The sequence below is a fragment of the Myroides sp. DW712 genome (assembly GCF_046557355.1).
In the GTDB taxonomy this organism is placed as follows: Bacteria; Bacteroidota; Bacteroidia; order Flavobacteriales; family Flavobacteriaceae; genus Flavobacterium.
Genome location: NZ_JBKFDO010000003.1, coordinates 173,014 through 230,684, shown reverse-complemented (window position 1 = coordinate 230,684; position 57,671 = coordinate 173,014). Strand labels below are relative to the sequence as shown.

Sequence of the window (57,671 nt, the reverse complement as noted above, 5' to 3'; positions counted from 1 at the left end):
GAAGTAGAAGATCTTTTACAGCGAATCCAACAATTCCAAACAACTGCTTCTCAAGAATTACAAAAGAAAGAAGTTGATTTAACGCAACCTATCTTTGAAAAAGCAAGAACAGCTATTCAAAAAGTAGCACGTGCTCAAGGTGTACAATACGTTTTAGACTCTTCTATGGGTTCTGGTGTTTTACTAGCTGACGGTACAGACTTAGCAGCAGAAGTAAAAAAAGAATTAGGTATTAAATAATATTTATATTTTGATAAAAAAGTCCGTTTTTATGACGGACTTTTTTATTTTTGTTCTACTTATGAAAAATACAAATCCCATTGGTTTATTTGATTCGGGTATAGGTGGAACTACAATATGGCAGGAAATTCACAACTTAATGCCAAATGAAGACACCCTTTTTTTAGCGGATCAAAAGAATGCACCTTATGGTACACAAACCAAAGAAGCTATTCTGGCGTTATCGCATAAAAATGTGCAATATTTGGTTGACCAAGGTTGTAAATTAGTTGTTGTTGCCTGTAATACAGCTACAACCAATGCCATTGACGAACTTCGTGCTACCTTTGCGATTCCCATTATCGGCATTGAACCTGCCATTAAGCCGGCTTCTTTACTGACTAAGACATCAACTATAGGTGTTTTAGCTACAAAAGGGACTATTACAAGTGATTTATTTACATCCAAGCTCAAACTATATCCCAACGTTAAAATAATCGAACAAATCGGCTATAATCTCGTTACTCTAATTGAAGCAGGGCAACTCCATTCACAAGAGATGAAAGAGCTCTTACAGCTATATCTTTTACCTATGGTAGAGCAAGGCATGGATACACTCGTACTAGGTTGTACACATTATCCTTATTTGACGCCAATCATACGCACTATTCTTCCAGCTGACATTCACATTATCGACTCTGGAGAAGCAGTAGCAAAACGCACACAGAGTGTACTAAAAGAGCACCATTTGCTTACGACGAGTACGCAACTGGGCCATGCCATTTTTTACACCAATATTGATCCAGCATCTTTACAGGCATTTGCTCCACACGAGGTTCAAGTGCAACAAATTGAATTTTAACCTTGTCTTGTTTCCTAACAATGCTTTTTTATTATTGAACTTACTTATCCCCTTTTGATATACAAAAACAGTCCTGCTGAATGACAGGACTGTTTTTGTATAGTGTTTTACGACCAAGGTATCTCACTCGTTTACCAACTTATTCTTGTTGATTCTCTTCTTTAAACCAGCTGGAATACATGACGTAATTCGAGGCGATTCGCTCTATTTCACCAGCAAAATCAGAGGCGCTGATTTCCTTTACTTTTTTGGCTGGTACACCCGCATAAATACTGCCAGATTCTACAACTGTATTTTGAGTAACTACAGCTCCTGCAGCAATAATGGTATTGCTATGCACAACGCAATTATCCATCACAATAGCACCCATACCAATTAATACATTATCGTGTATTACGCAACCGTGCACCATCGCATTATGCCCAATGGAGACATTATTTCCAATTACCGTTGGATGTTTTTCATAGGTACAGTGAACAATGGCTCCATCCTGAATATTTACTTTATCACCTATCGTGATGGAATTGACATCCCCGCGAATCACGGCATTAAACCAAACACTACACCACTTTCCGATAGTCACATCCCCAACGATTGTAGCATTCTCTGCGATATAGCAATCGGCTTCTATTTGAGGAGCCTTTCCCCTTATGTCTTTTATAATCATACTTCGTTATATTAAAAAAAGTCCCGATAAATATCGGGACTTTTTTTATTCATCATGTAAGTTTGGACAATTACAATCTAATGTACTTCGTTTTGCAAATAGGTTTACTCCAAGTGTAAACAAGTGGAATCCTCCTTTGTTAAACGTTCGATCACCTAATTCGTGTGTATACGTATAAGTAAAGCTAAACATCTTGTAAGAACCTCCAATTAACGGGCTAACACTTTGATTCGCCTGTTTTTTTGTATCACCACCTTTGGTATACTCAACTCGGTTAAAATCGCGTCTGTATGAAACACCGGCCCAAAGTTTAGCATTGTCAAAAGTTTTATACACTTTCATATTCACATCGGCTAACTTCATTTCCGTTTCTTCTACGTACTGAAGCAATACCGAAGGTTCATACATCCATCCACCATTGTAACGTGTATTTCCGAATGTGTATCCTCCACCTAATAAATAACGACGAAAGTTGTTACTTTCTGCGTCTGTATAAAGATCTCTTTTACTTGTTACAGCATTCTTCACTGTAAACATAGAGAAGAACTCCCCACGGTGATACGCTGCTCCAAAATCTACAGAGAAGTAGCTGTCTTTTACTTCAAGACCTCCACTTAAGGTAGGATCGTAAACCGAACCGAATTCCGTTTCATCTAACGTTGTACGAGCAAATCCCGCACTCATACCAAATGACAACAAATTCAATTCATAACGAGATTCACTGAAGGTAATATGATGGGCATACGTCAACTTTGCTCCTGTTTCTGAATGGTATCCATTCTTATCCGAGAAAGCAATGATACCAATACCCGATCGGTCTCCGACACGGGTATTGATAGTTAATGTTTGAGTTTGCGGTGCATCATCTGTATCTCCCCATTGTTGTCTGATCGCTCCTCGAACCTGTGTACTATTCTTCAATCCAGCCATTGCAGGGTGGATTAAATAGTAGTTATCAGCCAAATAATCCGAATACATAGGTAATCCACCGTCTTGCGCATTACTCATTTGAGTAACTAATAACGCAATTGCTAAATATCTTTTCTTAAATATTGTCATATCCTAAATTATCGTTTTAATGAGAAGTGTCCTTTATATTGAACTTTTCTAGGCACAAGATTCGCTTGTTTCGCTTCTTCTAAATATTCTACAGTAAACCAGTAGTCTGTTGATGGCATAGGTTTTCCGTTAAACGTACCGTCCCAACCTTCACTAGTAGCTGGTGTAAATTGCGTCAACAATTTGCCGTAGCGATCATAGATGTAGATCACAGCCTCTGGATGGCCTTTTAATGTTGGAATATTCCATGTATCATTAAATCCATCTCCATTCGGTGTAAAGAATCTAGGATAACCTAAAACAAATATATCAACATATTGAGGACAAATAGATCGTTGATCTTTATATCGTACCCAAACTCTATGTGTACCATTTAATACGTCATAGAAAATTTTAGAATCTTGATAAGCACCTTCATCTAAAGCATATTCAAATAATCTAGCGTCTGTTGGATTTTCAACAACAATTGAAATTCGCTCTTCTCCATCGATTGTACTCAAAATACCTTTTGAATCCGCATTCATGATCTTAATCTTAATGTCTTCTACAAAGTTAACCGTAAAGTTATTACTTGTGCTTGAACATTCTTGTCCTTTAAATTTCACCACTACTCTAAATACGTTTCCTTCAGCAATACTCTCTACCACATAGTACGATTTTGTCGCTCCTTCAATTGGTGTAAATGGACCTGTACCATTTCTTCTCTCCCACTGGAACTCGTAATCTCCAGCTTTAAATCCTGAGTCAATCGTGTACGGATCAAGTAGCTTATTCGTATTGTAATCGATACATACTAAAGTAGTAGCATCTAGCACTGGTGCGATTGGTGTTTCAAAAACAGTCAGGGTAAATCTCGTTTCATCTTGACATAAGAACATTGTTCCATCCGCTCTTACTCGTCTAACAACCGCAACAATCTCATGTGTTCCGATAGGCAAGCTGAAACGATCTAATTCAGCTACATCAATAGGTGCGTTATTGTAAAAATAGATAACCCCTAAATCCGCTACTGGAATATTTTGTCCAGCCACAATCTCCTCTACAAACAAGGTAAGATCAAACTGAGCTGTTCCACCTGGTCCTGCAGGAGTTGCACATTTCTCAATTCTAGATTTATCAGCTGTACTAATATCAAAGGCAAATACTTTTTCTTCTACAATTAGATTCACTACACCAACAAAATGACAACCTGTTTCTTTTCGCTCCACACGAACAAAGATTTGTTCGAATCCAGGCGTTTGGTTTGTACGGTTTGGTTGGATTGCTACACCGATATTATTTCTTTCTGCATCATTTCTATCTAGGTAGAAATAGATATCAAAGTCATTAGGATCTTCTCCATTTAAGATTTCATCTAATTTATCTAGTAGATTAAAATCGTGGAATCCAGTTGTGTTTTCCTCACAAATTAAGAAGTTCACTGGTTCAAATACTGGCTCTGGTTTTACTGCAATAAATAAAGGCACGAGTACAGCACATCCTGTATTACCATTTAATTCTGAATTTACTCTGACCCAAACTGTTGTTGTTCCTGACACATGCGCATCTGGAAAGATGATCATATCAAAACGGTCTCTAGTTTCTGCCCCACGTTTTGTATTGTAATATTCAAAGCTATAGTTCGCTGATTGATTTGCAATTTCTAACTCTCTAATCGTTAAGTCAAACTGAGCAATACCAATATGTGTTGGACTCGTATCACACAGATTAATTGGCTTCGGATTAAAGTTCACATTTGGTAATGGCAATACTTTAATAGTCACCGAAGTATAACTTCTACATCCTGTATAACTATTTACAGCAATCCAAATCGTTTGCGGATTCCCTGTATTTTGATACTGTCTAGGATTAGCAATCGCATTTCTGTTTGCTAATGCATCTTCTCTTGACACGTAGTAATCAAAAGTAACACGGTCAATTACACGTCCAAGAATATCCAATTCTCTAATAGTTAAGTCAAAAGTAGCTCTACCTGTATTTGGTAATTCAGGTTGACAAATTTCAATTGGCAATGGATTATTAATCGCCAATGGTACATTTGCAATCAATCTAAAGTTACCTGTAACAAAACAGTTACTTTGTTTATTGGTTACTCTATACCAAATTGTTTGAGGATTTCTAAGATTCTCATAACGCTCTGGATTAGAGATTGCATTGCGATTAGCCAACGCATCCGCTTCATTTAGATAGTACTGAATAGCAACGTTAGTACTATTTTGAGCCGCTAAAATTGCAGGATCTTGAAGACGCAAGTTGAAAATCACATTTGTATCTGCAAATGGATCCTCACTACAAGCAACTAGATTAGGTAAATCAATTGGGTTTAACGGTGTAGCCACTACGGTTAAGTACAATGGTTTCACAGTGAAACATCCTCCTGCTAATTCTCCTCTTACATATACAACCGCATTATTTGCCGTGATGTTGTTGTATTGATTTGGATTTGGAATTGCATCCACTGCTGCTAGTGCATTTTCTTCTGTTTCATAGAAGGTAATGACAATATTTGGATCTCCATTTTGAAGTGAAGCTACTAAGCTCATCAAATCAAAAACACCAAATCCATCATTATTCACACTACAAATCGCTACTGGATCTGCAGGAATATTCAATACTGGCGTTACTAGCGCTTTCAACTTCATCGGTCTGATTTCACTACATCCCGTATCCGCATTAAATCGCACGTAAATCGTTTGCTCATATTGCTGAATATTCACATAGTTATTTGGCAAGGCATTTACTTGTCGTTCCGCCTCACTTCTTGATGCATAGAAACGCACATCAAGTCCTAATTGTACCCCAATTAATCGCGACACATGCTCTATTAAATCAAATTCCGCATATCCTTGTCCTAAGGCAGGATCTTCACAGATTTGGTAATCTACTACCATAGGGATTACAGGCATGATAATCGGAGTAAGTACAATGTTCGTTAAGCTATAACAACCTGTATCTAAATTTTCTACTCTCGCCCAAACGCTTCTACCTAAAGCACTTGAGTAATTTTGTGGATTCACAATTGCATTTTGCATATTATCAGCATCCACACGAGAGGTATAATAATCAATTCTATATGGAATACCATTCAATTGTGCTGTAATTTCCGCTTCTTTTGTTGTTAAATCAACAATCATTTCGCGGTTCGCGTTATCCACACACATGGAGAACAAAATACGCTCTGGTACCACCACTTTAGGACTAATTGTCAACAACACCGGTACCACTTGGAAACACGTTGTTCTTGCATAACCAACTCTAGCGTAAATCGTTTGGCTAAAAGGAACGGTATTAACAAAATTTCTTGTTCCAATTGCATTGATATTTTGGTTTGCATCGGTGATTGAACGGAAGTATTTTACTTCAATATAAGGGCTCACTTGATCACCCAATAAGTCGATCGTTGCTTGTCTTAAATCAAACTCACCAATTCCATTTGGAGCCGTACTTAAACTACAAGTAAAAAGTTCTAAGCTATCATTGATTTCAGCTAATTCAGCTACTTCGATTTCAATTGGATACACTCCATAACAACCCGTACGTAAATCCACTAAGCGAACCCCAATCGTACCAGTTGCAGCAATATAATTCGTTGTATTGTGAATAATTTCACTTGCGGTATTATTAATCGCACCTGCAACTGTTTGGAAGTAAACCACTTCTAAATTCTGACGACCTGCAATAATTACTGGTGTAGTCAAATTAAAATTAAATGTTCCCGTTACTTTACCTTCAACTGGACATCCAAAAATTTTACCAACATTAGGCATCGTTGGCACTTGATTGATAAACAATTGGAACGAAGTTAGTGTAAACTCTGTATTTACGGTTCTATTTTGAACACGAACCCAAATCGTTTGTCCATGACTTCCTTCAAACGCAGCTAATTGCGCAGCAGGAATAGCATTTTGATTTAAACTAGCATCCTCTTGTGTTAAGAAGTACAATACTTGATAAGCTGGATTATTGTTGTACACACGAGGCGTTTGCACCGTTAAATCAAACGGAGCTGTAGTAACTGTACGATCGCTACATACCGAAAGATTTGGCAATTCATTTAAATCTAAATCACAACGCAACGCTAATAACTCAAATGAATCAATAGCAAAACACTGCATTCCTTCTCTATCCACACGAACCCAAACTGTTCTGGTAAATCCATCCACAGCCGTATCTAGCGTTTGGGCTAAATCGATTGGTGCATTACTGTTTTCCGCATCTCTTTCGGAATTATAAAACTCAATATTATAAGTATCGTTGATGTTTAACTGGGCAATTACGTCATTTAAATCAAACTCCGCTATCCCATTCTCATCGATACATGCTTGTAAATTATGTGTCTCTGCTAATACAGGCGCATCTTGTACGGTAACCGTAATGTCTTTTGTGTGGGTACACCCATAGTCATCTACTACCACATAGGTATACGTATGATCTCCAGGAAACAAAGGTTTAGCCACCATTTGTCCATTTTCCATCACTAAGTCTGGATGTGGCATCCAGTACGCATTCGCAATTACGGGCTGGAAGGTTAACGCCAATTTTTGAAAGCGATCCGAAAATTCGATATCCCAGCACTCTAACTTTCCACTATTTCCATTCCATCTATCTTCTACTTGTAGACGCCAAGTTCCATTTAAAGGCGCTCCTATTAAACTAGAAAAATTATTATTTGGCGTTAAATACGTCCAAGGTTTATACGTTCCTGCAGGGAATGCACCTCCAACGGTAGGAGCCATTAGTACTCCGCCATCTCCTCGATTTTGAAAAGGAAAGGGAGCATCATCACTAAAATGATAGGTAGCAAATTGCGTAGATCCATTTCCAAAATCTATCCCCATATCAAAAGGTACACCTGCAGCGGGTCCAAAATATCTGGTTAGATACATGGAAGCTCCATTGGGGGCAAAGACAATAATATCTAAATCTCCATACCAAGAATGCAAAATACTCATCCATAGATCAACGATATCTTCAGGTCGTTCAATTTTTTCGCTATCACAGTAGTAATCGATCTCGATATAACTGGTAAAAAACTCATTGGGTCTATCTGGTAAATCTATAGGAATACATTCCATTTTTACTGGATTAAACTTTTCTTCACGCAGCATCACATCAGCGCTCAACTTAATGGGTTCGCCTAAACAATAGACCGGTTTATCAGATGCCAAGGTAATATCAGCCTCCGAAGAAGCCACTTGAATAATGAATGTCTTCTCTTCTTCACAGCCGTTGCGATCTCTTACTTTAAATTTCATTCGATACGCACCAGGCACCGTAAATCGATAGGTTACATTTTTTCCTCTGCGTTCAAATACCTGTCTATCGAACTTATACGACCAAATATATTCTGCATCTTCTCCAGATTCTGAGAAAATAGCATCTCCGTACAATTTAATTTCACTACCTGCACATACTTTAATTACCCCTAAATCCTCTTCACAAGTTGGAGGTGTATTGGGATCAAATGCAGGAACTGTTCGAGGAACTTGTACCTCTATATTTTGACAGTCCTTCATTTGACACATAATATTGGCCGAAAATCCAGCTGCCGTTGGTCCGTCATCTGCATTAAAAATCAAGGTCAGACATCCATCTCCTGCAAAGGATCCTACAAATCCAGGTGAATTTCGTCCAGTAAAAGGACTTCCTACTATAGGTGTTCCTCCTACGCCACCATTTAAAATTTCCAAAGAAGCTCCAGGCGCTAACAAAAACGTCGTAAAATCCAAACGCACCGTTCCTCCTGGTGTATCCGGACATAACACCATTTCATAGCGTTTCAGCGGCTGATAGTTCCCAGCAAGTCCTCCATCATCATAAAGGATCCCCGAACAAATCTCCTTACGACCATTGAAAATCAAAAGATCTTCTGCATGCCCTTGAAAGAAACTCATCTGAGCGAGCAAAAAAACCATGAAAAATAAAAATCTCTTCATAAATGATTTTTTTATTGTATAAATATTATTGTTACTCATCTATATCGCTTTTAATTAAGATCAAAGTGCATTGCTCTTTGATAAAATAATCAAACATTGTTTCAAAATTCAACGCATAACCATCGCTCCGCGCATAGTTACTACAACTACTTTTGTCATAATTAATTGCTCTACACATTATTGCAAAATTTAAAAATTGTACTTACTTCTCTTATTTAGAACCACTTCGCTTGCGTAAGCGCTGTTAATTCATACTTAATTATATGTTAATTATATGTTTAAAAAACCAAATATACAGATTCGTAGAATATAAGTTTGTTAATTTTGAAAAAAAATAAAACAAAATGTCACAGATTAAAATTCAAAATACGCAAAACCCAGCAATTGTCAAGTTTATCCTTTCTGATTTTATTACTAAAGGAGACAATTTTGAGTTCAAAAACATTGATGAAACTGCACAATCTCCTTTAGCGAGAGAACTTTTCTACTTACCTTTTGTAAAAACGGTGTTTATCGCAAATAATTTTATTGCCATTGAAAAATTTTCAATTGTTGAATGGGAAGACGTGCAAGATACTGTTGCAGATCAAATCCAAACTTTCATCGCTAAAGGTAAGAAAATCTTAATAGAATCTAAAGATGAAGCCAAAAAACATCCGATAACGATTTATGCGGAATCAACACCGAATCCAGCGGTAATCAAATTTGTTGCAAACAAGCTACTAACCAAGCAAGGAGTGGAGTTTAAAAACATTGATGAGGCCAAAGCCTCTCCCCTAGCGAAAGAGCTATTCAAACTGCCTTTTGTACGCGAAGTATTCATAGACGAAAATTATGTCTCTATTTCGAAATATGAGGCCTTTGACTGGAATGAATTCATCCAATCGACGCGTTCATTTATTAAGGAATTTTTAGAAAAAGGAAATTTAGCCGTAGATGAGGCTTTAGTAACAAATGTAGCAGAATTAGAGAAGCAAGCGGATATCCACTTTGATTCTCTAGATGAGAAATCACAACGCATCATCAACATTCTAGAAGAAAATGTAAAGCCAGCGGTACAGGCTGATGGTGGAAATATTGCATTTCAAAATTACAACCAAGCAACGAATGTAGTACAGGTTATTCTACAAGGAGCTTGTAGTGGTTGTCCTTCTTCTACCTTTACGTTAAAGAATGGTATTGAAAGTATGCTACGACATATGCTTGCAGATGAAGCTATTGTGGTAGAAGCCATTAATGGATAATCCTTTTTAAAATAAGTCAATAAAAAAACGCTTAGCTTTCGCTAGGCGTTTTTTATATCTAGGAAGCTAAACTTTTTTAGCCTTTTGACGTAAACTTCGTTCGCTTTTGATCTAAATCAAACTTTTCAAACAATTCTAACAGGCCAATAGTCGCTTTCACCATATCATCAGTCTCAAACAAAATAGAGAAATACAACTTACTATTCTTTGGACTCGTCTCTGTGGTGCGAATGCGGACAATTTGCTTTTGAATCAATTTATCGATCGTTTGGGTAATGTCTTCCTTATGAGCTAAAACATCACTAATGCGATCAAATTTCTCTTCCAAGAAAATCGTACCGATTTCGTCCAAGAATACTTGTAGTTTATTGTCAATTAGCTTTAAATCGCGGATTTGGTTAAACTTCAACTTCTTGTGGTTGTTGTCTACGTGTGTATAGCTATTTTGTGTAATAAATAAGGTAGACTTGATAATATCCTGCAAAAACCCAAGGGTAAGAACATAGAACTTACTAGCCCCTACGGTAGTTTCATCTAGATTCTTAATGAAGAAATATACATTGCCACGCAGGCTATCCACCTCTTTTTCTAACTGTTTTAATTTCTTTCTACACGCTTTTAGATCGGCGTGATTCTGCAAGGCTACACCATCAATAACACGGGTATATAATTCGTTGGTACGCACCATAACTTTGGCAATTTGTGCCGAACTCTCTGACGCAACCTCTTGAATGGTAACAATATCAAATTTATTGAGCTTTTCTGTTTTTAGTTTTTTCTCTTGCTCCAGGCGTTGATGTTTTTTATTACTTCTATACAAGAGAATTCCCACTAGAATTAACATCGCCACTAAAGCATACACTTCTCCTATATATAGAATATAGGCTGTAATAAAAGAAGCAACAAAAGCGACAATTGCAGTTACAAACCAACCACCAATGACATTAAATACACCAGCCACACGGTAAACTGCAGAATCCCTGTCCCAAGCTCGGTCAGCAAAAGACGTACCCATCGCCACCATAAAGGTTACATAGGTCGTAGACAAAGGCAATTTCATCGATGTACCAATGGAAATCAAGATACTCGCCACCATCAGGTTCACTGAGGCACGCACCATATCGAAGGCAGGTTCATCTTGTTTATTTTTGCTTTTCGAGGTTTTTACGGGTTGCTCGAAACGCTTATCCATATGAATTTGCCAAGACTTTGGAAGGAAATAATTGACAATTCCCCCTAAGATAACCATACTGCGCACCAAGGCTTTTGACAACAAGTTAGGCGAAAACTTCTCATCCGAAGAATCTGAACTCTGACGCGCCAAGCTCATCTCTGTTTCAATAACATTACGCGCCTTTTTTGATGTCCACAAGGTGTACACCATAATCGCTCCGGCTAGTAAGAGGAAATAGAAAGGTGCCACCACATTTTCTTCTGCCAATTTTCCCATCAAATAAACATCGGCTGCTTGTCCAGAGCTTTGGAAGATTTCAAACGACTGAACCGCTGCAATAGGCACACCTATAAAGTTTACTAAATCATTCCCTGCGAAAGCCAAAGCCAAGGCAAAGGTTCCGATGATAATGATAACACGTAGAATATTCAGTTTAAAAACGGACATTAACACTTGAGAGAATAGCGTCCAAAAAACAAAGCTCCCTCCCAAAATCAGTAGTTGATTGTGGTCTATCCATACAGAAGCTTCCTTGGTTAAAAAACTTGATCCTTTCAATCCTTTAATTAAGATGAAAAAAGAAATGGCTGTGATCGCTGTTCCACCAAATAAAGCGCCAAAATATTTTAATTTACGTTCTACTTGAAAGGTAAAGATTAAACGCGACACATATTGCACCAAGGTTCCCAGCGTAAACGACAAGATGACGGACAACAAAATACTCACGACAATCTCTGAAGCCTTCTTGGTATTGATATAGGAAGGTAAGGTAGCCCAACTATCGTCACTGGTTACAATCTTCACTACAGCCAAACACACCGCAGCTCCTAACAATTCAAATACAATAGAAACGGTCGTTGATGTGGGTAATCCCAGTGAATTAAAGACATCCAACAGGAGGACATCGGTAATCATCACTGCGAGGAAAATAATCATTACATCGTTGAAGGTAAACATACTGGGGACGAAAATTCCACTTCGGGCAATCTCCATCATTCCTCCAGAAAAGACAGCCCCAACCAAAATTCCCAGTGAAGCAACTAACATAATGCCTTTGAAAGACATCGCCTTGGATCCCAATCCGGAATTTAGAAAGTTTACAGCGTCATTACTTACTCCAACAGTTAAATCTATTACGGCTAATATCCCTAAGGCTATCAGCATAACAATAAAAATCTGTTCCATTTATTCTTTTATTTTTTGCGTACTGCAAAAGTCCTTCTATTTCTGCAATCCAACGTTAACTTAATGTTATCCTTTGTTTTTTGTTGTTCGTTGACTTATCTCATCAAATCCTCAACAAATCCTCAATAAATCCCAACAACAGGGATGATTGCCATCCGCCCCTACAAACCCTCAACAAACCCTCACCTAATCCCAACAACAAGGCGGATTACCATCCGCTCCTACAAATCCTCACCATTTTTTCCTTAATTTTGTTATTCAATTCCAACCCTATGAATGAACTACAGCACACTTCGAATCCTTATTTAAGACAACACGCTACCAATCCGATTCATTGGAAGGCTTGGCATCCCTCTGTTTTTGAAAAGGCTCAAGAGCAAAACTGCCTGGTTATTGTCAGTATTGGCTACTCCACGTGTCATTGGTGCCATGTGATGGAAGAAGAGAGTTTCACCCATACAGCAGTTGCTGAAGTGATGAATCGCCATTTTATTCCCATTAAAGTGGATCGAGAGGAACATCCTGATGTGGATGCCTATTATATGAAGGCCGTTCAGCTGATGACCAAACAAGGAGGATGGCCACTCAATGTGGTATGCTTACCCGATGGAAGACCTATTTGGGGAGGTACGTATTTTCCGCAAAGAACCTGGCTAGATGCGTTGGAACAACTGGCGCAATTACACCAGGACAAACCCGAAGCCACACTTGAATTTGCCACGAAACTACAAGAGGGGGTTTATATCATGGGCTTGGCTCCTACCCCTCAAGAGGAACACCGATTTAATTTGGATATCCTCTTGGAAAAATGGAAACAGAGTTTTGATTTAGAGTACGGGGGCTATCAACGTGCACCAAAATTCATGATGCCTACCAACCTGCTTTACCTTCAAAAAGTAGGAGATCTTAAACGAGATAAAACACTACTACACTATATTGATTTAACCCTTACCCGCATGGCTTGGGGTGGAATTTTTGATGTTATCGAAGGAGGATTTTCCCGCTATTCTGTTGATTTCAAATGGCATATTCCTCATTTCGAAAAAATGCTATACGACAATGCGCAACTGTTAAGCGTTTACAGCGATGCGTACAAACGCACTTCGAATCCGTTGTATCTTGAAATCATAGAAAAAACGGTTCAATTTATTCAAACCAATTGGCAATCTCCTTGGGGTGGGGTATATTCTGCCTTAGATGCAGATAGCTTAGACCCTGCGGGTGTTTCAAAAGAAGGAGCGTATTACGTATGGACCAAAGCGGAATTACGCCGTCTCTTAGGGGATAATTTTAATCTATTCGCTCAAGTATACAATGTAAATGATTTAGGGTATTGGGAAGAGGGAAAATTTGTACTCTTCCAGAATCAGGCACTAGAGGTGACTGCCGAAGCAAATCAATGGAATGTTTTCGACTTGCAAAAACGCAAAAAACAGTGGGAACAGTTGCTCTTACACGCGCGTAATCAACGACCAAAACCCCTGTTAGACGACAAGATTATCTGCAGTTGGAATGCCATGCTCATCACGGGATTACTCGATGCTTATAGCGCGACACAGCAAACGCATTATTTACAACAAGCAACACAGATCTACCACTATATTCAAACGCATCTGTTTGATGAAGAACGCGGCCTGTTCCACTCCGCCCATCATCAACAGGTTCATACACTCGGCTACTTAGACGATTATGCCTTTTATATACAAGCGCTTATTCGTCTCTATCAACACACGGCAAACCAAGATTATTTGTCGCAAGCCAAGCAGTTAATGGACCTAACCTTAGATTTATTTTTAGACGAAAAGAGTCAGTTTTTCTACTTTAGTCAAGCCAATCAAGCGGATGTAATTTTAAGAAGCATAGAAACCGAAGACAATGTTATTCCTTCTGCCAATGCTGTACTATGTATGAGTTTACTCCAATTGGGACTCTTGTTTGAACACCTGCATTATACTCAATTGGCGCACAACATGATTGAGGTGATGCAATCCAACTTGGACTATCCTTCTGCTTATTCGCATTGGCTACTCGCTATGCTATATACTGAATCTCCAGCGGAACTCACCGTTGTAGGAGTAAATGCGTTAGAAGACAGCCTAAAAATTGAAGCGAATTTAATCAGTAAAACCTTTGTTTTTCCAGTAAATCAAGCAAGTTCAATCCCATATTTTTCAAAATATACCGTGAATCAAACCACACAATATTATCTTTGTGAAAACAAACATTGCTTCACTCCTACGACGGAAGTAAGCAGCATCCTAAAGCTATAAACTATGGAAAAAATGGATCATCTATTGGCGTCCTATATTGAAAATGCCATTGATTATATTCCGCATATTGTCAGTGCGTTGATTATCCTTGGGTTGGGATTATGGGTCATTAAAATGTCGCAGAACATTGCCAAGCGCATTATGACCAAACGCAACATTGAACCTACATTTTCGAGTTTTATTCTCGATGTTCTACTCTGGGGATTTCGTATCTTGCTTTTTGTGGTCATTGCCTCAAAACTAGGTATTCAAACGAGTTCGTTTGTGGCCATTATTGGCGCAATGAGTTTGGCTATAGGTCTTTCACTCCAAGGTTCACTCAGTAATTTTGCTGGTGGGGTATTGATTATTCTCTTCAAACCTTTCCGCATTGGCGATATTATTGAAGCACAAGGAGAAACAGGAAAAGTACTGAGTATTCACATCTTTTCCACGCAAATTGTCAACTATCAAAACAACGTGATTTACTTGCCTAATGGGGTATTATCCAATAGCAAGATTAAAAATATATCGCAAAACAACCTGAGAAGGTCAGAAGTATTTGTACAAACAAACTTAACGAAGAATACCAATTTGTTCATTGAACAATTATTGAAGGAGTTGGAAGCCAATGACAAGATTTTGTCTCAGCCCAAACCTCGAGTATTAATTAAAGAGCTACTCGATACGAAGATTACCTATGTGGTACAGGTCTGGGTAGACAATGATAATTTCACCACAGTAAATTCTTTTATCTTCCTGAAAGCAAGAGAGATAAGCGATTCATTATAATCGCTTATTTCTGTTTTTTAACGGGCATCACAAAGTCTTTGAGGTAGTAAGGCTCAAAATAAGCGACATCTACAAAGTCTTGTGCGAGATATTTTTCATAACTCAAGGCAACCATTTCTTTGGCCGAAGGATAGGTAATCGTTTCGCAAAACACAAAATTTGGTGCGGTTAATACCGTTGCACATTTCATTGCACCATCCCCGATGAAGTAAACAGGTGTATCCCCTTTTAATTCGCTAAAAGAAGCCTCGTCAATCACTTTCGCTTCAATAGGCTTAACAAGATTCCTTTCGTGAGAAAAAGTGGCGCAAAACACCTCCATTCGCCTTGCATCGATCATCGGTATAATCCATCCGCTTTCTACTTGCAATTGTTTGGCTAAAATTTGAAGCGTATCCAACCCAATCATTGGAATATTCAATCCATAGCACAACCCTTTTACAGCAGAAACACCAATGCGCAATCCGGTATAAGACCCTGGGCCTTGACTTACTGCAATAGCCGATAAATCCTTCATACTCAACGCATGCTCTTGCAGCAATTCTTCAATAAATACATGCAGCTTTTCCGCATGTGAAAAATTTTCTTCTGCTACTTCTTTCGCACCTACAAGTGCTCCATCTACAGACAAAGAGACAGAACAATTCTTCGTTGCCGTCTCTATATTCAATAGTACAATCATTCTTTCGTTTCTTCTTTCTTTATCTTATCGTTGTGTTTCAAGGATTTACTCACTATCGAATAAGGACCTGTAATAATCACATCTCCTTTTTTCAATCCTTGAACAATTTCAATATTTTTATCATCTTGAATTCCCGTTTTGACAAAGCGCAATTGAGCAACTCCATTGGCTTCTACAAATACTGCTTCCTTTAATGCATCACTTGTCTGTACGGTTTTTGTATCTTTTTCCACAAGTGTATCACTCGGACTTCGCATCACCACAGCACTAATTGGAACTGCGATGACTTTGTTTTTTTCATGGGTTACAATATCTACCGCAGCTGTCATCCCTGGTCGAAAAGGCGAATAGTCTTCTAACTTGCCATCGAGCAAATCCTCATATGATTCGCGTAAAATCTTAATTTTCACCTTGAACGTAGTGACTTGATCTGCTGACAACGTCTGATTAGAAGCTGAATTCGAAATACTGGTTACAATTCCTTTAAATTCTTTTTTCAGAAAAGCATCTACGTCTATTTTCGTTTCATCTCCAACTTTGACTTTGACAATATCATTTTCATTGATGTTTACTTCCACTTCCATGCTGTTCAAATTCGCTACACGCAACAATTCCGTACCCGCCATTTGTTGAGTTCCCAATACGCGTTCTCCCAATTCCACATCCACACGAGAAATTGTCCCCGCACTAGGCGCATAAATCGTTGTTTTCAACAAATTTACCTTTGCTTCCTCTACCGCAGCTTTCGAGCTTTCAACGTTGTAAAAGGCTGAATTCTTATTGGCTTTTGCTACCTCATATGAACGCACCACTTGATCCCATTCAGAACCTGAAATCACCCCTTTATCATACAAGGTTTTATTTCGTGCATAAGAGGCTTTGGTTTCTTTGAGTTGAGCTTCTGCTTGTTCTAAACCTGCCTTACTCGTGGACAACATAGCGACCATACGATCTAAATTAGATTCATACAAATTGGGGTTAATCACCACCAACAAATCACCCTTATTGACTACTTGTCCTTCTTTGATTGGCAAATTTATGATTTCTCCAGAGACTTCTGGTGTTATTTTAATCTCAATTTCGGGTTGAATTTTTCCTGTACCCGATACGGTCTCTACTAAATTTATTTCATCAACTGCTGCTAGCTCAACAACCGTAGCTTCATCTTTAGCCGTAAAAACCTGCAGTAGAACAACACTTCCTAAAACAAGAACTAAACCAAGCAGTATATATTTTTTTTTCATAATTAATTTCTTTTAAACAACGGTAATCCAAAGTAATATTCGAGTATTCTATTCTTAAATATGTAATCGTATTTGGCTTTGAGCAAGTTAGATTGTGCCGTTACATATAAGTTTTGATTCTGATTAAGTTCAAAAATATTAATCAACCCTACCGCATAGCGTTCCCGAGCATATTCCAAAGATTTCTCGCGAGATTCAAGGGTTACTACACTAGCTTCATAGGTTTGAAAACTACTTTTGGTGTCTGTATACGCCTTGAAAACCAATTGTTCTAATTTCAATTCTTCGGCTTCTTTTTCATATTGCATTTGCGTTAACGCCAATTGATTGAGTTTTACTGTTTTTCTCGTTTTTAACCCATTGAAAATAGGAATAGACAAACTCAAACCAAAGGCTGAACTTTTGTTGTTGTCGATTTGTCGGAAGAAAGATTCAGGTCCTCCGTATACATTCATCATCCCTTGACGCATAACGCGTTGCCCTGAGCCTTCTACATACCCAATTGGTTCCGTACTTCCCGTAATTACACTTCCAACCACGCGATCCTGATACTGTACATTTGATCCAAAATTATAGAAACCTGTCAATTTAGGATAATAGGCCCCTTTACTAATTTGCACCTCTTTCTCTGCTAATTGTACATTGAGCTCTGCTGTTTTAATATTCGTTAAGGATTCAAAAGCACGCATAGCAATTTCTTCAGGTGAGTACAACATCAATTCAGAAGTTGTCACTTGATAGTCAGTGTCTTGCACATCAAATGTTTCATAGTCTCGAATTTGAAGCAACTGGGCTAAATTAAGTTTTGCAATAATCAGTTCATTTTCGGAGGCAATCAAACGCTGTCGAGAAGAAGCTACCGTAGCTTTGACATCGAGCAAATCTCCTGCCGGGACAGCCCCCGCATCTACCAGCACTTGTACCCGCCCCACTTCAGCTTCATCATAATCCAATTGCACTTGGTTGGTATGCATCAATTCCTTATTGAAAATAATCTGCAAATAGGAATTAATTACTGCCAAAGCGATATCTTCTTTGATTCTTTGGACTTGATACACTGCTGCTATATGCTCTAACCGCGATTTAGCCAATCGTTTTTGCTTTTGTAGCCCATTGAAAAGATCCACTCCCACACTCAAACCAACCGTAGATTCTTGTAGAGTACGTTGTCCAACAGTTCCTGTTTGAGGATCAAGTTGATCCACGAACGTCCAGGAGTGATTCGCACTTCCACTAACAACAGGTAAAAAGTCATAGCGGGCCATATCGACGGAAATCCCTTTACTTTGTTCACCAATTTCGATTTGCTTGACACTAATGTTGTGCTCGATAGCATACGTAATGCATTCATCCAATGTCCAACGCTTCTCTTGAGATACAGCTACTGTAGCCCAAAAGAAACACAAAGTTGAGATATAAACTTGATACAAATTCATTGAAAACTAATTATCTAAACAATCAGACGTGTATAGCCCCCAATTGTTACATTAAAGGTAATAAAAAAACCGCCTGCTTAGGCGGTTTACTATGCTGAAGTGAGCTTAGCTCTTTTTCTTTTTATACACTTTATAACTAAAATAGAGTGCAAATCCCACGAGTAAATACGGGAATATCATCAAGTAGACAATTCCATTATTTACTGCCTCGGCTTTTACCCCTCCATCTTCCGTTTCTAATACTGCTCTACACATAGCACATTGTGCAACCGTTGTTTGTGTAGCAGCTAACACAAAAAATACAACTAAAAATAAATACTTTTTCATAGCTATTAATTCACGTAATATGGAGAAATCATTACATACACAATCACCCCAGTTACGGCTACATAGAGCCACATGGGATACGTAATACGCGCCAATTTTTTATGGCGTTGATACGATCCTGAAATCCCGCGTACAAACGTAATCAAGACAAACGGAATAATGATAATAGACAAGAGAATATGTGAAATCAAGATAAAGAAATAGGTATAACGCATCCATCCTTCACCGCCGTACTTTGTTTCAATTGACGTCATATGATACGCCACATACATCGCTAAAAATGCAATAGAGCACGCAATACACAGCTTAATTAAACGCTCGTGTAAGACTTTATTTCCCTTTTTAATTGCTGCTACCGCCCAAACTAATAAAACGGCTGTAATACCATTAATTGTAGCGTAAATAGGGGGTAAAAAACTTAATGGTTGTACATCATAGCCTAACTTTTGTAAATTCACACCAAACAAGATTGCCACGACAACCGGAATAGCGATGGATAAAATCCAAATCCACTTGGTATATTTCTGCTCTAATTCTTTGTAATTTTCCATGTCTTATTCTTCTAACAATAGTTTAATATCCTCCTTGATCCATTTTACGCCATCATCTGATGTTCCATCATAGTACAAAATTGGGTTTCCTTGTTCATCTGTTCTACAACGGATATTACCTTCTTTATCAATCAAAGCGAATAAACCTGAATGTTCAAAACCACCAGGGGCCTCTGGGTTTACTCCTGTATACAAGTTGAATTTAGCTGCTAAATCATAAATATATGTAGCATCCCCAGTTAACATATGCCAGTAGGGAATCTTTACTCCTAACTCGGCAGCATGTTCGTGTAGGGCTTCTACCGTATCATTTTTCGGGTCAATAGTAATGGATGCAATTCCAAAATCCATGTGTGGACGGAAAGTATCTTGCAACTTCAACATATTCTGATTCATAATCGGACAAATTGTTGGGCAGTTAGCAAAGAAAAACTCCACTACATATACTTTCCCTTTATAACTCGCATTGTTGATGGTTTTGTTGTTCTGATCCACCAATTCAAATGAAGGAGCTTGTCCAATAACAAGTAGGTCTGATTTTTCGAACTTTTTAATAATTTTAGGCACCGCCCAGATGCCGAAGACTAAAACTACTAAAGAAATCCAGATATACGATTTATCTTTCATGATTACTCTGCCTTATTAATGCGTTTATACTGTTTTAATGCCAAGCGATATTCTGCCAAAACCACCTTCATATCGTCCATCATATCGTTGTGTAATTCTGCTGCTGAAATGGTTGAATATCCTTCTTTGTATTCCATTTCCCCTGCCTTATTTTTTCCTTTTCTTCCTCTTAGATTTTTATCCTTATCGATGATATACACTAACGTACTTGCTAAATCATCATCCAACTTACCAACCAATCCTAAACTGTTATAAAACGCCTGAATTTCTCCTGGTTCCAAAAAGAGATAGTTCCAATTGGACATATCCGAAATGGGGGTCAGATCTTCTACTACTTTTTTCGCTTCAGCTTCAGAACCTTTAGGCAAAATCATCACCAATTGAAAATCGTCAAAGTCTTTGTAGCGGTTATAGATTTTCTGATTGAGGTTAAACGCATCCCCACGGTCTTTATACAAATGAGCTCCTGGGAAGCCCACAACGGTAATACGTCCTTCTAAAACGGGTTGTTTACCCAAGGAAGTTTCTCCGATTGGCAATTCATTCACATTTTCGCTGATGATGGGTAATCGTTGAAATTGATTCACTCCAGTAGCGAAAAAGAGATACGCACAAATCGGCATAACAAAGAGCAAAACGAGTATGATATATTTTTTCACTTTACAATAAATTAAATAGCTAGACAAAAATAAAAAAAGGCGGTTAATAAACCGCCTTTTAAATTATAATAACTTATTAAAATATCCACTTATATTGTGCGTTTTGGAAAACTTCATATACGTAGTTTCCTTCAATCAGCACTAGCGTAATTAAATAAACACACAAGAATGATAAAACTCCTGCTACCGTCCATCTAAATGCTGTTTTCTCTTGCTCTAAGTGCATGAACGACCACATGATGTAGTACGCTTTCCAAATTGTTAAAACAATGAAGATATAATTTAACAAACTTAGACCAAAGATGTGTACGTGATGTATACTTTCTGGTTTAAAAATACCTAATACAACCTCTACAATAGTAATTGCTGATAGGATGAAAAACACTTTCCAGATTTTCTTTGCGTTTGAATGATGCGCTGTTGCTTCTGCTGCCATATCAATATTATTTTATACCATTAAACTAAATAGAAGAACGTAAATACGAACACCCATACTAAATCGACGAAGTGCCAATATAATCCTCCTTTTTCAACCATTTCGTATGATCCTCTTCTGTCGTACGTACCTAATAACACATTAAAGAAAATAATAATGTTGATTAAGATTCCTGTACAAACGTGGAATCCGTGGAAACCAGTAATGAAGAAAAAGAAATCAGCGAATGTTTTATGACCGTATTCGTTTCGGATTAGGTTTGCACCTTCTACCACTAATACAGCGTCTTTTAAACGCTCCACAGAAGCTTCTCTTGAAAGAATTTCTTTGTGTTTTGCGTCTGTTGTTTTTTGTGTACGAATTCTAATGTTTGGATTAGCGTCGAATCCTGCTTGAACTTCAGCTAAAGAGTACGTAGACTTTTTAGGTCCATTTACGAACCAAGTTGCGTTTGCTCTAGTTAATGTAGCATCGTTTTTATTTGGATCAGCAACGACAAAATCAGCTAAAGCGATTTGTTTTCCATCCTCTCCAACAAACTGTAGGATTGATCCACCTCTTGTTTCTACAGCTCCATATGAACCATTAATAAAGTTTTTCCATTCCCAAGCTTGTGATCCGATGAACACTAAACCACCTAAGATAGTTAAAAACATATACGTTGCCACCTTTTTTCTCTTCATTTGATGTCCTGCATCAACGGCTAATACCATTGTTACAGAGGAGAAAATAAGAATAAAGGTCATTAACGCCACGTAGTACATTGGTGCATCTACACCGTGTAAAAAAGGAAAGTGGTTAAACACCTCGTCTGCAATCGGCCAAGTATCCATAAACTTGTATCTTGTAAAACCGTATCCTACAAGGAATCCACAAAATGTTAATGAATCTGATAATATGAAGTACCACATCATCATTTTACCGTAGCTTACATTTAGAGGCCCTCTTGCATCGCCTCTTACTTCAGTAGCTTCTGTAGTAACTGTCGCTCCCATAAAAAGTTATTAGTTATAAAGTTCCCAAATTTAATTTAAATTTTCTATTTAAAGAATGTAAAAAACAAAAACAAATAAACCCAAAGTATATCTAAGAAATGCCAGAACCACGCACATAGCTGTAATCCAATGTATTGCTCAGCATTATACTTTTGTTTAAAATGATTATAAATTACTACTAGTAAAGAAATCATCCCTCCAAACAAGTGTGCAATATGCACAATTACAATGACATATAAAAATGAAGTTGTAATTGTACTCTCGCTTCCTGTAAAGAAGTAGCCTTCGCTAATTACTTGTCCAAAACCTTTGAATTGCAAAAAAACGAATAAGAGACCTAAAATCAAAGTAGAAACTAAATAAATCGTACTTCTTTTAACATTTCCCTCTTTCGTTGCCTTTAATGCGAGGTGCATCGTCAAGCTACTGATTACAATTGCAACGGTACTAATTGTAAAATCGATTGGCAAAACGAAATCTACGAGCCAATCTGGTCTTGACTTACTTACCACATAAGCACTGGTCAACCCGGCAAAAACCATGGCAATACTTCCAATGGCAAACAACAGCATTACTTTTAATGCTCTGCCTTTTTTCTCGTACTGTTCTTGCGCTATACTATTTTCCATATTTTCTTGTATAAACTATCGTAAAATTTTATCTAACACGTAAATGATTTGAATTAACGAAATATACGTTACACTTACTAACATTAACGAACGAGCGGCCTTATCCGTTCTTTTCTTGTATAGTTTTACGGCTGCCGTTAACATCCAAATTCCCGCTAGTAAAACTAAAACAGCTGCCACAGGAGTCAAGTACAATCGACCTGTCACATTAAACACTGGAAATATCGAAACGATGATTAACCAAATGGTATATAATATAATCTGTGTTAGCGTCTTGTTATCTTTTTTACCTGTTGGTAACATGGAGAACCCTCCTCTTTTATAGTCATCAAATAAGAACCATCCAATAGCCCAGAAGTGCGGGAACTGCCAAAAGAATTGGATTAAAAATAAGGTTCCTGCTTCAATACCAAAGTTATTGGTTTCTGCTACCCATCCCAACATAAATGGAATTGCACCAGGAAAAGCCCCAACAAATACCGATAAAGGTGTTATGGTTTTCAATGGTGTATAAACACTGGTGTATAAAAAGATAGAAATTGCACCAAACATAGCTGTTTTAGGGTTAATCGCATATAAAATAGCGATCCCTACAAGCGTTAAAATCACCGCCAAGATGAAGGCTGGTGTAGGCTTTACACGACCTGATGCAATTGGTCGATTTGCCGTGCGGTTCATTTTCGCATCTAACTCACGCTCAATAATTTGATTGTATACGTTAGAGGCTCCGACCATACAATACCCCCCTACTGCTAGGGCGAGAATGGTCATATAATTAATGCTTCTAATATCCGGAACAGCTAAAACATAACCTGCCAAAGTGGAAAACACTACGCTCAAGGCAAGTCCCATCTTAGTCATCTCTTTAAATTCCTTAAGGATAGAAACCGATTGTTTATTTTCAGAAGAAATATTCAAAGCTGTTTTCATTTGTTTTTAATGAGTTGCAAATATAATCCAATTTTTAGAACTATACCCATAAACCTACGTTAGAGCTTTGAATATTCACTTATTTTAATCTTTTAGTAATTTTCGGTCGTTCCCTTACCCTCAACAATCAATTTTGCCGAAGAAGTTCCCAATCTTTTAACGCCAAGAGCAATCATTTCGACAGCTGTTTCACGGTCGCGAATCCCACCTGCTGCTTTTACAGGGAGTGGTCCTGCGTTTTCTAGCATTAAAACTAAGGTATCTAGGGTTGCTCCATTAGGTTTTCCTCCTTCTGTTTGGTAAAAACCAGTGGATGACTTTACAAACACATGGTCGTAGTCTGTTTCTTTAAAATTACTCAATACGACATTTTTAATCAACGCCGTTAGCTTAATAATTTCAGTATTTGTCAAGGCAGCTACTTCAATAATCCACTTCACCACTTTTCCGTGATCTAAACCAAATTTCGTACACGCACGCACCTCTTCCTTCACGGTATCAATCTCACCTTTTTGGAACGCTTTATAGTCCACCACATAATCCAGTTCATCCACACCATCCTCAACGGCTTGTTGGGCTTCTTTTAGCTTAGCATCAAGTCCCCCTACTCCATGCGGAAAGTCAATCACCGTACCAATCAGCACCTTTGAATTGTTTTGATCCACTAGCGCTCGTCCATCTTTTACTTCTTCTGGTCGAATCATCGCTAATTTAAACTGCTCTTCAATTGCCTCTTGAATTAAAGCGGTCACCACTTTTTTATTATCTACAGCTGACAAACCGGCTTGTTCTGCGGTTTTCAAATAAGTAGAATCCATAAACTCTCTCAAATCTCTCATTGTTGTACGTACTTTAAATGAATAAAAAAAGCCCCAATCATGGGGCTCTATTTTTTTTATGCGTTGTTATAAGTAAACCAAATAAAATTCCAATCGCACTTCCCAGTGCATTGGCGATAGCATCCGCCCATTCTGCGCTTCGTGAATTGGTGAAAAAATATTGACTTAACTCTACTCCTCCCCCTAAGAACGTTGCAATAGTAAAGATAACTATTCCTGTTCTGATATGCGACTTTTTATCCTTATTTTTTTTGTTTGCAAACAAAAACCATAGAATGGAAAAAACAAAATAAAAAGTAAAATGTGCAATCTTATCCTTATTCGGAATATTGAAGAATGACGTTTTAGGTATAGCAGAAGCTTCCGCGAGACAGGCATATAAAATAAACCCTGTCCACAGTGCTGCTAAAATAAAATATACCTTACGCGCCAATTAATTCTTTATATGCTGCATCTGACAACAAAGTATCTACTTCACTTAAATCAGAAACTTTAATTTTAATCATCCATCCAGCTCCATAAGGATCTTGGTTTACCAATTCTGGCTCAGTTTCTAACCCTTCGTTGAATTCAATTACCTCACCTGACAAAGGCAAGAACAAATCTGAAACTGTTTTCACCGCTTCAACTGTACCAAAAACTTCATCTTTATCTAAAGTTTGGTCTAAGGTTTCAACTTCAACATATACAATATCTCCTAACTCTCTTTGAGCGAAATCTGTAATACCTACTGTAGCGATATCACCTTCGATAGCTACCCATTCGTGGTCTTTTGTGTACTTTAAATTAGCTGGTAAATTCATTTTGTATTTATTTTTTAGCAAATGTATAATAAACTTATGTATTTCGAAACAAATTCAACTAATTTCCGAAACTATATCGCATAGTTAATCCAGTGCGAATATTTGTAATCGGATACATGGTTGAAATCACGGCTTTTGAGAAGGAATGATCGTAGAAGAAGATAGCGGTTAAATTCTTACTCAACATATAATCAGCTGTAATCAATAGCTTCCACATATCCTGTCCTCCCCCTACTTGGTTGTTGTTGTAATCCAAATAGCGCACAATCGTTTCTCGTTTACTCAACGTCAAATCGACCTTGATATTGATATCACTTTCAATACGTCCTCCCATTCCATTGTTAGCATACATGGAATTAAATCCAACATTTTTAATGCGGTATCCCAATCCGATCACATAATCATTACCTGTAGTTTCCGTCAAGAGGTTGTTGTCAAAGCTCAACGCCAACGTTCTATCTTTTCGGATTTCCGCTAAGATTTTAATTGCTGAATTCGTTTCTAAATCGAAGCGAATTAGCGGATTAAATTGCTCAGTTAAAATTGCATTATTCACTACCGTTTTAGCGGGATAATTTCCGTACTGATTTACTTCATCTGGCTTATCATAGTATTCAAAATTCGAACTAAACGACCCCAAGGCATAAGTTGCTGTATACCCGTGATGAATAGAGAAACGTCTGAATTTGCTCTTAATCCAAGGAATGCGCATTAATCCCGTATAACGCATATTCCAGTTTGGCAACGGAATATCTCTAAACATACTCGTCGATACTTTTTCGGCTCCTTTGCCTGTATAAGCTGCTAAGAAAGAAGGTAACAGTACTTCTTGACTACCTTTGCTATATCCAATTGGGAACCCTTCTTGGTCTAAATTATTCGGATCATTAATATCTATTCCCCTTGCTGTTGCCAAGCGGTTTGCCACAATTAATCGGTTGTCTTTCATACGCTCAAAAGCCTCAGAATACTCTAGTGAATTACTCGAGAAAGCACTGCTCAACATAATCGTAGAAATACTGAAGTTCCCATAACTATAGGGGGACTGTGACTGATATTGGTTGTCAATTACCTGGAATTGCTCTGCATAGTTTTCGGATTTCATTCTTCTACCGGTCACATCAATGGTTAAATCTGGAATAGGACTTACACTAGCCGTAAAGTTTAACGTCTTGTTTGATACTTCTGTATACTCTTGGTTAAACTCGGGGAAGTTAGTTAAATAGCCACTATTGGCCGCTTGATAACGTACATCCGCTTGATCTCCAAAGACAAATCCCATGGTTGGTTTAGACGTTCCGAAGAAACCGACACTCGGCATAAATCCAGGCAAAACAGTTCCGCTATTTTCAGCATAATTAATCTGAATTGTTTTTACCGAAGTCAATAATCCAACTGCATAATCGCGTAAAGTTCCACCTATTGAACTACCGTCATTTTCTTTATTTTGCACCACTTTTTGCCCTGGTACAATAGCTGCTTTTTTGGCAGGAGTTTTTTTCGCTGTATTTCGCTTTACAAGTCCAACATAGCGATAAAGCGTTTCTAAACTAAACGTTGTATTCAACTGTTGATTTCTCGAGTTTTGAATCGTATTTCCTAAATTATAATCCATCCCCTCGAACTCAATTTGACTGAACGCATCTGAAGCCCTTTGCCAGTTATACGTTCCTGTATAGGCATAAGTAGAGCGCACAAAGGCTAAAAATGGAATTTTATTCAGCGGTAAATCATAGTTCAGCGTAAACTGTTGCGTAAATTGATTTGGTTCTCCAATATTAAAATAATCATCCCAAATCGTGCTATTTTCAATCACATTAAACTGGCTATCGTAATAATTTCGAACAATATTATTACTTCCTCCCACATAATTTAAACGCAGTGATTTCGTCAAATCAAAGTTAAAACCATAGTTGTAATTGAAATAGTAATTTCGTCTGTACAGTGGATCCAAACCAATTCCTTCTACATCAATCAAACGGAATTGCTGCTTGTTGTATTGACGCATAATATTACTGCTAAACATGATATTAGACGGTACATAATTGAAGTTAAAGTCTTTTAACACTTGCCAATAGCGCCCTTTCATAAAGTCTACTTTTTTGAAAGGTTCTACGGGTTTAGCTTCAAAACTATAGGCATAGTCCAAAGCTGAACGCGTTTGTTGGTCGATCATCGATTCCACCTCAAAATCGTGGTGAATCACTTCGTTATAGGAATGAGAAAGCGTAATATTTTCGATGTCGTAAATTCGCTTTTTACTCTCTGGGTTTTTCTGTTTATTCACCCCAATAAAGTTGATACTTCTTCGCTTGGTGTAATCTGTAGCGCGTTTTTCAATATCATCTGCCATAGCCGAAGAACCCGCCACCGATTTCATTGTTTTTAATTTAACATCAGGGTTCGCTGGGTCAAATTCAGGCGTAATAAATTCTTCACTAATGGCATAGTTAAACGGCAAATTAATGCGCCAGTTCTTTGGCAATAGTTGTCCTAAATTGACATTTGTAACAATACTGTAGGATTTAAAATCTTCTTTACTTCTTTGGTTTGGTCCTTGTTCTAATCCTCCAAATCCGATGGTGCGTTTTGTACCAGTAGCTGAGATATTCGCGAAGTCGGCTAAATTAGCATCCACACTTAAAGTGGCTGCCCATCCACCTTTGTTATCCATGTCTGACATTCTCAATTCGTCAAACCAAAATTCTCCAGCTAAATCACCTGTAGCTCCATAGCGATCTAAGTCGTTGCGCAATCCAATCATGATGACGCGAACATTTCCAAAGTTTGGATTTCCTTTAATCCCGTAACGCAATTTATTTGGACGACTTGCCCCGCCCGATAATTCTTCTTCCTCTTTAAAGAAAATATCAGTTAAGCGCTCTTGTTGCCCCACTTCATTCATAAAGAGCACTTTCAACTTAGTCAAAAGTTCCAACTGAAGTTCTAATTCATTCGCTTCAGGCCAAATCAAATCCGGATTAGCTTCTCCAAAATTGGTCACCTTCAACGGAATTTCCACTTGGTAAAAGTTATCTGTAATATCTGTTCCCAAACGAATAAAAGCGACCATTTCATCATCGCGCAAACGCATCGTACTATTTTCTAAAGCTTCCGCATGGATAAACATACGCAACTTGTTGTAGCGACGAAGATCTAAATTAAAATTTTTATAGACACCCCTTGAATCCCCAGGCGCTAATCCATCTGGTGTTTTTCCAGGTTCAACTGGATATACCTTTAACGATAAGGATTGTTCATTTTGTGAAACCACCGTATTGTTTACATAGTATTGCTCGCGTTTCACTCCTGGCGGAATTACATACGGAATTGGTTTTCTATCGTAATTATCTTGAATCCCCACAGAAGTTACATCAAAACCAGTATTCGGTCTCAAAGGCAGTGGGTTATTGTCTTTGTCATTTTGCAAACTCGCGTTGTATCTTCTCCAATCCGAACGCACTAAATCCAAGCTTCCAAAACGCAGGGTAATCTCACTTTCGAATCCCGTTAAGTACATACGCATAAAACGCATCGAACGAAAATCATCAATCATACCGATTTTCTTTCCATTTTCATCAATCGGTACTTTGTATTGCACCCAGCGTACAGGTGATACTGATCCATCCGCCAATTGAACTGTTGTATTTCGAATATCAGTCACGTAATTTTCTCCTACAGCTGGATTAGCCTTGATTTTTACGGCATACTCAAAGTAAGCGTCAATGGTATTCATGGTATTATCCCCATCAATATCCTCTGCATCTGGTTGGTTGTTCCCACCTCTTGTTCCTGAAGTTGGAGAGTTTCCTTCTGTTCCATTATAGTTTTTATAACGTTCTAGAATACTCCCTTCTGCATCGAGGTAGTGTACGAAATTATCTGCCGCAGGATCATTAAATCCTGCAAAATCAGCAAATTTCACGCGTTCTTCATCATCACTTAACCCATCCAACCCAACATCTTGTAGTCTTCTGCTTTCCGCATTAACATCAAACGCATAAATTAACGAAGGCGCAGCTGGCACTTTTCCCCACAACGTTTCTATTGTTGCTACAGTACTTCCCACTGCTGGCAACCCATTTTCATACTGTTTGTATCCGTCGCGTAAAATATCTTCTGAAATGAAACCAAAGTTCAATCGCAACTCTCCATTATTTCGCTCTGGCAACACATCATTCGATCGTCCTACATACGGGTCTAATACCCAAAATTCGACAAATTCAATATTTGCTTGTTCAAAGTTGGTTGTTGCTAATCCTCTCATCACCCCTCCCCAATTTTTACGTGGTGATTTGGATTTTAACGATTGCAAGAATTCAGGGTTAAAGTTATACGGACCACGCTCTTCAGGATAGAAAGACATATCTAACGTTGTTACAACGCGACTCTCTCCATAAGCGATATCCTTCGTAGCAAATAATTCCTCACTGTAAATTCTACGGGTACGGTTCGACGACATATCTGCTTCTCCCACGCCATTTGGTTTTGCTCCTACATAAAACGTAGGATCAATAGTATACCAAGCTAATTTTCCTCTTCGGAATCCATCTTCCAAAGAATGGGGTAAGTTATTCGGATCCTCATAGGTATTAGCATCTTTCTTAAAGAAGCCTACAGGCGTACTTGATAATTTCCATGCTAAAGGCGATCGAATATCGATACGTGATTGTGCTCCTTCAAAATCGTCAATATACACCGTTGCTTCTCCATTCATTTCATCATTCTTGGAAGCCCCTGGTTGCAAGTAAGCAAACTCCCCTCTCACTGACACACGAGATTCGACATCCGTATCAATATTAGGCAGTTTATTCACTATACGCGTCAAGAAAGGTACTTCTGTCGAATACTGCATATTGAATCCCCAAATGGTATTATTTACCGATTCTTGTCCATACATGGATTTATGCGTCATTGGTTTTTCGGATAAACGCAAAAAGGTACCCCCAATTTTAAAGTCTTTATTAAATTGGTGATCAATATTTAAACCAAAAAAGCGCTTGGTTTGTTGACCAAACATGGTATTATTTTCTACTGAAATATTAATTGGTGTATTTGAAGCCAATAAAGCCTCGTCGAGAATCATTACACGTCCACCGGTATAATCTACGGTATAATCTACCCCCTCTGTCAGAACCCTTCCTCCTGCATTCACCACCACGGATCCTGGAGCAATATTAAAAGCACCAATTGGAATTCCCTGTCCACTTACACTCGAGTACTTTCCTTTTAATTGAAATTTATTCTTGCTACTTTGGTTTCGGATTGCTGACGATTTTGTATTAGAATATAATTCGCGGAATACATATTTCTTTTGGTTCGCGTTATAAGATGCCGAAACATCGTAATCCTCATCCATTTTATTCTTCAACTTGTCAAATAAATATGCTCCAAAAGGTTCTGCTGTAGTAAAGATAATTCGGCCATTTACCGCATCAATGGTAATTCCATCAAAAGTATTGCTGTTGTATTGATTTTGATTGGAGTTATTACCATATCCACCTCCGTAAGAATTATTCCCTCCATATCCATTGTTGTTATTTCCAAAACTACCCGTTGCAGGATCTAGTCCGTTGGTCGCACTTCCTTGTGCGAGGTAATCAAAGAAACCATCTCCTCCATTCTGTGGATTATTAGATGAATCTAAACGATCTAGGTGAAATACTTTCAATAGAGGTGTGCGTTCTACTCCTTCTGGCAAAGGTAAATCACCTGCCTGACTGATGTAATTCAGTGGACTTGGATCGGTATATAATAAGTTAAATCGAAATTTATCTTGTGAGATATTCATGGCATTGGGAATTTGATAAATATTCTTCATCATCAAATTCCACACGGGTGCACTGGTCAAAGTTAAGGAGCTCTTCAACATTTTGACAACCAGCGCTTGTGCTAAAGGTACTTGAGCGTCTGGATCCGTTTGACCAGGAATATTGGTTTCCACATTAGAGCTTCCGCCATCCGTACCAAATTCACCTACCTGATACACTTTGTCACCAATGGTATATTGGAAAGCTACCCCTAAGACCTCGTCATTAGACAAGCGTTGCTGAAGGGAAATATATCCTAATTGTGGGTGAAAGGTAAATTCATTTGGGCTTAATTTACGAGCACTTTCCAAACGGGCATAATCCAATCCTTCTTGTACATTGTTTGTAAATCCACTTCCTCCAATACCTGGAGTACGGATAGAAGACGTTAAATAGTTACTACCTATCTTTCCTGGATCATACTGGTTATTCTTATTATCCGTTGGTGCATCTATTGTTTTATTCAATACAAAAAGTGCTGGATCAACGCGAGGTGAAAAGAGTTTTTCATTTTTAACATTGCGCAGAAAACCTTCTCCTAAATCTTGGATAGCTACGATATTTCGGAGGTTATTATTGGTTTGACTCACGCGATTATAGCGATTGGTCACCCATACTTCTACGCGGGTAATACGTACCCGTGAATTGATATAGGGATAGTTTTTTAACGCTTCATCATACTTACTTCTAAAGTATTGGGATAAGAAGAAGTGTCGATCTTCATCGTAATCTAAGGCATATAATTCAAAATCCTCCAACATCCCACCTCCTTCAGCATTCACTGAAGTCGTTTGTGATTTTTGTTCAGAGAAAACACCTGTAATAGTTGTTTTACCAAACTTAAGTTCTGTTTTCACCCCGAACAAGCTTTGAGCGCCGCGAATTAAAGAACCACTAATCGGCATACTCACGTTCCCCACTTCTACTTTTTGTACGATATCATCTTCATCTGGGGCATACTCTAACTTCATGATATTTTGGAAGTCAAAACTCGCTTGCGTATCATAATTGGCATTTACGGCTAATCGCGTTCCTACCATTCCTTGTAATCCCATACTAATACGCTGATCGAAATCAAAAGTTGTCGATTTTCGATTGCGACTAGACGTCAAAGGATTTTCCTGCTTGGTATGGCGAATTCCCATATCGAACTCTACCGAACCTGAGGGTCTTACATCAATTTCATTGGATCCGAAAATACCAGAGAACAACTTTGAGTTGACGTAGTAGCGCGGCAACATATCGCGTTGGGCTTGTTCATCCTCAAGGGTTCCATTAACGGCATTGAATTTCTGAGAAAAATAGCGACGCATTTCAGCGCGTAGCAGGATTTTCTCATATTCTTGACGCGTTAAGATCAAAGGTAGACTCAGGTTAAAATCACTCACCACTTTGGTGTAGTAATATTGATCCGTTAAGGGATCATAGCTATACGATTCTTTGATAATTTCGGGATCTGGCAAGTTGACCGTACCAATATCATAAGCAGGTTGTGGAATTGAATCATTCGGTTGATTCAATGCACCATTTTGTGCCATACCGCTCCAGGTACTACACCAAACAAAAAGGAAACACAACGCCAACTTCCGGTGAAAAACAAAGAAATCTCCCAAGACTTACAACTTTTTTAGTGCTTGTTTTATTATATCTTCTACAGAGGCTTCAGGATTAGCTTTTAAAATAGAATCCACTACTTTTTCTGCTGTTTTACGCACAAAACCAAGTACCTCTAAAGCAGATAACGCTTCATCGGCATTTGTATTGTTAACGGTTAGTAAAACTTCATCAATATTGTACAGCTTCAGTACTTTTTCCTGTAAGTCTAAAATAATGCGTTGCGCCGTTTTTGCGCCGATTCCCTTAATACGTTGAATGCTTTTTGCATCTGCATTAGCAATCATTTGTAACAATTCCTTAGGGATGGTTGAGGATAAAATATTTCGGGCGGTATTTCCACCTACTCCCGAGACAGAGATTAAAAGTTTGAATAACTCACGCTCCACCTTATCGATAAACCCGAATAGTGTATGTGCGTCATCTTTGATTTGAAGAAAGGTATACAACCTTAAGTTCTCACTGCTACCAATCTGAGCATAGGTATACAATGAGATATTTATTTGGTACCCCACCCCGTGACAATCAATAATCACTTCGGTAGCTGTTTTTTCAATTAATCTTCCTTGAATTTGCGCAATCATACAATTTAATTTTCATCAAAAATAGTAAATAATTTTAACTATTTACTAACATTCTGAAACGCAAACCAAGGAAGATTCTTGTTTTTATTTTTTTATTTTTTCTTGCGACTTTCTCTCACTTGAGCGTCTACCACTGCAACTGCCGTCATATTGACCATTTCATCAACGCTTGCACCCAATTGGAAGATATGAACCGCTTTTTCTAGCCCCATAATAATAGGACCAATAGAAGTTGCTTTATTCAATTCTTTCAACATTTTATAAGTAATATTCGCTGAATCTAAATTAGGAAACACCAAAGTATTTACTTTTTTATTGACTAACTTAGAAAACGGAAATTTGGATTTTAACATTTCGTTATTCAAGGCAAAGTCCATTTGAATTTCACCATCGACAATCATTTCTGGGTAATGCTCGTGTAAAATTTTCACTGCTTCTTTTACTTTGGTAGGAGAAGCATGTTCTGCCGAACCGAAATTGGTGTACGACAACATCGCAATGACAGGATCTAACCCAAACAGTTTCACTGTTTTCTCTACCATCACGGCGATTTTAGCCAGCTCTTCTGCTGTTGGATTTGGATTAATTGCTGTATCTGCGAGGAACATCGGACCTCTCTTGGTCATCATCAGATTTGCTGTTGCAATTTTATCTACCCCTTGAGCTCTAGGAATAAGCTCTAAAATTGGTTTTACTACCGTAGGATAGCTGCGAGAATATCCCGTTACCAATACATCTGCTTGTCCAGTGTTGACTAACATAGCGGCAAAATAATTGCGTTCACGCATCAATTTAGACGCTTCGTATTGTGTAATTCCCTTGCGTTGTCTTGTCTTCCAATATAAATCAGCAAATTCAGCTCTGCGCTCTTTCTCGATTTCTGCTTTTGGATCGATGATTTCAACATCTGCATGGAATTCAATTTCTTGTTTTAATTCCAAGATGGTTTCCTTGTCTCCCAATAAAATTGGAATAGCGATTCCCTCTTCATAAGCGATTTGAGCGGCTTTCAATACATCCAAGTGATCTGCTTCTGCATAGACCACGCGTTTTGCATCGATTTTAGCGCGATTGAACAACATACGTACCAATTTGTTATCTGAGCCCATGCGTTCTTCTAACTCTTGTTTGTATTTGTCCCAATCCGTAATTGGCGCTTCTGCTAACCCAGAGTCCATTGCTGCTTTTGCTACTGCAGGTGGCACAACAGCAATTAAACGCGGATCAAATGGTTTTGGAATGATATACTCGCGGCCAAAACTCAATTTTGTTTCTCCGTAAGCGATATTTACTTGCTCTGGCACCGGTTCTTTTGCTAATTTAGCCAAAGCAACTACCGCTGCCATTTTCATTTCTTCGTTGATCTTTGTCGAACGAACATCTAAGGCTCCTCTAAAAATATAAGGAAATCCCAATACATTATTCACTTGGTTTGGATAATCCGAACGACCAGTAGCCATAATCACATCCTTACGCGTTTGTACCGCTAAGTTGTAATCAATCTCTGGTTTTGGATTTGCCATGGCAAATACTATTGGATTCTCTGCCATTCCTAACAACATTTCAGGGGTAACCACATCAGCTGTCGAAAGTCCAATGAACACATCACTGCCTTTCATCGCGTCCAGAAGAGAAATATCGTAATCTACTGCAAATTCCCGTTGCATATCCGAAATACGATCATCGTTTTTCTTCAATACTCCTTTACTATTGAACATCAAGATATTTTCTTGCTTCACCCCAAAGGCAACATATAAATTCGCACAAGCGATTGCTGCTGAACCCGCTCCAGAAACAACCATCTTCACGTCCTCAATTTTCTTTCCAGCTAGTTCTAAGGCATTCAACAAAGCTGCTGCAGAAATAATCGCCGTTCCGTGTTGATCATCGTGCATCACAGGAATATTCAATTCCTCTTTTAATCTGCGCTCGATTTCAAATGATTCTGGGGCTTTGATGTCTTCTAAGTTGATTCCTCCAAAAGTGGGTGCAATGTTTTTTACCGTTTCGATGAAGGCATCAATATCTGTAGTATCCACCTCAATATCAAATACGTCAATATCAGCAAAAATCTTAAATAAAAGACCTTTTCCTTCCATGACAGGTTTTGATGCCTCGGGGCCAATATTTCCTAAGCCTAAAACAGCAGTACCATTCGATATAACAGCTACTAAGTTTCCTTTTGCTGTATACTTATACACATTATTTACATCTTTGGCAATTTCTAAACATGGCTCTGCTACACCAGGTGAGTAGGCCAATGCTAAATCTCTTTGAGAAGAGTATTTTTTTGTAGGTACGACTTGAATTTTTCCAGGTGTTGGTTTTGCGTGATATAACAACGCTTCCCTACGTAAGCTTTCTTTATTCATAAAAATACGTTTAACCGAATAAACAAAGTTACCTTTTTTTAAAGATAATTTATTGTTAGAATTTTATTCCTTCAAAAATTTAATATTCCGCACTAATCCTGTATACTTTGTTCTTTTTACTGCGGATTTTTTAAAGATATCATTAAAAACCTCATTAGTAAGTTCTTTCCACTCCTTGTCCGAATAGTTCATTAACGCCTCATTAGGAGTAAATCGAGGTTCGTTATGAGGCTTAGAAAAGCGATTCCACGGACAAACGTCCTGACAAACGTCACAACCGTACATCCAATTGTCAAATTGGCCTGCAAATTCCTTAGGGATATCGTCTTTTAATTCAATGGTAAAATACGAAATACACTTCGATCCATTGACAATATAAGCACTTTCAATCGCACCTGTTGGACAAGCATCGATGCATCGCGTACACTTTCCACAATGGTCTGTGGTAGCTCCATCGGATTCCAGCTCTAAGTCAATGATTAGTTCAGCAATAAAGAAAAAGGAACCGACTTGTTTAGAGATGAGATTGCTATTTTTTCCGATCCACCCCAAGCCACTTTTAGCTGCCCAGGCTTTGTCCAAAACGGGAGCTGAATCAACAAAAGCACGGCCATCAACTGCTCCAATATTTTCATGTATAAAATAAAGTAACTCTTTTAATTTATCTTTGACTACATAGTGGTAGTCTTCACCATAGGCGTATTTTGAGATTTTAAATGTTCCTTCAGGCTGTTTTTCTTCGGGATAATAATTAAACAACAAGGACACCACACTCTTTGCACCTTCTACCAATAGCGTGGGATTTAAGCGCTTATCAAAGTGATTTTCCATATACTGCATGCTGCCATGCATATTGGCGTTCAACCATTGTTCTAATCGCGGGGCTTCTGTTTCTAAGAAACCCGCTTCAGAAATACCACAGGACAGGAATCCCAAACGCTTGGCTTCGGCTTTTATCAGCGCGGCATAGTGGGATTTTTTATCCATACGTTGTTACAAATCAAATAGTCCTCCTACGGATTTAGTACGTCCAAGGTGTTTAAAAGCTAATTCTGTTGCTTCACGTCCACGAGGGGTTCGAATGATAAATCCTTCTTGAATTAGGTAAGGTTCATACACTTCTTCTAAGGTTTCTGCATTTTCAGATACTGCTGTAGCCAGCGTTGATAAGCCCACGGGACCGCCTTTGAATTTATCAATAATGGTGGAGAGGATTTTGTTGTCCATCTCATCCAATCCACGGGCATCCACATGGAGTGCATTTAAGGCGTATTTAGAGATTTCTACATCAATACTACCATTGCCCTTAATTTGTGCAAAATCACGCACTCTACGCAGTAATGCGTTGGCGATACGCGGTGTTCCACGACTGCGTCCTGCAATCTCGATCGCCGCCTCTAAATCAATAGGCACATTGAGGATTGACGCACTGCGCTCGATAATGGTTGCTAGTAATTCTTTGGAATAGTACTGCAGGCGGCTTTGAATTCCAAAACGCGCACGCATCGGTGCCGTAAGTAAACCCGAACGCGTGGTAGCACCAACCAAAGTAAACGGGTTAAGGTGAATTTGAACCGAGCGTGCATTTGGCCCAGATTCAATCATAATATCAATCTTAAAGTCTTCCATAGCTGAGTAAAGATACTCCTCTACAATAGGGCTTAAACGGTGAATCTCGTCAATAAAGAGCACATCGCGTTCTTCCAAATTCGTCAACAATCCTGCTAAGTCACCAGGCTTATCCAATACAGGACCAGATGTAATTTTGATTCCTACATTTAATTCATTCGCCAAAATATTCGCTAAGGTAGTTTTACCCAATCCTGGAGGTCCATGAAATAAAGCGTGATCCAAAGCTTCACCACGCTGGTTTGCTGCGGCCACAAATATTTTTAAGTTTTCCAAAACACCATCCTGCCCTGCAAAATCATCAAAGGATAGCGGTCTCAATTTTTTTTCAACGTCAAATTCCTCTTGGTTGAAATGCTTGGTCGTAGGATCTAAATGCTCGTTCATGAAACAAAGATAAATGAAAAAAAGGGATACAAAAAAACGCCATTCAAAAATGAATGGCGTTTTTGTATCTAAACTAAAATTAATTCTAGTGGTGTAATTGCTCCTCACCTTCAACATAAGGCATGGTTTGAGGCGCATAATCTTCTGGTAATCCAGGTTTACTGTAGTCATAAGGCCATCTGTAAACAACTGGTAACTCACCAGGCCAGTTTCCGTGGATGTGTTCTACTGGAGTAGTCCACTCTAAACTGTTTGATCTCCAAGGGTTTTGAGGCGCTTTCTTACCGTAGAAAATACTAACGAAGAAGTTCCATAAGAACACCAATTGGAAAGCCGATCCTACTAAAGCAAACACAGTAATTAAAACGTTCACATCATAGAACTCGTCAAATAATGGGAAAGCTGTGTTTGAGTAGTAACGACGAGGTAAACCTGCTAATCCGATGAAGTGCATTGGGAAGAATACTCCATACGCACACACTGCAGTTACCCAGAAATGAATATAACCTAAGTTTTTATTCATCATTCTACCGAACATTTTAGGGAACCAGTGGTAAATACCAGCGAACATTCCGTAAAGCGCAGAGATACCCATTACTAAGTGGAAGTGAGCAATAACGAAATACGTATCGTGAACGTTGATATCTAGTGTTGAATCTCCTAAGATAATTCCAGTTAAACCTCCTGTGATGAATGTCGAAACGAATCCAATACAGAATAACATGGCAGGGTTCATTTGAATATTACCACTCCAAATTGTCGTGATATAGTTGAACGCTTTTACTGCCGATGGAATTGCAATCAATAACGTGGTAAAGGTAAACACAGATCCCAAGAACGGGTTCATACCCGAAACGAACATGTGGTGTCCCCAAACGATTGTTGATAAAAATGCAATACCTAAGATTGAAGCAATCATCGCACGGTATCCGAAGATAGGTTTACGCGCAGAAGTTGCGATAATTTCAGAAGTAATACCCATTGCAGGTAAGATTACGATATATACCTCAGGGTGTCCTAAGAACCAGAATAAGTGTTCGTATAATACTGGTGAACCTCCTTGGTAGTGTAAAACTTCCCCAGCTAAATAAATATCTGACAAGAAGAATGAAGTACCGAAACTTCTATCGAAAATCAATAATAAGGCAGCTGATAAAAGAACTGGGAACGATACAATACCGATGATAGCTGTAACGAATAACGCCCAAACCGTCAATGGCATTCTAGTCATTGTCATTCCTTTCGTTCTCAAGTTTACTACAGTTGCAACGTAGTTTAATGAACCCATTGTTGACGAAACGATGAAAATAGCCATCGCAATTAACCAAAGTGTCATTCCCATACCTGATCCAGGGATTGCTTGTGGTAGTGCACTCAACGGAGGATAAATTGTCCATCCAGAAGAAGCAGGTCCACCTTCTACGAATAATGAAAGAACCATTAATACAGCAGAAACAAAGAAGAACCAGTATGATAACATGTTCATAAATCCTGAAGCCATATCACGGGCTCCAATTTGCAACGGAATAAGTAAGTTTGAGAATGTACCACTTAAACCTGCTGTCAATACGAAAAATACCATGATTGTTCCGTGCATCGTTACCAAAGCAAGGTAGATATCATTTCGCATTACTCCATCAGGAGCCATTTTATCTCCTAGTAACCATTTGAATACTTGAAAAGATTCTTCTGGCCACGCGATTTGCATTCTAAATAAAAGGGACATTACAATCCCAATGATTCCCATAATAATACCTGTAATCAAGTATTGTTTAGCAATCATCTTGTGATCTAAACTAAATACGTATTTAGTAAAGAAATTTCCTTTATCGTGATGATCGTGATCGTGATCATTAATTATTTCGTGTCCTATTGCTGACATAGTATAAGTTTTAATTAAATGCGTGAATTATTGTACTACTTGAGCGATAGCTTCCGTTTCTACTGCTTCAGAAACAGCTTCTGTCTCTTCTGCTGGCGTAGTTACTTCTTCCTCTTTAGCACCATTTTCAGCAGCTACTTGTTCTGCTAAAGTTGGTAACTCTTTTAACCAAGCCTTGAATTCTTCCTCTTTAGAAACTACAACTTTAATTTGCATATTGTAGTGAGAAGCTCCACAAATTTTGTTACATAATAATAAGTAATCAAAAGTATAAGGATCTAAAGCTTCGTGACCTTCCGCGATTAACTTTTGGCTTCTTTCCGCTCTAATATTATTAATATTATTCACTTTGCTAACAATTCCTTCACGTGTTCTCATATCTTCAGTTGTTACGCTAGGAACAAAAGCGAATTGAGTAACCATACCTGGCACACAGTTCATTTGCGCTCTAAAGTGAGGCAAATAAGCCGAGTGTAAAACGTCTTGTGATCTAAATTTTAAAACAACTTTCTTTCCAACTGGTAAGTGAAGTTCTTTTGCCATTTTATCATCTTGTGCGTTAGGGTCAGCCATATCTACACCTACTACGTTTACGCCTTTAATAAAACGCACGTTTGCTTTTCCTAATGTATTGTCTTCACCAGAATAACGTACATCCCATCCGAATTGTTTTGCGTACACTTCGATATTGATTACTTCTTCTTCTTCGTCTACAAACATAATATCATTCCAAGCGAATAATCCATAAAGGATTAAACCAGTTAAGGTAATAGTTGGAATGATCGTCCAAGCTGCCTCTAACTTATCATTATCAGAAAAATATCTTGCCTTTCTCCCTTTTACTCCACGTCCTTTAAATGCAAAGTAGTGTAATAAAAACTGTGTTACAATTTGAACGAAGAAAATCAATCCCATTGAAATCCACATCAAATTATCCACTGTATTTCCGTGTTCAGAAGCTGAATCACTCATTAAAGGGAAGCTTCCATATTCTACCAAACAAAAGATGGTAAAAACATAGATGAAAGCTAAGAATGCGAAAGTAATATAACCGTGTATGTTGTTATCTTTTGCATTTGCTACTTGAGATGAATAGTCATCCGGACCTGATCCTACTTGCGTTAGATCAAATATCTTTGTCAATTGCCAAATTGCAATTCCCAATAATACAACTATCGCTACTATTAATAAACTAGTCATTGGTTTATTTTTAATTATTAATAATGAAAATGTTTACTCTCTTCAATTAGCGGGTTGTTCTTAGCTAATAATGGAGCTTTAGAAATTGCTGTAAATCCAACATAGATAAACAATCCGATGAAGAACATTAACGCTGCAATTTCAGGAACCCCGATAAACCAAGATCCACCAACTGTACCCGGACTGATCATAATAAAGAAGTCTAAATAGTGACCTACGATAATACAAGTACCAGCCATAACCACAATCCAAGATAGACGTTTGAAATCTGTGTTGATTAACAATAATAATGGCAACACAAAGTTCAATACTAACATACCAAAGAATGGCAAGTTATACTCTTGAATTCTGAAGATGAAGTACGTTACCTCCTCTGGAATGTTCGAGTACCACTGTAACATGAACTGAGAGAACCAAAGATAAGTCCAGAAAATACTTAAACCAAACATAAATTTAGCTAAATCGTGAATATGACTTGTATTCACAAATTCTAGATATCCTTTTCCTTTCAAGTATAAGGTTGTAAATGCGATTGTCGTAATACCAGTTACAAAGAAACTAGCGAATACATACCATCCGAATAAAGTACTGTACCAGTGCGTATCGATGGACATGATCCAGTCCCAAGAAGCCATTGATTCCGTAACGATAAAGAAAGCTAAGAAACCAGCAGACGCTTTGAACATTTTCTTATGAAAAGTTAAATCACCCGTTTCATCCAATTTCAACGATTGCTTTCTCATATAAACTCTATATAAGTTCCATCCTCCTAAGAAGATAAGCGCTCTAATAAAGAAGAAAGGGATATTTAAATATCCTGTTTTACCAGCGATTAATGCGTCGTGTTCTACGATAGCAGGATCCATCCAAATAAATAGGTGGTTTCCTCCAGCCGCACTCGCTACTAATAAAAGGAAGAATATAATAGACCCTGGCAACAAATAAGCTGTCAATCCTTCCATAACGCGGAAAAGAACTGGCGACCATCCTGCAGCAGCTGCGTAATTGATTCCGTAAAAAGCTAAAATCCCAAGAGAAACAAGCATTACAAAAATACAAGCAACATATACAGCTGTCCAAGGTTTGTTTTGCATCTGTGTTAGCACATGCTCTAAATGTTTTTGATGAGCGTCGTGATCAGCGCCAGAAACTTCACTGTGGTCGGCGTGATGTCCACCATCATGGTGTGCTTGCTCATTTAAAATCTGCTCTACATCAGCAGTTGTCTTTGGTGCACTGAAAAACCCATACGCAATCCCTACTAATCCTAGAACCATCAGGACTAACGCAAAGGTTTTCAAATTTTTTGATAATGTGTACATATCTAAACTTTCAACTAAGTTTTACAATTTATTATTCTGATTTCAATTTAAGCACATAATCAGTAACTAACCAACGCTCATGTTGCGTCAATTGGTTCTTATGCGCACCCATTGAATTCAAACCATAAGTAATAACGTGGTAAATTCCTCCTTCGGTTAGCTCTCTATCATGATAGTTAGGAACCCCTAAGAATTTTTCTCTTTTTACCAAATTACCTTTTCCATCTCCTTTTGCACCGTGACAAACTGAGCAGTAAATTGCATACAACGCTTTACCTTTCTCTAAATCTTTCTCTTCTGCAGTTAGGGGTGATTTTAAATGTAATCTCGCTTCTGCTAAACCTTCTGGAGTATCAGCATACTCTTCTGGTTGAAATCCACGAGGCACAGATCCTTCTGCAGGAAGTTGTCCTTCCTTACCATTTTTAAAAACAGTTGTCGGCACTTCAGAGTATGTTTCATATGCTACAGATTCGTACATATTTGGCATAAACTGATAGTTAGGACGCTCTTTGTTAAAACAAGACGTAGTCAAAACAGCTACACCCGCTAAAGTTACTATTTTATATATCGATTTCATGCTACTATTACTTTTCAATTACTTTAACTTCAACTGCTCCTGTTCCTTTGAAGAATTCAATTGCAGTATCTTCGTCTCCTTTTAAAGCAACCTCCATTAAGAAATGGTCATCAGTTGTTCTTACATCTGGGTTTTCAGCTGTTTTAAATGGCCATAATTTACTTCTAAAGAAGAAAGTTAACACCATTAAGTGGGCAGAAAACAACACCGTCATCTCAAACATAATAGGCACGAATGCAGGCATATTTTGAATAAAACTAAAGCTTGGTTTACCTCCAATGTCTTGTGGCCAATCGACAATCATGATGAAGTACATCATACTTGTTCCAAATGCTAAACCTACTAAACCGTATAAGAATGCACAAATAGCTAATCTAGTTGGTTTTAATCCCATCGCCTTATCTAGTCCGTGAACAGGGAAAGGCGTGTATATCTCTTCAATGTGATGGTGAGCAGATCTTGTTTCTTTAACTGCATCTAACAACACATCATCATCATTGTATATTGCGTGAATAAACTTATTACTCATAACGAATTAGTGATTTAATGATTGATGACCTTCTTTACTATCTCTTTCTTTTTTGTAGTATTCACCTGACGATTTCAAGATTGTTTTCACCTCTGCTTGCGCAATTACAGGGAAACTTCTTGAGTATAACAAGAATAATACGAAGAAGAAACCGATTGTTCCAATATAAATACCAGCATCAACAAACGTTGGTTGGAACATTGTCCAAGATGATGGTAAGTAATCTCTGTGTAACGATGTAACGATAATTACGAAACGCTCGAACCACATACCTATGTTTACTATAATTGAAATAATAAACGAAGCCATAATGTTTGTTCTAATTTTCTTCACCCACATAACTTGTGGAGAAATTACGTTACATGTCATCATCAACCAGTAAGACCACCAGTATGGACCTGAAGCACGGTTCAAGAAAGCGTATTGTTCATACTCTACTCCTGAATACCAAGCTACCCATAACTCTGTAATATAGGCTACCCCAACCACAGAACCTGTAATCATTACGATGATGTTCATCAACTCAATATGTTGAACCGTAATATAGTCTTCCAAGTTGGATACTTTTCTCATGATGATCAACAACGTATTTACCATGGCGAATCCTGAGAAAATCGCACCCGCAACGAAGTACGGCGGTAAGATAGTTGTATGCCATCCTGGAATCACTGACGTAGCAAAGTCAAAAGATACAATCGTGTGTACCGAAAGTACAAGCGGAGTAGCTAAACCAGCTAACACTAAGTGTACTTCTTCAAAACGTTGCCAATCTTTTGCCCTTCCAGACCAACCGAAAGATAAAATTGAATATACTCTTTTTGTAAATGGGGTGATAGCTCTATCACGTAACATAGCGAAATCAGGTAGTAAACCAGTCCACCAGAAAACTAATGATACTGATAAATACGTAGAAATCGCGAATACGTCCCATAATAACGGTGAGTTAAAGTTTACCCATAACGAACCGAATTGGTTCGGGATAGGTAATACCCAGTACGCTAACCATGGGCGACCCATATGTATAATAGGGAATAAACCAGCCTGAACTACTGAGAAAATTGTCATGGCCTCAGCAGAACGGTTAATCGCCATTCTCCATTTTTGTCTAAATAATAATAATACAGCAGAAATTAACGTACCGGCGTGACCGATACCAACCCACCAAACGAAATTGGTAATATCCCAAGCCCATCCAACAGTTTTATTTAATCCCCAAGTACCTATACCTGTACCTACAGTGTAAGCCATACAGCCTACTCCCCATAGGAACGCTAACAAAGCAATAGTGAAAACTCTCCACCATAATTTATTTGCTCGTCCTTCAACAGGTCTAGCCACATCCACAGTTATATCGTGGTAAGATTTCTTACCGATAACTAAAGGTTTTCTAATGGGTGCTTCGTAATGTGACGACATAATCCTTTATATGTTTCTTTAATTAATAATTCTTTTTAAACTAGATATTTCTAACCTTAACATGATAGAATACATTTGGTTTTGTACCAATGTGCTCTAATAAGTGGTAAGTTCTATCTGATTCAGCTAATTTAGTAATTTCTGATTCTTTCTCATTAACATCACCAAATACCATAGCTCCACTTGAACAAGCAGCTGAACATGCAGTTTCGAATTCGTTTGGACGAACCGCTCTACCTTCATTCTTCGCTTTCAAAATTGTTGCTTGTGTCATTTGGATACACAATGAACATTTTTCCATTACCCCTCTTGAACGAACCACAACGTCTGGGTTTAATACCATACGTCCTAAATCGTCATTCATGTGGAAATCGAACTCATCATTTTGAGCATATAAGAACCAGTTGAAACGTCTAACCTTGTACGGACAGTTGTTTGCACAATATCTAGTTCCAACACAACGGTTATAAGCCATGTGGTTTTGACCTTGGCGTCCGTGTGATGTTGCCGCTACTGGACATACAGTCTCACAAGGAGCGTGATTACAGTGCTGACACATTACAGGTTGGAATACAACTTGCGGATTATCTGCAGGGTGCTCTAATTCCATATAAGCAGAACGAGCTTCTGAGAATCCTTTTGCTGTAACTTTTTTATCCACATCTGCAGCAAATGTATCTTCTGATGAATAGTATCTATCAATACGCAACCAATGCATATCTCTACTTCTTCTTACCTCAGACTTACCAACAACTGGCACGTTGTTTTCTGCATGACATGCGATAACACAAGCTCCACATCCTGTACAAGCGTTTAAGTCAATTGATAAATTAAAGTGGTGACCAACAGAACGGTCGAAAGATTCCCAAATATCAACAGAAGCTGCTCTTACTTCTTGGTGATCGTAAGAAACCATCGGGAAGATATTCCACTCCTCTGCATTTTGAGTATTGAAAATTTCTAAGGTTGTATCTTTCACGATATCCCCTCTACTCATCAACGTGTTTTGTAACTGAACACAAGCAAACTCATGGTTTCCTGATGCTTTTGCTACCGTAACATTTTGAACATTTTCGAAGTTGTGGTACAACGCGTAAGCATTCACCCCTACTTGCATATCTTCTTTTAAGCTAGCTTTTCTTCCGTAACCGAAAGCTAAACCAACAGTTCCAGCCGCTTGACCTGGTTGAATTAATGCAGGTACATTTTCCAAGGTAACTCCGTTAGCCGTAAGCGTAACATAGCTTCCGTCTAATCCACCGTTCGCTACATGGAAGTTCTCAATACCTAATGCCTCTGCATCTACACGAGAAATAGTTAAGTAGTTATCCCAAGATACACGTGTGATTGGATCTGGGAACTCTTGTAACCAAGGGTTATTGGCTTGTTGTCCGTCTCCCATTCCTGTTTTAGTATACAACACCAACTCAAGACCTTCTCCTTTTTTCGCTTTGCTTAAAGCAGATACTGCAGAAGAGAAGTCAGCAGAAGCTGCTACTTTTGCATTTTCACCTGATACAGCAAAACCATCGTGAACCAATTGATTCCAAGTTAACCCAGCTACATGAGACGCGCTTGTTGCTTTGATATAGTCATAATACGCTGTATTATTCCCATTCCATAACAATAAAGCCTCTTGGAACTGTCTTGTATCAAATAAAGGACGGATTGTAGGTTGTGTAACTGAATAGTGACCTTTTTTGATCATCACATCGCCCCAAGCTTCTAAGTAGTGTGGAGCTGCAGCTGCGATAGTTGTCTCTAATGCAGTTTCGTCTTCTTTCATTGAGAAGCTTACTGAAGTTGTTACTTTCTTCAATCCTTCCACGAAAGCAGCACTATTTGCTAAAGTATATACCGGGTTGATTCCAGACATAATTAACGTGTGAACTTTTCCTGCGTTCATCTCTTTAATTAATTCCGTAACCTTCGCAGCATTACCTTGTCTTACGTATTTTGTTTGTTCTGGCATGAACGCCTCTGATTGTAATGCTTCGTTAATTGCAAAAACAACTAATTGTGCGTTTACATCATCTAAACCTGTAACAACAACTCCTTTAGAACCTGCTGCTTTTACTTGTTTAGCTGCTTTCATGATTGCTTCGTCGTACGCTGTGTTAGCAGAAGAAACAGATCCTCCTACGATTGCATTGTACAACTTCACTAAAGCTGCTTTTTGATCAGCCACTGATAATGGAAGACGAACGTCAGCATTTGCTCCAGAAAGACTCATATTCGCCTCAATCTGAATATGCTTCGACATCACTCCATTTTTAGGAATACGTTTTTCTGCATATGCGGAGTCATATCCTCCACCTTGCCAATCTCCCAAGAAATCCGCACCAACAGAAACGATTACACTTGCTTTACCGAAATCGTAATCTGCTAACCCGCGTTTTCCGTATGCTTGCTCATAAGCATCTGCAGCTGCAGAAGATGAAACCGCATCGTACACCACGTGCTTAGCATTTGGATATGTTTCGATGAATTCACCGATTAATTTATCAGTAGAAGGACTTGCCATTGTATTTGTCAACAACACAACACTTCCTCCTGTTGCTTTAGCATCTTGTAAACTTGCTCTAACCTTAGCATCTACATCATCCCAAGAAGCATTTTTACCTTCAATTTTTGGTGCTTTTAATCGCAAGCTATCATACATCGAAAGTACGGATGCATGCACACGTGCATTCGCACCCGAATATGCATTTGCAAGTTTGTTATTATCAATTTTGATTGGACGACCCTCACGAGTCTTAACCAAAACATTCACAAAATCAAAACCATCCGCGATTGTAGTCGCATAGTAGTCTGCAATCCCAGGGATAATTTCCTCTGGTTGAACTACGTAAGGTATTGATTTTATTACTGGTCCCTCACAAGCAGCTAACGTTGCCGCAGCTGTTGAAAAACCAACATATTTCAAAAAGTCTCGACGAGTTGTTGAAGAAGAAGACAATTTGTTTTTGTCTCCAAGAAATTCATCTGTAGGAATTTCCTCAACAAACTCATTGTTTCTTAGCGTCTCAACAATAGAACTATTATCATTCAGCTCTTCAACACTTTTCCAGTATTTTTTGTTTGATGCCATTGTATATAAATATTAGCTTCTTATTCTTAAATAATTCTTAATAGTGACATTTACCACACTCAAGTCCTCCCATTTGAGCAACTGTCAATTTCTCAACACCGTACTTGTTAGCCAATTCTTCGTGGATTTTTGCATAGTATGCATTATCCTTTAACTTAACTTCCGTTGTTCTGTGACAGTCAATACACCATCCCATTGTCAATGGAGAGTGTTGTCTCATGATTTCCATTTCTTCCACTGGCCCGTGACAAGTTTGACATTCTAAACCAGCAACGTTAACGTGTTGTGAGTGGTTGTAGTAAACGAAATCAGGTAAATTATGAATACGAACCCATTTAACAGGCTTCTCTTTACCAGTATATTTCTGAGCAGCAGGATCCCATCCAACAGCATCATATAACTTTTGAATTTCCGCAGTATAAAAATCTGGCGTGTACTTACCGTAATCAGCCCCTTCATCTCCAGTGAACTCACTGATGTTTTTATGACAGTTCATACAAACGTTTAACGATGGAATTCCAGAAGTTTTACTTGATCTTGCAGATGAGTGACAGTATTTACAATCAATACCATTATCTCCTGCGTGAATTTTGTGTGAAAAGTGAATTGGTTGCACAGGTTCATACCCTTTATCTACCCCAATCTGCATCATAAAGCCATAAGCGAAGTACGATCCAATTAGAACAAATACAATTGTAGAACAAATTACCAAGAATTGGTTTTTCACAAACGCTTTCCACATTGGAACCGTTTGACGAACTTCTTCAGTTAAACCGTTAGCCTCAACAACTTTATTCAATACTTTCTTAACAAGGAAAAGCATCGTTACTAATAATAACAACACTACTACTAATGCTCCTAACACAATCATATTAGAAACAGCATCTCCACCACCTTGTCCTTGAGCACCATCCGTACCTGTAGTAGGAGCTGGAGCTTCAGCTTTTGGTTGAGACACATACGCCAAGACATCATCAATATCTTGGTCAGATAAACCTGGGAAGTCGTTCATCACAACTTTGTTCCACTCATTGAACAGTTTTACCGCACGAGCATCTCCAGATTTAATCAAAGATGAACTACTTTTAATCCACTTGTGTAGCCACTCTACATCCCCGTCGTGACGTTCAACAACTCCACGAAGCGCAGGTCCAGTAGAAGCCCCGTCTAACTTGTGACATGCCGCACAGTTAGAATTAAACAATTCCTTACCTTTTGCTGCGTCCTGAGCAAACGAAATTGTAGAAAACGATAGCATTAAAGCTAAACAAAAGAATAAAATCTTTGAAAACGAATTATGGTTACCCACTTTTTTCATAGTTATAAATTGATTTTCAACTAAACTTGGTCTTTCTAATAGTTGCAACAATCAACTATTATTCAATACACCTTATTTACAAACTCCGACAAAAATACAATTTATGCATAACTCTTAAAACCTTTAACGACCTTAATCTTTAATTTATACGCGTTCTAAATAGAGGCTTCCCACGCAATTTTCAAGAATAATTGTAAATTTGCTTTAAATACATTTCATTATGAGAATTTTAAGAATATTTCCGGTCTTTTTTTGCTTGTTTTTTACGCATCTAGTAAGTTATGCTCAAGAACGAAACAACGCTATACAAGAGCCTTTAGCCATAAAAAAACTAGTAGAAGCCAAAAGGAATACAACAACTTCAGGTCTAAATGCTGATAAATACAATATTCAAGTTTTTTACGGAAAAAACAATGACGCTAAGTCGGCACTTAGTCGCTTCAAACGACTATATCCAGACCTTGAAGCAACACTCGTTTATTCCAACCCTTCCTACAAGGTTTTGGCTGGAAATTTCAAGACGCGTTTAGAAGCAGAACGCTTCTTACAAACCATCAAAAAAGACTTCGATAACTCCCTGCTCCTTCGTCCAGGAAAATAAAATAAAAAATCCCGTTGCACTTTCGTACAACGGGATTTTTACTGTATGTTTCAACCAAAAAAATTATCCAACAATATTTATAATTTTTCCAGGTACTACGATTAACTTTTTAGGTTCGCGTCCTTGTAATTGGGCTTGTGTTCTCTCATCAGCTAAAATTAGCTTTTCAATTTCTTCGACACTTAAATCCAAAGGCAATTCAATTTTAAAGCGCATTTTTCCGTTAAATGAAACTGGATATTCTTTTGCATCTTCTACCAAGTATTCGGCTTTAAATTCAGGGAAAGGTTGATCGGCAATGGTTTCTGTATGTCCTAACATGCTCCAAAGTTCCTCGGCAATATGAGGTGCATAAGGCGCTACCAAAATAGCCAATGGTTCTAAAATTGCACGGTGGTGACATTTTTGTTGCCCTAATTCATTCACACAAATCATAAACTGAGAAACAGACGTATTGAAAGAAAAAGCCTCAATATCTTCTTGTACTTTTTTAATGGTTTTATGTAAGGATTTATACATCTCTTTTGTCGGCTCCTCATTAACTACCACAACAGCTGTATCATCAGCATACAATCTCCACAATTTTTTCAAGAAACCAAATACGCCTGAAATACCAGCCGTATTCCATGGTTTTGCTTGCTCTAAAGGCCCTAAGAACATTTCGTATAAACGCAAAGTATCCGCACCATATTCTTGACAAATCTCATCTGGGTTTACTACATTATAGTACGACTTCGACATTTTCTCTACTTCATGCCCCACAATATACTTGCCATTGGCATTGCAAATAAAATCAGCCGTTGCATAATCCGGTCTCCATGCTTTGAAGCCTTCCATATCCAATTCAGATGAATTGTTCACCAACCCAACATATGCATACAACTGTTGTACTTTTTCATCCTGTATCATATCTTTTGAGACAAAGGTATTCGTTCCTTCAATTCGGTACACAAACGCCGAAGTTCCCAAAATCATCCCTTGGTTGATTAATTTAGCAAAAGGCTCCTCTGTTGGAGCAATGCCCATATCCTTTAAAAATTTATTCCAGAAACGGCTGTACAACAAGTGTCCTGTTGCGTGTTCGCTTCCTCCTATATATAAATCAACATTTTGCCAATAGTTCAATGCCTCCTCTGACGCGATAAACTCTTCGTTTGTTGGGTCCATATAACGCATCCAATACCAAGAAGATCCTGCCCATCCAGGCATCGTATTTAATTCTAATGGAAATACTGTTTTTCCGTCCATTAAATCGTTAGATACAACTTTATTGTTCACTGTATCCCACGCCCACGTATGTGCATTTCCTAAAGGCGGTTGTCCATCTTCAGTTGGCAAGTACTTTTCTACTTCTGGCAACAAAATAGGCAAATACGCCTTATCCACCATCTTCGGCAATCCATTCACATAGTATACAGGGAATGGTTCTCCCCAATAGCGTTGGCGAGAAAAAACAGCATCGCGCAAACGATAGTTAGTTTTTCCCTTTCCTTGACCCAAAGCTTCAATTGCCTCAATAGCCTTAGCCGAGGCCTCTTTGTATGCTAAACCATTTAAGAAGTCGGAGTTTTCTAAAACAAATCCTTCTTTTTCTACAAAGGCTTCTTCGCTAATATCTTGGTTGAAAATATTTTTAATAGTGATACCAAAGTGTTTTGCAAAAGCATAATCACGAGTATCCCCCGCTGGAACAGCCATTACAGCTCCTGTTCCATAGCCCGCCAATACATAGTCACCAATCCAAATTTCGATCGGCTCTTTTGTAAACGGATGTTCCGCATAAGCTCCCGTAAACACACCAGATATTTTCTTCACATCCGCCATACGATCGCGTTCACTGCGTTTCGAAGTTGCCTCGATATACGCCTCAACTGCCTCTTTTTGTTCTGGCGTAGTAATTTTGCGAACCAAATCGTGTTCTGGCGCCAAAGTCATAAAACTAACACCAAAAATGGTATCAGGACGTGTCGTAAATACCTCAATTGTATCCGTTGATTCTTTCAACTTAAAAATCACCGATGCCCCTACCGATTTACCAATCCAATTGCGTTGACTTTCCTTTAAACTTTCCGTCCAGTCAATTGTATTTAATCCTTCTAATAAACGCTCCGCATACGCTGAAATACGCATACTCCATTGTTTCATTTTTTTGCGAACTACGGGATGACCTCCACGTTCAGACAAACCGTCTTTAATTTCGTCATTCGCTAAAACCGTACCCAAGGCTGGACACCAGTTTACTTCTGTTTCTGCCAAATACGTCAAACGGTAGTTCAACAAAATTTGTTCTTTTTCATCTCCGGAAAAAGCATTCCACTGTACTGCGGTAAAAATCTCAATTCCTTCCTCACAAACCGCTTGTACGCCTGCATTCCCATCTTTTTCAAATACTGCTACTAAACTCGCGATGTTTTCTGCCTTATCCGATACCTTATTGTACCATGCATTAAACAATTGAATAAAAATCCATTGGGTATGTTTATAGTAATCCGCATTGGAGGTACGAATCTCGCGTGACCAATCAAACGAAAAACCAATTTGATCCAACTGCTCTCTATAACGTGCGATATTCACTTCAGTTGTAACGGCAGGGTGTTGCCCCGTTTGAATCGCATATTGTTCAGCAGGTAATCCAAAGCTATCGTATCCTTGAGGATGTAGTACATTAAAACCTTTGTGTCGTTTATATCGGGCAAAAATATCCGATGCGATATACCCCAGTGGATGCCCTACATGAAGTCCTGCCCCTGAAGGATAAGGAAACATATCGAGTACGTAATACTTCGGTTTATCGGTTGTATTCAAGGTTTTAAAAGTTTCATTCTCTTTCCAAAACTTTTGCCATTTTGCTTCAATTTCGCTTGGATTGTATTTCATAGTAAAAATATCATTTATTACACCTGTTCTTTCTCGATGACTTCGAAAAAAAACACCAACTTGTCGCAAAAATAAACTATATTTATAACAATTAGAAAAGTTTAATCGTTATTATCTTTTAAAAACACTTTTGTTTTTTAATTTTACAGCTTTAAAAATTGCACTATGACGTCTACGTATGAAAAATACCAAAAGCGAAAATTAATTTCGTCTTATTTTTCTGTAATACTAAGTATTTTCTTGGTTCTCTCCTTATTGGGCGCCTTGAGCTTATTTGTAATTAACTCTAAGAGAATCTCGAATAATTTCCGCGAAAATATTCCGATTAATCTTTTTTTTACTGATAAGGCTACGCAAAAAGAGTTCGATCAATTTTCAAAAAAACTAGGCACTGCACCTTATGTGAAGTCATTTAAGTTTGTTTCTAAGGAAGAAGCTGCTGAGAGTCAAAAAGAAGATTTAGGTGAGGATTTTCTCGAGTTCTTAGGGTATAATCCCTTGCAAAACTCGTATGACATTTACATTAATGGAGATTATGTAGTGACAGACAGTTTAGCAAAAATCGAAGCCGAACTACTCAAAACTCCGAATATCAACGAAATATCATACGATAAACAGCTTGTAGAGCTAGTCAATGAAAACATCAAACGCATTACCAATTGGGTGCTAATCATTGCGGGTATTCTAACGATTATTTCAATGTTGTTAATCAACAGTTCCCTACGTTTATTAATTTTTTCCAGTCGCTTTACGATTAAAACCATGCAAATGGTTGGTGCAACAAAACGCTTTATCCGCCGTCCATTCATTTGGCACAGCATGCGTTTAGGCCTTATTGGTTCAATTTTAGCGGTTATCGCTCTTGTGGCGTTGACTTTTTACCTTGACAAGAAATTCCCTGATTTAGAATTGAACCCCATGGTAAACTATATGCCTTTGGTAATTGTAGGATTGGGTATTATCTTAGCTGGAATTATCATCACAACCATCAGTACGTTTTTCGCTACACAGCGATTCTTAAACCTTAAATCAGACGAACTATACTAATATGAAAAAAGATACAAACCCTTCCTCTTTTTTGTTTACCAAGCAAAATTACATTTGGCTACTGGCAAGTTTTGCAATCATCGCCTTGAGCTTTATCCTTATGGGCGGGGCTTCTAATGATGACCCTACGCAATTTAATGAAGCAATCTATAGCTTTAGACGAATTCACCTCGCGCCAGCCGTATTTTTTATCGGTATTGGTGTAGCGGTCTATTCTATTTTTAAAAAAGATAAGAAACAATCATAACAAACTACTTCTATGGATTTAATACAAGCCATCCTTCTAGCTATAGTAGAAGGACTAACTGAATATTTACCCGTTTCATCTACGGCTCATATGATCTTTTTGAGCTCCTATTACGGGATTCAGGATAATGATTTCGTTAAACTATTCCAAACCGCCATTCAATTTGGAGCTATTTTAGCTGTAGTGGTACTTTACTGGCGTAAGTTTTTTGATTTCACTCGTATTTCATTCTATAAAAAATTAGTTTTAGCCGTACTTCCTGCCCTCGTTTTGGGGAAATTACTAGACGAAAAAATCGATGCTGTTTTAGGCGAAACCATCTATATCGCCATCATGTTAATCGTCGGAGGTTTTGTTCTTATTTTCATAGATAAATACTTTAAGAATCCGAAAACAACACGAGAAGAAGACATTACCATCAAACAAGCTGTTACTATTGGTTTTTGGCAATGTTTAGCCATGATGCCTGGAACTAGCCGTTCTGCGGCTTCTATCATTGGAGGAATGCAACAAGGGCTGTCACGTCAAGTAGCGGCAGAGTTCTCTTTCTTCCTAGCGGTTCCAACCATGGCCGCCGTAACGGTTTATTCTATTGTATTGAAAAAGTACGAATCAGGAAAAATGGGATACGAATTGCTTTTTGACAATACAGACAACTTAAAATTATTCCTTTTAGGCAACGTTTTAGCCTTTGTTGTGTCTATTGTCGCTATTAAATTTTTCATTGGAATTATCAAAAAATACGGATTTAAACCTTGGGGTTACTACCGCATCATTGCAGGGGTTATTCTATTGATTTACTTCGGATACTTAAAAAACTAAACATGCAATTTTCAGCAGCAGCTTTTCAAGAAGGTCAGGTCTTACTGATTGACAAACCTTTACATTGGTCTTCCTTTCAAGCCGTAAACAAGATCAAATGGTTATTGAAGAAAGAATATGGCCTTAAAAAAATCAAAGTTGGACACGCGGGTACGCTAGATCCATTGGCAACGGGATTGTTGTTGATTTGTACTGGAAAAGCCACTAAAACCATTACTGAATTACAAGGACAAGAGAAAGAATATACGGGCACCTTTCATTTGGGTGCAACGACCCCTTCCTATGATTTGGAAACAGAAATCAACCAAACCTTTCCAATCGAGCATATCACAGAAGAAATGATCGAACAAACAAGAGCGAGTTTCTTAGGAACAACCGAACAACGCCCACCAATTTTCTCTGCCTTAAAAAAGGATGGAAAACGCCTGTATGAACACGCAAGAAAAGGAGAAGAAGTGGAAATCAGCACGCGTCCTATTACAATATCAGCTTTTGAATTAACGCGTATTACCCTACCTGAAATTGACTTTAGAGTAGCATGTTCCAAAGGAACCTACATCCGCTCCCTCGCTTTTGATTTTGGCGAAAAAGTACAAAGTGGTGCGCACTTAACCGCTTTACGTCGAACAAAAATTGGGACTTATGACGTAGAAAATGCGTTGAGCATTGAGGAATTTGAGCGCCATGTGATGGAGAATGGCAATGGAAAAAGAAACATCGGAATATAGTAAAAATCGTAATGTAGTGTAGATTCATCGAACACCAAAACCAATATAAAATCAGTGAGATAAAAGGGAGATTGGGGAATTCACGGAATAGACGATTTTATCATTAAAAAATAATTAGTTCAACTGTGCAGCGTGAAGAGTAAACTGCACACTGTCAATTTAAAAAATTAAACCACTCACTACCAGTGTTTTACATAAAAAGATACATTAGTAATTAAATTACTAACGCATCTTTTTCTACAAACAACCATTACTTTCCTGGAAGGGAGTACAAAAATTAAAAATCAAAACCGATTAATGCTCCCAATTTTAAAGCAAAACCATTTTGTTTAACGATATCTTGATTTAAAATTCTCTCATAACCCAAACCTAAGAAAAATTCAACATTTAAATTTTGTTTGTAGTTTCTTTTGAACCCAATTGTAGGAATAAGTTGTATACGTTCATTTGCTCTATTTTTATACTCTGACAATGTTAACCATTCTGACAGATAGGACAAGGCAATAGTCACATAATTTGAAGCATTATATTGGACTGTCTTCTTTAAAAAAAAACGCTTTTTTTTAGTAAAATTCCACTTCGGTTGTAGTTCAAATTTAGGGGTGGCAAAAAAAGAGGAATTATCTATCCCCCCTACAAGTCCAACGCCTGTTTTAAGAGAGAAACCATCTGTTAGATTTACCTCATTATAAAAGACGGTTTCTAATAATCCTATTTGAAATCCATAAAAAAATTTTGGGGACAAGTTGACTTGCGCCTGTATATTAGAAGATATCGCCCCAAAAAAAAAGGTCATATATAGATATTTCATTGACTGTACTATTAATTATCAATTTTTAAACTAACTCCTTTCCATTGATTCTCATCATAAACCATACTATAGATATCCAATTTAAGAGGAGGGAGTTGCTTAAAATTAAATACCGCTTTTAGTACAGCCCCTGAATTAACATTAAACCCTGTACTGAAATTATAACTTATTGGAGGAGACATAATCCCCCAATCAAAAACTCGTGATATTTTTGCCTTTCCATAACTAATAGTAGAAAAATCATAGTATTGTACCATTACTTTTTTAGGCATACCAACTACAAAAGCAATTTTTTGTTGCACTTTCTTTTGGCTTATGCTAAGCACATCTTTTAACAAGTTCCAAATGTTTTTATAGAATATTTCATCAATCTGCTCAGGAGAAATTTCTTCTTCCAAAACAGCTTCAGCTACCGCATTAACACTATTATAAAAGAATGTTGGTAAAGCGGGGTATTGCGAGCTATTCTGTCTGATTAGTGTATTGTTCTCCACTGTATAAACCTCTTTTTCAACATGTAATACGATAGGTCGATGATTTGCACTAAACACTCCATTCATTGAAGGAAACTCATAAACCATGCTTTTCACCCCCATGGATAAAATCGAGGTATTTTGTGTTCTCCAGATGCCAGTCCAGCCTTTTTTTTGATTCTTTACTTTACACCCAACAGCATATACCAAACCATAATTTTGTCTATAATACTTTACTTTCAATCGTTTTTTATATCTATATTCATAGTACACCACATAATTATCATTGCCAAAAATATTCCCCACTACATTTTTGTGTACTTTTCTAGTAACTAAATGATTTAGCCCTTCCATATAAGTCGTCATAGGATCCTCTACTTGATTAGTATTTCCAGCATTTGTATTCGATCCTGGTCCATCTCTATCTGACTCTACAGCTTGCTGTTCCGATTGCATACCATCATCATTGGCAATCCTCGCATGGAAATATTGCACGTTAGTTGTTACAGAAGAATATACATTCGGTTGGTATTTCTTAACATATCGAGCCACTATGAGGGGGTCTGTTTTTTCAGGAAAACTTTTGATTCCTTCAGCAGCCAAAAAAGATACTAATTCTTCATACTGATTCTTTCCTGCACTGAATAATCCCACATCTGTATATTTATAAACTTTAGTACCTACTAAAACTTCACCTTGATCATTAAGCAAGCGAGCAAAACTATCATCAGTAATAAAATCATCCTCTTCTTCTGGATCTCCTGAAGTATCATCAAATTCACTAGT

Annotated in this window: 44 protein-coding genes (2 of these 44 only partly in view); 10 read left to right on the top strand and 34 right to left on the bottom strand. The window is 38.0% G+C overall.

Going from position 1 to position 57,671, the window contains the following annotated elements:
* Positions 1 to 240: the 3' end of an OmpH family outer membrane protein gene (locus tag ACLJX0_RS03980; RefSeq protein WP_410878654.1), read on the top strand. Its footprint begins 276 nt before the window's first position; 240 of the gene's 516 nt are visible here — the last part of the coding sequence; its start codon lies beyond the left edge, outside the window; its stop codon occupies positions 238 to 240.
* 61 nt (positions 241 to 301) lie between these two features.
* The gene (gene murI, locus ACLJX0_RS03975; RefSeq protein ID WP_410878652.1) at positions 302 to 1,081 is read left to right on the top strand and encodes a glutamate racemase; all 780 of its coding nucleotides are present in this window, start codon (positions 302 to 304) and stop codon (positions 1,079 to 1,081) included.
* A 139-nt stretch (positions 1,082 to 1,220) separates the two neighbouring features.
* Here murI and ACLJX0_RS03970 read toward each other — a convergent pair whose 3' ends face one another.
* From ACLJX0_RS03970 to ACLJX0_RS03960, 3 genes are read right to left on the bottom strand one after another with little or no spacing between them, the layout of a single operon-like run.
* Positions 1,221 to 1,748, bottom strand: coding sequence for a gamma carbonic anhydrase family protein (locus tag ACLJX0_RS03970; protein ID WP_410878650.1), 528 nt, complete (start codon positions 1,746 to 1,748; stop codon positions 1,221 to 1,223).
* 45 nt (positions 1,749 to 1,793) lie between these two features.
* Entirely contained in the window at positions 1,794 to 2,807 is a 1,014-nt protein-coding gene (locus tag ACLJX0_RS03965; protein WP_410878648.1) for a type IX secretion system membrane protein PorP/SprF, read from the bottom strand.
* Positions 2,808 to 2,815: 8 nt separating this feature from the next.
* Complete coding sequence (locus tag ACLJX0_RS03960) at positions 2,816 to 8,743, bottom strand: T9SS type B sorting domain-containing protein (RefSeq protein WP_410878646.1); 5,928 nt, start codon at positions 8,741 to 8,743, stop codon at positions 2,816 to 2,818.
* A gap of 344 nt (positions 8,744 to 9,087) precedes the next feature.
* On the opposite strand from ACLJX0_RS03960, the gene ACLJX0_RS03955 reads away from it, so the two are divergent.
* Entirely contained in the window at positions 9,088 to 9,987 is a 900-nt protein-coding gene (locus ACLJX0_RS03955) for a NifU family protein (protein WP_410878644.1), read from the top strand.
* Positions 9,988 to 10,063: 76 nt separating this feature from the next.
* Here the strand turns inward: ACLJX0_RS03955 and ACLJX0_RS03950 are convergent, their stop codons facing one another.
* Positions 10,064 to 12,346: an anion permease gene (locus ACLJX0_RS03950; RefSeq protein ID WP_410878642.1), complete on the bottom strand. Its 2,283-nt coding sequence runs from the start codon at positions 12,344 to 12,346 to the stop codon at positions 10,064 to 10,066.
* Positions 12,347 to 12,618: 272 nt separating this feature from the next.
* Here ACLJX0_RS03950 and ACLJX0_RS03945 point away from each other — a divergent pair, with 272 nt between their 5' ends.
* Complete coding sequence (locus ACLJX0_RS03945; protein WP_410878640.1) at positions 12,619 to 14,616, top strand: thioredoxin domain-containing protein; 1,998 nt, start codon at positions 12,619 to 12,621, stop codon at positions 14,614 to 14,616.
* Between the two features lie 3 nt (positions 14,617 to 14,619).
* Complete coding sequence (locus ACLJX0_RS03940) at positions 14,620 to 15,387, top strand: mechanosensitive ion channel family protein (protein WP_410878638.1); 768 nt, start codon at positions 14,620 to 14,622, stop codon at positions 15,385 to 15,387.
* 4 nt (positions 15,388 to 15,391) lie between these two features.
* Here the strand turns inward: ACLJX0_RS03940 and tsaB are convergent, their stop codons facing one another.
* The 27 genes from tsaB to ACLJX0_RS03805 form a co-directional block, all read right to left on the bottom strand.
* Positions 15,392 to 16,069, bottom strand: a complete 678-nt coding sequence (tsaB, locus tag ACLJX0_RS03935; protein ID WP_410878637.1) for a tRNA (adenosine(37)-N6)-threonylcarbamoyltransferase complex dimerization subunit type 1 TsaB — start codon at positions 16,067 to 16,069, stop codon at positions 15,392 to 15,394.
* The gene (locus ACLJX0_RS03930; RefSeq protein ID WP_410878635.1) at positions 16,066 to 17,313 is read right to left on the bottom strand and encodes an efflux RND transporter periplasmic adaptor subunit; all 1,248 of its coding nucleotides are present in this window, start codon (positions 17,311 to 17,313) and stop codon (positions 16,066 to 16,068) included. The genes tsaB and ACLJX0_RS03930 overlap by 4 nt, the downstream gene beginning before the upstream one ends.
* Before the next feature lie 2 nt (positions 17,314 to 17,315).
* Complete coding sequence (locus ACLJX0_RS03925; protein WP_410878633.1) at positions 17,316 to 18,749, bottom strand: TolC family protein; 1,434 nt, start codon at positions 18,747 to 18,749, stop codon at positions 17,316 to 17,318.
* A 105-nt stretch (positions 18,750 to 18,854) separates the two neighbouring features.
* The gene (locus ACLJX0_RS03920; RefSeq protein WP_410878631.1) at positions 18,855 to 19,076 is read right to left on the bottom strand and encodes a hypothetical protein; all 222 of its coding nucleotides are present in this window, start codon (positions 19,074 to 19,076) and stop codon (positions 18,855 to 18,857) included.
* Between the two features lie 5 nt (positions 19,077 to 19,081).
* Positions 19,082 to 19,627 carry a DUF420 domain-containing protein gene (locus tag ACLJX0_RS03915; RefSeq protein WP_410878629.1) on the bottom strand — a complete coding sequence of 182 codons (546 nt, stop codon included), beginning with the start codon at positions 19,625 to 19,627 and terminating at the stop codon, positions 19,082 to 19,084.
* 3 nt (positions 19,628 to 19,630) lie between these two features.
* The gene (locus tag ACLJX0_RS03910) at positions 19,631 to 20,254 is read right to left on the bottom strand and encodes an SCO family protein (protein WP_410878628.1); all 624 of its coding nucleotides are present in this window, start codon (positions 20,252 to 20,254) and stop codon (positions 19,631 to 19,633) included.
* A 2-nt stretch (positions 20,255 to 20,256) separates the two neighbouring features.
* Positions 20,257 to 20,877 carry a hypothetical protein gene (locus tag ACLJX0_RS03905; protein ID WP_410878725.1) on the bottom strand — a complete coding sequence of 207 codons (621 nt, stop codon included), beginning with the start codon at positions 20,875 to 20,877 and terminating at the stop codon, positions 20,257 to 20,259.
* Between the two features lie 112 nt (positions 20,878 to 20,989).
* Positions 20,990 to 21,349 carry a cytochrome C oxidase subunit IV family protein gene (locus ACLJX0_RS03900; RefSeq protein ID WP_410878626.1) on the bottom strand — a complete coding sequence of 120 codons (360 nt, stop codon included), beginning with the start codon at positions 21,347 to 21,349 and terminating at the stop codon, positions 20,990 to 20,992.
* A gap of 20 nt (positions 21,350 to 21,369) precedes the next feature.
* Positions 21,370 to 22,344 carry a cytochrome c oxidase subunit 3 gene (locus tag ACLJX0_RS03895; protein WP_410878624.1) on the bottom strand — a complete coding sequence of 325 codons (975 nt, stop codon included), beginning with the start codon at positions 22,342 to 22,344 and terminating at the stop codon, positions 21,370 to 21,372.
* A 44-nt stretch (positions 22,345 to 22,388) separates the two neighbouring features.
* Complete coding sequence (locus tag ACLJX0_RS03890) at positions 22,389 to 22,973, bottom strand: heme-copper oxidase subunit III (protein ID WP_410878622.1); 585 nt, start codon at positions 22,971 to 22,973, stop codon at positions 22,389 to 22,391.
* 15 nt (positions 22,974 to 22,988) lie between these two features.
* The gene (cyoE, locus tag ACLJX0_RS03885) at positions 22,989 to 23,903 is read right to left on the bottom strand and encodes a heme o synthase (RefSeq protein ID WP_410878620.1); all 915 of its coding nucleotides are present in this window, start codon (positions 23,901 to 23,903) and stop codon (positions 22,989 to 22,991) included.
* Between the two features lie 92 nt (positions 23,904 to 23,995).
* Entirely contained in the window at positions 23,996 to 24,742 is a 747-nt protein-coding gene (gene deoC, locus ACLJX0_RS03880; RefSeq protein ID WP_410878618.1) for a deoxyribose-phosphate aldolase, read from the bottom strand.
* Positions 24,743 to 24,779: 37 nt separating this feature from the next.
* Positions 24,780 to 25,175, bottom strand: coding sequence for a VanZ family protein (locus ACLJX0_RS03875; RefSeq protein WP_410878616.1), 396 nt, complete (start codon positions 25,173 to 25,175; stop codon positions 24,780 to 24,782).
* Positions 25,165 to 25,545 (bottom strand): glycine cleavage system protein GcvH, encoded by a 381-nt coding sequence (gene gcvH, locus ACLJX0_RS03870; protein ID WP_182646888.1) that lies wholly within the window; start codon positions 25,543 to 25,545, stop codon positions 25,165 to 25,167. Before gcvH ends, ACLJX0_RS03875 begins: the two co-directional genes overlap by 11 nt.
* Positions 25,546 to 25,603: 58 nt before the next feature.
* Positions 25,604 to 32,893 carry a cell surface protein SprA gene (gene sprA / locus ACLJX0_RS03865; protein WP_410878614.1) on the bottom strand — a complete coding sequence of 2,430 codons (7,290 nt, stop codon included), beginning with the start codon at positions 32,891 to 32,893 and terminating at the stop codon, positions 25,604 to 25,606.
* Positions 32,894 to 32,971: 78 nt separating this feature from the next.
* Complete coding sequence (ruvA, locus tag ACLJX0_RS03860; protein WP_410878612.1) at positions 32,972 to 33,553, bottom strand: Holliday junction branch migration protein RuvA; 582 nt, start codon at positions 33,551 to 33,553, stop codon at positions 32,972 to 32,974.
* 92 nt (positions 33,554 to 33,645) lie between these two features.
* Positions 33,646 to 35,925 (bottom strand): NADP-dependent malic enzyme, encoded by a 2,280-nt coding sequence (locus ACLJX0_RS03855; RefSeq protein ID WP_410878610.1) that lies wholly within the window; start codon positions 35,923 to 35,925, stop codon positions 33,646 to 33,648.
* A 63-nt stretch (positions 35,926 to 35,988) separates the two neighbouring features.
* Positions 35,989 to 36,912, bottom strand: coding sequence for a tRNA epoxyqueuosine(34) reductase QueG (gene queG, locus ACLJX0_RS03850; protein WP_410878608.1), 924 nt, complete (start codon positions 36,910 to 36,912; stop codon positions 35,989 to 35,991).
* A 6-nt stretch (positions 36,913 to 36,918) separates the two neighbouring features.
* Complete coding sequence (gene ruvB / locus ACLJX0_RS03845) at positions 36,919 to 37,941, bottom strand: Holliday junction branch migration DNA helicase RuvB (protein ID WP_410878606.1); 1,023 nt, start codon at positions 37,939 to 37,941, stop codon at positions 36,919 to 36,921.
* 85 nt (positions 37,942 to 38,026) lie between these two features.
* Positions 38,027 to 39,823: a cbb3-type cytochrome c oxidase subunit I gene (locus ACLJX0_RS03840; protein WP_410878604.1), complete on the bottom strand. Its 1,797-nt coding sequence runs from the start codon at positions 39,821 to 39,823 to the stop codon at positions 38,027 to 38,029.
* 27 nt (positions 39,824 to 39,850) lie between these two features.
* Entirely contained in the window at positions 39,851 to 41,023 is a 1,173-nt protein-coding gene (locus ACLJX0_RS03835; protein WP_410878602.1) for a cytochrome c oxidase subunit II, read from the bottom strand.
* Between the two features lie 17 nt (positions 41,024 to 41,040).
* Positions 41,041 to 42,345 carry a quinol:cytochrome C oxidoreductase gene (locus ACLJX0_RS03830; RefSeq protein ID WP_410878600.1) on the bottom strand — a complete coding sequence of 435 codons (1,305 nt, stop codon included), beginning with the start codon at positions 42,343 to 42,345 and terminating at the stop codon, positions 41,041 to 41,043.
* 31 nt (positions 42,346 to 42,376) lie between these two features.
* The gene (locus ACLJX0_RS03825) at positions 42,377 to 42,925 is read right to left on the bottom strand and encodes a c-type cytochrome (protein WP_410878598.1); all 549 of its coding nucleotides are present in this window, start codon (positions 42,923 to 42,925) and stop codon (positions 42,377 to 42,379) included.
* A 7-nt stretch (positions 42,926 to 42,932) separates the two neighbouring features.
* Positions 42,933 to 43,454 (bottom strand): DUF3341 domain-containing protein, encoded by a 522-nt coding sequence (locus ACLJX0_RS03820; protein WP_158961518.1) that lies wholly within the window; start codon positions 43,452 to 43,454, stop codon positions 42,933 to 42,935.
* A 6-nt stretch (positions 43,455 to 43,460) separates the two neighbouring features.
* Positions 43,461 to 44,870, bottom strand: a complete 1,410-nt coding sequence (gene nrfD, locus ACLJX0_RS03815; protein ID WP_410878596.1) for an NrfD/PsrC family molybdoenzyme membrane anchor subunit — start codon at positions 44,868 to 44,870, stop codon at positions 43,461 to 43,463.
* Positions 44,871 to 44,910: 40 nt separating this feature from the next.
* On the bottom strand, positions 44,911 to 47,961 hold the full coding sequence (locus tag ACLJX0_RS03810; protein WP_410878594.1) for a TAT-variant-translocated molybdopterin oxidoreductase: 3,051 nt from the start codon (positions 47,959 to 47,961) through the stop codon (positions 44,911 to 44,913).
* 37 nt (positions 47,962 to 47,998) lie between these two features.
* Positions 47,999 to 49,279 (bottom strand): c-type cytochrome, encoded by a 1,281-nt coding sequence (locus ACLJX0_RS03805; protein ID WP_410878592.1) that lies wholly within the window; start codon positions 49,277 to 49,279, stop codon positions 47,999 to 48,001.
* A gap of 220 nt (positions 49,280 to 49,499) precedes the next feature.
* Here ACLJX0_RS03805 and ACLJX0_RS03800 point away from each other — a divergent pair, with 220 nt between their 5' ends.
* Positions 49,500 to 49,880, top strand: a complete 381-nt coding sequence (locus ACLJX0_RS03800; RefSeq protein ID WP_410878590.1) for an SPOR domain-containing protein — start codon at positions 49,500 to 49,502, stop codon at positions 49,878 to 49,880.
* A 63-nt stretch (positions 49,881 to 49,943) separates the two neighbouring features.
* Here ACLJX0_RS03800 and leuS read toward each other — a convergent pair whose 3' ends face one another.
* Complete coding sequence (gene leuS, locus ACLJX0_RS03795) at positions 49,944 to 52,757, bottom strand: leucine--tRNA ligase (RefSeq protein ID WP_410878588.1); 2,814 nt, start codon at positions 52,755 to 52,757, stop codon at positions 49,944 to 49,946.
* Between the two features lie 165 nt (positions 52,758 to 52,922).
* On the opposite strand from leuS, the gene ACLJX0_RS03790 reads away from it, so the two are divergent.
* Genes ACLJX0_RS03790 through truB form a run of 4 tightly spaced genes read left to right on the top strand, consistent with a single transcriptional unit; the run spans position 52,923 to position 55,601 of the window.
* Complete coding sequence (locus tag ACLJX0_RS03790; protein ID WP_410878587.1) at positions 52,923 to 53,804, top strand: cell division protein FtsX; 882 nt, start codon at positions 52,923 to 52,925, stop codon at positions 53,802 to 53,804.
* Position 53,805: 1 nt separating this feature from the next.
* Complete coding sequence (locus ACLJX0_RS03785; RefSeq protein WP_410878585.1) at positions 53,806 to 54,051, top strand: DUF3098 domain-containing protein; 246 nt, start codon at positions 53,806 to 53,808, stop codon at positions 54,049 to 54,051.
* A gap of 12 nt (positions 54,052 to 54,063) precedes the next feature.
* Positions 54,064 to 54,873, top strand: coding sequence for an undecaprenyl-diphosphate phosphatase (locus ACLJX0_RS03780; RefSeq protein ID WP_410878583.1), 810 nt, complete (start codon positions 54,064 to 54,066; stop codon positions 54,871 to 54,873).
* A gap of 2 nt (positions 54,874 to 54,875) precedes the next feature.
* The gene (gene truB / locus ACLJX0_RS03775; RefSeq protein ID WP_410878581.1) at positions 54,876 to 55,601 is read left to right on the top strand and encodes a tRNA pseudouridine(55) synthase TruB; all 726 of its coding nucleotides are present in this window, start codon (positions 54,876 to 54,878) and stop codon (positions 55,599 to 55,601) included.
* Between the two features lie 277 nt (positions 55,602 to 55,878).
* Here the strand turns inward: truB and ACLJX0_RS03770 are convergent, their stop codons facing one another.
* Both ACLJX0_RS03770 and ACLJX0_RS03765 read right to left on the bottom strand, forming a co-directional pair.
* On the bottom strand, positions 55,879 to 56,412 hold the full coding sequence (locus ACLJX0_RS03770; RefSeq protein WP_410878579.1) for a hypothetical protein: 534 nt from the start codon (positions 56,410 to 56,412) through the stop codon (positions 55,879 to 55,881).
* A gap of 11 nt (positions 56,413 to 56,423) precedes the next feature.
* Positions 56,424 to 57,671, bottom strand: partial view of a hypothetical protein gene (locus tag ACLJX0_RS03765; protein WP_410878577.1) — the 3' portion only. Its footprint extends 282 nt past the window's final position; 1,248 of the gene's 1,530 nt are visible here — the last part of the coding sequence; its start codon lies off the right edge, out of view; the stop codon is at positions 56,424 to 56,426.

Excerpts from the sequence above, each read along its gene's own strand:
- murI (WP_410878652.1), top strand. The coding sequence starts at position 302 with ATGAAAAATACAAATCCCATTGGTTTATTTGATTCGGGTATAGGTGGA.
- ACLJX0_RS03970 (WP_410878650.1), bottom strand. The coding sequence starts at position 1,748 with ATGATTATAAAAGACATAAGGGGAAAGGCTCCTCAAATAGAAGCCGAT.
- ACLJX0_RS03965 (WP_410878648.1), bottom strand. The coding sequence starts at position 2,807 with ATGACAATATTTAAGAAAAGATATTTAGCAATTGCGTTATTAGTTACT.
- ACLJX0_RS03960 (WP_410878646.1), bottom strand. The coding sequence starts at position 8,743 with ATGAAGAGATTTTTATTTTTCATGGTTTTTTTGCTCGCTCAGATGAGT.
- ACLJX0_RS03955 (WP_410878644.1), top strand. The coding sequence starts at position 9,088 with ATGTCACAGATTAAAATTCAAAATACGCAAAACCCAGCAATTGTCAAG.
- ACLJX0_RS03950 (WP_410878642.1), bottom strand. The coding sequence starts at position 12,346 with ATGGAACAGATTTTTATTGTTATGCTGATAGCCTTAGGGATATTAGCC.
- ACLJX0_RS03945 (WP_410878640.1), top strand. The coding sequence starts at position 12,619 with ATGAATGAACTACAGCACACTTCGAATCCTTATTTAAGACAACACGCT.
- ACLJX0_RS03940 (WP_410878638.1), top strand. The coding sequence starts at position 14,620 with ATGGAAAAAATGGATCATCTATTGGCGTCCTATATTGAAAATGCCATT.
- tsaB (WP_410878637.1), bottom strand. The coding sequence starts at position 16,069 with ATGATTGTACTATTGAATATAGAGACGGCAACGAAGAATTGTTCTGTC.
- ACLJX0_RS03930 (WP_410878635.1), bottom strand. The coding sequence starts at position 17,313 with ATGAAAAAAAAATATATACTGCTTGGTTTAGTTCTTGTTTTAGGAAGT.
- ACLJX0_RS03925 (WP_410878633.1), bottom strand. The coding sequence starts at position 18,749 with ATGAATTTGTATCAAGTTTATATCTCAACTTTGTGTTTCTTTTGGGCT.
- ACLJX0_RS03920 (WP_410878631.1), bottom strand. The coding sequence starts at position 19,076 with ATGAAAAAGTATTTATTTTTAGTTGTATTTTTTGTGTTAGCTGCTACA.
- ACLJX0_RS03915 (WP_410878629.1), bottom strand. The coding sequence starts at position 19,627 with ATGGAAAATTACAAAGAATTAGAGCAGAAATATACCAAGTGGATTTGG.
- ACLJX0_RS03910 (WP_410878628.1), bottom strand. The coding sequence starts at position 20,254 with ATGAAAGATAAATCGTATATCTGGATTTCTTTAGTAGTTTTAGTCTTC.
- ACLJX0_RS03905 (WP_410878725.1), bottom strand. The coding sequence starts at position 20,877 with ATGCCGATTTGTGCGTATCTCTTTTTCGCTACTGGAGTGAATCAATTT.
- ACLJX0_RS03900 (WP_410878626.1), bottom strand. The coding sequence starts at position 21,349 with ATGGCAGCAGAAGCAACAGCGCATCATTCAAACGCAAAGAAAATCTGG.
- ACLJX0_RS03895 (WP_410878624.1), bottom strand. The coding sequence starts at position 22,344 with ATGGGAGCGACAGTTACTACAGAAGCTACTGAAGTAAGAGGCGATGCA.
- ACLJX0_RS03890 (WP_410878622.1), bottom strand. The coding sequence starts at position 22,973 with ATGGAAAATAGTATAGCGCAAGAACAGTACGAGAAAAAAGGCAGAGCA.
- cyoE (WP_410878620.1), bottom strand. The coding sequence starts at position 23,903 with ATGAAAACAGCTTTGAATATTTCTTCTGAAAATAAACAATCGGTTTCT.
- deoC (WP_410878618.1), bottom strand. The coding sequence starts at position 24,742 with ATGAGAGATTTGAGAGAGTTTATGGATTCTACTTATTTGAAAACCGCA.
- gcvH (WP_182646888.1), bottom strand. The coding sequence starts at position 25,545 with ATGAATTTACCAGCTAATTTAAAGTACACAAAAGACCACGAATGGGTA.
- sprA (WP_410878614.1), bottom strand. The coding sequence starts at position 32,893 with ATGGCACAAAATGGTGCATTGAATCAACCGAATGATTCAATTCCACAA.
- ruvA (WP_410878612.1), bottom strand. The coding sequence starts at position 33,553 with ATGATTGCGCAAATTCAAGGAAGATTAATTGAAAAAACAGCTACCGAA.
- ACLJX0_RS03855 (WP_410878610.1), bottom strand. The coding sequence starts at position 35,925 with ATGAATAAAGAAAGCTTACGTAGGGAAGCGTTGTTATATCACGCAAAA.
- queG (WP_410878608.1), bottom strand. The coding sequence starts at position 36,912 with ATGGATAAAAAATCCCACTATGCCGCGCTGATAAAAGCCGAAGCCAAG.
- ruvB (WP_410878606.1), bottom strand. The coding sequence starts at position 37,941 with ATGAACGAGCATTTAGATCCTACGACCAAGCATTTCAACCAAGAGGAA.
- ACLJX0_RS03840 (WP_410878604.1), bottom strand. The coding sequence starts at position 39,823 with ATGTCAGCAATAGGACACGAAATAATTAATGATCACGATCACGATCAT.
- ACLJX0_RS03835 (WP_410878602.1), bottom strand. The coding sequence starts at position 41,023 with ATGACTAGTTTATTAATAGTAGCGATAGTTGTATTATTGGGAATTGCA.
- ACLJX0_RS03830 (WP_410878600.1), bottom strand. The coding sequence starts at position 42,345 with ATGTACACATTATCAAAAAATTTGAAAACCTTTGCGTTAGTCCTGATG.
- ACLJX0_RS03825 (WP_410878598.1), bottom strand. The coding sequence starts at position 42,925 with ATGAAATCGATATATAAAATAGTAACTTTAGCGGGTGTAGCTGTTTTG.
- ACLJX0_RS03820 (WP_158961518.1), bottom strand. The coding sequence starts at position 43,454 with ATGAGTAATAAGTTTATTCACGCAATATACAATGATGATGATGTGTTG.
- nrfD (WP_410878596.1), bottom strand. The coding sequence starts at position 44,870 with ATGTCGTCACATTACGAAGCACCCATTAGAAAACCTTTAGTTATCGGT.
- ACLJX0_RS03810 (WP_410878594.1), bottom strand. The coding sequence starts at position 47,961 with ATGGCATCAAACAAAAAATACTGGAAAAGTGTTGAAGAGCTGAATGAT.
- ACLJX0_RS03805 (WP_410878592.1), bottom strand. The coding sequence starts at position 49,279 with ATGAAAAAAGTGGGTAACCATAATTCGTTTTCAAAGATTTTATTCTTT.
- ACLJX0_RS03800 (WP_410878590.1), top strand. The coding sequence starts at position 49,500 with ATGAGAATTTTAAGAATATTTCCGGTCTTTTTTTGCTTGTTTTTTACG.
- leuS (WP_410878588.1), bottom strand. The coding sequence starts at position 52,757 with ATGAAATACAATCCAAGCGAAATTGAAGCAAAATGGCAAAAGTTTTGG.
- ACLJX0_RS03790 (WP_410878587.1), top strand. The coding sequence starts at position 52,923 with ATGACGTCTACGTATGAAAAATACCAAAAGCGAAAATTAATTTCGTCT.
- ACLJX0_RS03785 (WP_410878585.1), top strand. The coding sequence starts at position 53,806 with ATGAAAAAAGATACAAACCCTTCCTCTTTTTTGTTTACCAAGCAAAAT.
- ACLJX0_RS03780 (WP_410878583.1), top strand. The coding sequence starts at position 54,064 with ATGGATTTAATACAAGCCATCCTTCTAGCTATAGTAGAAGGACTAACT.
- truB (WP_410878581.1), top strand. The coding sequence starts at position 54,876 with ATGCAATTTTCAGCAGCAGCTTTTCAAGAAGGTCAGGTCTTACTGATT.
- ACLJX0_RS03770 (WP_410878579.1), bottom strand. The coding sequence starts at position 56,412 with ATGAAATATCTATATATGACCTTTTTTTTTGGGGCGATATCTTCTAAT.